This is a genomic window from Variovorax paradoxus (assembly GCF_030815975.1).
In the GTDB taxonomy this organism is placed as follows: Bacteria; Pseudomonadota; Gammaproteobacteria; order Burkholderiales; family Burkholderiaceae_C; genus Variovorax; species Variovorax paradoxus_N.
In genome coordinates this window covers 1,396,267-1,449,531 of sequence record NZ_JAUSXL010000002.1, presented here as the reverse complement: position 1 = coordinate 1,449,531, position 53,265 = coordinate 1,396,267, and the positions used below count along the sequence as shown (strand labels likewise).

Sequence of the window (53,265 nt, the reverse complement as noted above, 5' to 3'; positions counted from 1 at the left end):
ACTGTGGCATCCTCGCGCACCGGTATTTTTCGGGGGCAAGCAGGGGCCGGGGCCGAAACGAGGGCAGTTACAAGCTATGAGCTACAAGAACTCTTCTGCATGGATCGCGGCATGTGTCGTTCTGGCGTTGCTGGCCGGCTGCGGTGGCGGAGGCGGCGGGGGAGGTGGCGGCCTGGCCGGCTTCCCGCTGCCGGTGGCGGGTCCGGTGACCCTGAGCGGCACGGCCACCTATGAATCCGTGCCGAATCCGAGCGGCACCCTGGTCTATGCCAGCGCCGCCCCCAAGCCCGTGCGCGGGGCCATGGTGGAAGTGCTCAATGCAGCAACATCTGCGCAACTGGCCACGGCAATCACCGACGACAACGGGGCCTACGCGGTGTCCGTGCCTGCGAACACGGTGATCGCTGTGCGGGTCAAGGCCCAGCTGGTCCGCAGCGGCCCGGGCGCAAGCTGGGATGTGACGGTGCGCGACAACACGCGTTCCGGCGGCCTGTACACCATGCAGAGTCCCGCCTTCTCATCCGGCGCGGCCGCCCTGGTGCGCGACCTCTACGCGCCGTCGGGCTGGGGTAGTTCGAGCTACACCGAGGACCGGGTGGCGGCGCCTTTCGCCATACTCGATACGGTCTACACCGCCATGCAGAAGGTGACATCGGTTGCGCCCGCAACGGCATTTCCGGCATTGCGCGTGTTCTGGAGCGTCAACAACGCGCCGTCCTCCGGCAGCGTCGCGGCAGGGCAGATCGGCACCACTTTCTTTGTCGACCGAGGCAGCAACGGCCGTGAAATCTACGTGCTGGGCAAGGAAGACGTCGATACCGATGAATACGACACTTCGGTGATTGCCCATGAATGGGGGCACTACTACCAGTCCTCCTTCAGCCGCGACGACTCGATGGGCGGGGACCACAGTCAGAGCCAGCGTACCGATCGCCGGCTCGCCTTCTCGGAAGGCTGGGGCAATGCCTGGTCGGGCATCGCGCTGGGGCGCCGCAACTATGTCGATTCGGCCGGCGCGCAACAGGCATCCGCGCGGGAGAGCATCAACATCGACCTCTCCGCCGGCGCGGCAACCGTGCCAGGCTGGTACCGCGAGACGTCGATCCAATCGATTTTCTGGAATCTCAACCAGCAGGTCGGCTTCAAGCCGATCCACGACACGCTGACCGGCTTCCAGTTCAGGGGCGGTGCGGCCGTTACTTCGATCCATCCTTTTTCGGCGGCCTTCAACGCGACCGCTCCGGGCAGCGCCCCGGTCTTGGCCACCCTGCTCGGTGGGCAGAGCATCAACGCGACGGACAACGATCCGTTCGGCGGTGCTGAAAAGAACGACGGCGGAATTCCGGTCACCATTCCTATGTACAGGATGGCGACCGTGGGCGGCGCCGTGACCCAGGCTTGCGTCTCCAACGACGCCGGCACGGGCAACAAACTCGGCAGCTTCTCCTACGTTCGCTTCAGCGCGCCCGCCAACCGCAGCTACCAGATCACCGTGAACGGCGGTCCGGCGGAATCCAATCCCGATTTCGACATCTTCAGGGGCGGACGGATCGCCCGGACCAGCAATACGGTCAGCCTGTCGGCTGGCGAGTACGTTCTTGCAGTGACGGACCTCAGCAGTCTCGACGCATGCTTCAACGTCTCCATTCAGTAGCAAGAAAGGCCGCCATGAACATCCGATCGAATTCGATGATGGCCCTCGCGTGCCTCGCACTGGCAGCGCTGTCGGCGCCAGCCGCGGCCGACGGCGAGCCTGCATCGCGCGTTGCCAGGCATCCGGCATCGCAGCACCATGCCGCCCCGATGACCACGGCGCCGCAGAAGCCCGGCGGCGCTGGCGTCAAGCTCGAATACCGCCTCGACGCCGCGCCGCAATTGGGCCAGGCCACGCCTGTCGTGCTGCAATTCGACGGCGTGACCGACGCGGATGGCGCCACGGTTCGCCTGAGCGCCGACAAGGGGCTGACGCTCCAGGGAAGCAGCACCCTCGCGCTGCCGGCCGGCAAGCGGACCACGGCCACCGTTGTCGTGGTGAGCGAGGCCGAGGGGCTGGCCTACCTCAATGTGTTCATCAGGCAGGGCGGCGCCTCGAGCGTGGTTTCGGTCCCCATCCAGACCGGCACGGCAGCACCGGCCCTGAAATCCAGCGGCGAGATGAAGTCCACGCCGGGCGGCGACAGCATCATCACGATGCCCGTCAAATAAGCCGAAAGCGGGCAAAAACCGGGAAGCGAGCGCCCGCCGGGCCGCTTCTCCATGCTGCTTGCACTGTGCGGGCATAGCGGGCTATAATCGCCGGCTCTGCCCTTTTTGCGTCTATACGGACGCCGCAAGTGCGGAGATTTATCAACCTTCTTTCGCAGGCCGGAACCTCAGGGCAACCTCAGGAAATCGGCCAAACGCTGTCGCCAATTGAAGTGGCAGCGGCGAGGGGAGTTTCCATTTTTGGAGAAAACAAATGAGTCTGAGCAACTCCCTCGGGTTGCTGGGCCGCAAGGTGGGGATGATGCGTCTCTTCACCGATGACGGGGACGCAGTTCCTGTCACGGTGGTGGATGTATCCAACAACCGTGTGACCCAGATCAAGTCGCAAGAGACCGACGGCTACGTCGCACTGCAAGTGACCTTCGGTTCGCGCAAGGCATCTCGTGTGACCAAGCCGCAAGCCGGCCACCTCGCCAAGGCGGGTGTCGAAGCTGGCGAAATCATCCGCGAATTCCGCGTGACCGCCGATACCGCAGGCCAGCACAAGGCTGGCGGCGTCATCGCCGCGAGCAGCGTGTTCTCGGTGGGCCAGAAGGTCGACGTGCAAGGCACCTCGATCGGCAAGGGCTTCGCCGGCACGATCAAGCGCCACAACATGAAGTCGCAACGCGCGTCGCACGGCAACAGCCGTTCGCACAACGTTCCCGGCTCGATCGGCATGGCACAAGACCCCGGTCGCGTGTTCCCCGGCAAGCGCATGACGGGCCATCTGGGCGACGTCACCAAGACCACGCAGAACCTCGATGTCTTCCGCATCGACGAAGCGCGTCAACTGTTGCTCATCAAGGGCGCGATCCCGGGTTCGAAGGGTGGCTTCGTCACCGTGCGTCCCGCCATCAAGGCCAAGCCGCAAGCGGCTGAAGGAGCGAAGTAATGCAACTCGAACTCCTGAACGAACAAGGCCAGGCCGCGTCGAAATACGACGCCCCTGAAACCGTGTTCGGCCGTGACTACAACGAAGACCTGGTTCACCAGATCGTCGTTGCATTCCAGGCCAACGCCCGCCAAGGCACGCGCGCCCAGAAGGACCGCGAGCAGGTCAAGCACTCGACCAAGAAGCCTTTCAAGCAAAAGGGAACGGGCCGCGCCCGTGCCGGTATGACGTCCTCGCCGCTGTGGCGCGGGGGTGGCCGGATCTTCCCGAACATGCCTGACGAAAACTTCTCGCAGAAGATCAACAAGAAGATGTACCGCGCCGGCATGGCCGCCATCTTCTCGCAGCTCGCTCGTGAAGGCCGTCTGGCCGTGGTGGATTCGCTGACCGTGGATTCGCCCAAGACGAAGCCGCTGGCAGCCCGTTTCAAGGCGATGAATCTCGAGTCCGTGCTCGTGATCGCCGAAGAAGTCGACGAAAACCTGTACCTTGCCTCGCGCAATCTGGTCAACATCCTTGTGGTCGAACCTCGCTACGCCGATCCGGTGTCGCTGGTCCACTACAAGAAGGTGCTGGTCACCAAGGGTGCCGTCGACAAGCTCAAGGAGATGTTCGCATGAGCCGCGTGAACCCTACCGCCGCTGAACGTACGTTCGAAGAAGGCCGCCTGATGGCGGTGCTGGTCGCCCCGATCGTGTCCGAAAAGGCAACGATGGTCGGCGAGAAGTCGAACGCTGTCACTTTCAAGGTGCTGCAAGACGCCACCAAGCCCGAGATCAAGGCCGCCGTTGAACTGATGTTCAAGGTCGAAGTCCAGGGCGTGTCGGTGCTCAACACCAAGGGCAAGACCAAGCGCTTTGGCAAGTCCATCGGCCGCCGCGACAACGTTCGCAAGGCCTATGTGACGCTGAAGCCGGGTCAAGAGCTCAACCTCGTCGGGGAAGGCGCTTAATCATGGCCGTCATCAAGATGAAACCCACTTCGCCGGGCCAACGCGGCGCGGTGAAGATTTCGCGTGACCACCTGTACAAGGGTGCTCCGCACGCAGCCCTGCTGGAACCCCAGTTCCAGAAGGCCGGCCGCAACAACAACGGCCACATCACGATCCGTCACCGTGGCGGTGGTTCCAAGCACCACTACCGCGTTGTCGACTTCGTGCGCAACAAGGACGGCATCCCGGCCAAGGTCGAACGCATCGAGTACGACCCGAACCGCACCGCCCACATCGCTCTGGTCTGCTACGCCGACGGCGAGCGCCGCTACATCATCGCCCCGCGCGGTCTTGAGGCTGGCGCAACGCTGCTGAGCGGTTCGGAAGCCCCGATCCGCGCCGGCAACACGCTGCCGATCCGCAACATTCCGGTCGGCTCGACGATCCACTGCATCGAACTGCAACCCGGCAAGGGCGCGCAGATCGCGCGTTCGGCCGGCACGTCGGCCACGCTGCTGGCTCGCGAAGGCGTCTACGCCCAGGTCCGCATGCGTTCGGGTGAGGTGCGCCGCGTCCACATCGAATGCCGCGCCACCATCGGCGAAGTGGCCAACGAAGAGCACAGCCTGCGCCAGCTCGGCAAGGCAGGCGCCAAGCGCTGGAAGGGCATCCGCCCGACCGTCCGCGGCGTTGTGATGAACCCGGTCGACCACCCGCACGGTGGCGGCGAAGGCAAGACTGGCGAAGGCCGCCATCCTGTCGACCCATGGGGCAACCTGACCAAGGGCTATCGCACCCGTAACAACAAGCGCACGCAGGTCTTCATCGTGTCGCGTCGCAAGAAGTAAGGGATAGCCCATGACTCGCTCTCTCAAAAAGGGTCCTTTCGTCGACCACCACCTGGTGGCCAAGGCCGACAAGGCCGTGACGACCAAGGACAAGAAGCCGATCAAGACCTGGTCGCGTCGTTCGATGGTTCTGCCCGAGTTCATCGGCCTGACCATCGCCGTGCACAACGGCAAGCAACACGTGCCTGTGTACATCACCGACCAGATGGTCGGCCACAAGCTCGGCGAATTTGCGCTCACGCGCACGTTCAAGGGGCACCCCGCGGACAAAAAAGTCCAGAAGAAGTAAGGAACGACCATGTCTGAAACACGTGCAGTCCTCCGCGGTGTCCGCCTGTCGGTCGACAAGGGCCGTCTGGTCGCTGACCTGATCCGCGGCAAGAAGGTCGATCAAGCGCTCAACGTTCTGCAGTTCACGCAGAAAAAGGCCGCTGTGATCATCAAGAAGGTGCTCGAGTCGGCCATCGCCAACGCCGAGCACAACGACGGTGCCGACATCGACGAACTGAAGGTCAAGACCATTTACGTCGAGCAAGGTGCAACGCTCAAGCGCTTCACGGCGCGGGCCAAGGGTCGCGGCAATCGCATCAGCAAGCCCACGTGCCATGTGTACGTGACGGTTGGCAACTAAGAAGGCCTGGAAGAAATATGGGACAGAAAATCCACCCAACCGGGTTCCGCCTTGCGGTTACCCGTAACTGGTCCAGCCGCTGGTACGCAAGCGACCGCGATTTCGCGGGCATGCTGGCCGAAGACATCAAGGTTCGCGAATACCTCAAGAAGAAGCTGAAGAACGCTTCGGTGTCGCGCGTCATGATCGAGCGTCCCGCCAAGAATGCACGCATCACGATCTACTCGGCTCGTCCGGGCGTCGTGATCGGCAAGAAGGGCGAAGACATCGAGAACCTCAAGCGCGAACTGGGCAAGCAGCTCGGCGTGCCGGTGGCAGTGAACATCGAAGAAGTGCGCAAGCCCGAAATCGATGCCCAGCTGATCGCCGACAGCATCACGCAGCAGCTCGAAAAGCGGATCATGTTCCGCCGTGCCATGAAGCGCGCCATGCAAAACGCCATGCGTCTGGGTGCCCTGGGCATCAAGATCATGTCGTCGGGCCGCCTGAACGGCATCGAAATCGCTCGTTGCGAGTGGTACCGCGAAGGTCGCGTGCCGCTTCACACCCTGCGCGCCGACATCGACTACGGCACCTCGGAAGCCAAGACCACCTACGGCGTCATCGGCGTCAAGGTCTGGGTCTACAAGGGCGACACGCTGGGTCGCAACGACCTGCCGGCCGTCGAAACGCCGCGTCCCGACGACGAGCGTCGTCCGCGTGGTCCGCGCCGCGATGGCCGCCCGGGTGGCGACCGTCCGGGTTCGGACCGTCGTGGTCCCGGCCCGCGCGCCGGTGCCCGTGGCCCGATCGGTGGCAACACCGCCCCGGCCGACGGCAGCGACAAGCCCGCAGAAGCGACCGGTGGAGCTCCGGCTGCACCGGGTGCAGACTCGAAACCCGCCGTTAAGCGCGTCCGCAAAGCCGCGCCAGCTGCAGCAGCTGACGGTGCCAAGACCGAGTGATCGGTCTTAGAACTACGGAGTATTAAAAATGCTGCAACCTGCACGCAGAAAGTTCCGCAAGGAACAAAAGGGCCGCAACACCGGCATCGCAACCCGGGGCAACTCGGTTGCCTTCGGTGATTTCGGTCTCAAATGCACCGACCGCGGCCGCCTCACGGCGCGCCAGATCGAAGCCGCTCGCCGCGCAATTTCGCGTCACGTGAAGCGCGGTGGCCGTATCTGGATCCGCGTGTTCCCGGACAAGCCAATCTCGACCAAGCCCGCCGAAGTGCGGATGGGTAACGGCAAGGGCAACCCCGAGTACTACGTCGCTGAAATCCAGCCTGGCAAGATCGTGTTCGAGATCGTCGGCGTGCCCGAAGAGCTCGCCCGCGAAGCGTTCCGCCTTGCCGCCGCCAAGCTTCCGCTGCGCACGACGTTCGTCGCGCGCCAGCTCGGCGCCTGAGAGGAGAACATCCATGGCAACACGTAAGAAAAAAGAAACCGCGGCTCCGGCCAAGGTGACCAAGGCTGCAACCCTGCGCACGAAAGATGTCGCAGCGCTGCAAACCGAAGTCAAGGAACTGCAGAAGGCTCATTTCGGCCTGCGCATGCAAAAAGCCACGCAACAGCTGTCGAACACCTCGACGCTGCGCGTGACGCGCCGCGACATCGCGCGCGCCAAGACCATTCTTGCGCAGAAGCAGCAAGAAATCCCAGCCGCCATCAAGGAGTGAACATGACGGAAGTTAAAAAATCCCTCAAGCGCACCTTGATCGGCAAGGTGGTCAGCGACAAGCGTGCCAAGACCGTGACCGTGCTGGTCGAGCGCCGTGTGAAGCACGAGCTCTACGGCAAGATCGTGGCCAAGACGAGCAAGTACCACGCCCATGACGAAAAGGGCGAGTACAAGCTGGGCGACACCATCGAGATCACGGAAAGCCGTCCGATCTCGAAGACCAAGAACTGGGTCGTGACCCGTCTGGTCGAGAAGGCCGTGCTGGTCTGATCACTGGTTGATCTGCCTCGGGAAGTCTCGTGAAGGCAACCCATCCCGAAACGGCCCACAATGTGGGCCGTTTTTCTTTTTCAGGAGCACTCAGATGATCAAAGTCGGCGACACCCTTCCTTCGGCCACCCTGCAGGAATATTCCGAGGTCGAAGGCGAAGGCTGCAGCATCGGCCCGAACCCGGTGGACGTGAGCAAGGCCACGGCCGGCAAGACCATTGCGCTGTTCGCGCTGCCCGGCGCCTTCACGCCCACCTGCTCGGCCAAGCATGTGCCCGGCTATGTGCAGCACTTCGACGACTTCAAGGCCGCCGGCGTGGACGAGATCTGGTGCGTGAGCGTGAACGACGCCTTCGTGATGGGCGCCTGGGCGCGCGACCAGAAAACCGGCGCCAAGGTGCGCATGCTGGCCGACGGCAGCGCCGATTTCGCCAAGGCCACCGGCCTCACGCTCGACCTGACCGGCCGCGGCATGGGCCTGCGCAGCAACCGCTATTCGATGCTCGTGAAGGATGGCAAGGTGGCCACGCTGAACGTCGAGGCTCCGGGCAAGTTCGAGGTCAGCAGCGCCGAGACGCTGCTGGCGCAAGCCCGCGGCTGACCGGCTGGAGATTAGAGATCCACCTTGAGGTAGTGCGCGCCCGCGATCGGGTTGTGATAGTAGGGCGGCACTTCCTCGAAGCCCAGGTCTTCGTAGAGCGCGCGGGCCGACTCCATGTCGTCCAGCGTATCGAGCAGCACGCAGGCGTAGTCTGCGCCGCGCGCGGCGTCGAGGATGGCTTCGGCAAGTTGCCGCCCGACGCCCAGCCCGCGAAAACCGGGCCGCACGAACAGGCGCTTCATCTCCGCGGCGTTGGCATAGTCGGTGTTGTCGAGCGGGCGCAGCGCGCAGCAGCCGGCCACGTGCGCCAGCGTTCCGTTGGCGCGCAGGAGGGTCGGCGCCCTTTGCCCGGCTTCTTCCTTGATGTGGGCGGCATCGACCAATGCAAGCAGCAGGGCGCCGCGCGGTTCGGCGTAGTCGCCCGGCAGCGTGGCGACCTCTTCCTCGAAATTCTGGAAGCACAGGTCGATGCCCAGCGAGGCGGCATAGTCGCGGAAAATCGCGCGTGCCGCATCGAGTTCGGCAGGTTCCTCCGGCGTCAGGAGCACCACGGCTGGCGTATCGGCCAGCGGCAGGGGGCGTGAAACCGAAAAGCTCATACGCGCAGCGATGAAATCCAGTACGCCACGCCTGCGCACATGGCGAACAGGACCAGTGCGAGCCCGCGCGAGGCGGTGTCGTCGCGGCTGGGCGCCGACTGGCTGTGGACGGGGGTGATCAGCTTGTCGCCCGAGACCATGGGCCGCACCAGGCGATGCCGCTTGACCAGCACGTAGAAGAGCACCGCCAGCACGTGCAGGCTCACCAGGGCGATCACGATCGTCTTGCCCGGCCCTTCGTGCCAGCCCGTTGCAAGGCTCACCACGTCGCCGGAGACGAAGCGCGTGAGCGGCCCCGCCGCGGAAATTTCGTCGTCGGCCATCAACCCTGTGCCGACCTGTACCGCAAGCACCGCGAGCACGGCGAAAACGGAGAGGGCGCCCAATGGCGTGTGGCCGATCACATGATCGGGGTGGGCCCGCCCGCGCAGGTACGCGACGACCGAGCCCGGGCCATAGAAGAATGAGGCAAAGCGCGACCAGCGTCCGCCCACGAAACCCCAGAGCAGGCGGAACAGCAGCAGGGCGAGCACCGTGTAGCCCAGGCGGAAGTGCCACTCCATGACGCCGCCGAGGCCGGTGGCGATCAGGCCGATCACGGCAACGCTCAATGCCCAGTGGAAAACGCGCGTCGGCAGATCCCAGATGCGCGTTCGGACGGGGGTGTCGGACGCTGCGGCCTGCATGGCGGCCACGGAGGAGTCGGTCATCGAAGAGGCAAAGTGCGCAAAAAGCTGCGGAAGGCGCAGATTAGCAAAGTCCGGGCCGCAGCATGCTTCGGGTTGTTGCTATGCGCACCTGGAATGCTGCCCCTACACTCGGCGCGGCGCCGTTTTCGACGGTGCCGAGCCCACAACAAGGACCCCCGATGATTCGACTTGCTTCGTTCGCGCTGGCCGCTGCCTGCGCCGCGATTTCCCTGCCGGCCGCCGCCCAGTTCGCCAAGCCCGAGGACGCCATCAAGTACCGCCAGAGCGCGCTGTTCGTGATGGGCCAGCATTTCAGCCGTGTCGGCGCCATGGCCAATGGACGCGTTCCCTACGATGCGGCTGCCGCCTCGGCCAACGCCGAGATCGTGGCCGAAATGGCCAAGTTGCCCTGGACCGCTTTCGGGGCCGGCACCGAGGGCGGCAAGGGCAAGCCCGAGGTCTGGAAGGAAGCCGCGAAATTCAAGGAGCACCAGGACAAGATGGTTGCCGAGACCGGCAAGCTGGTGGTCGCGGCCAAGGCCGGCACAGTCGACGCGCTCAAGGCCCAGTTCGGCTCGACCGCCGCGAGCTGCAAGGCTTGCCACGACGGTTTCCGCAACCAGTAGGCGAGCTGCAGAAACAAAAAAGGCGCTGCCGGAGGGAGCGCCTTTTCGAATCCAGCGGCGGATCAAGCCTCCGCGAGCAGTTTCTCGATCAGCTTGTGGAGCTCGGCGAAATCGGGCTCGCCCACATAGCGCTTCACGATCTCGCCCTTCTTGTTGACCAGGTAGGTGGTGGGCGTGAGCTTCACGTCGCCCCAGGCCTGGGCCACGGTGCCGGTGTTGTCGATCGCCACCTTGAACGGCAGCTTGCGGGTCTCGGCAAAGTTGACGACGTAGCTCGGCGGGTCGTAGCTCATGGCCACGGCCAGCGTGTCGTAGCCCTTGGCCTTGTACTTGTCGTAGGTGGCGATGACCTTGGGCATTTCTGCCACGCAGGTCACGCAGCTGGTGGCCCAGAAGTTCACCAGCGTGACCTTGCCTTTCAGGTCGTCCGTACTTTTCTTGCTGCCGTCGAGCAGCACGAAGGTCGAGGCCGGTGCCGCGGTGGCGCCGGAGCCCAGGTACACCCCCACGCCGGCGGCCAATGCAAGGGCGACTGCGGCGACGGCGATGTATTTTTTCATGGCAGCAAATGGAGAGGGGCCGGGCGATTTTAGTTCCGCCGGCCGGATCGTGCCGGGGCGCGTCCGCGCGGCTCGATAATGGCTTTCCGATGCCCTCGTCCGATTCCCGTTTCCGGTCCGCGCTGGCCGCAGCCGCCGCGCTCGTGCTTGCCGCCTGCAGCCCCACCTTCAACTGGCGCGAAGTGCCGATTGCCGATGCCGGCCTGGTCGTTCTCTTGCCCTGCAAGCCGGACCGTGCCCAGCGTGCCCTGCCGCTCGGCGCCGAGTCGGTGCAGGTCGACATGGCGGGTTGCGAAACGGGCGGTGCGACCTTCGCCGTGGCCCATGCCTCCGCCAGCAGCCCGGCGCAGGCCGAGGCCTGGCTCAAGGCGTGGCGCGCCGCCACCCGCAGCCAATTGGGCGAGGCGCAAGTGAGCGAAGCCCCCGCGGCACTGAAACGCGCGACCGCCGCGCCCGCACCGGTGCGGCTCGACGCCCAGCCGCCGCGCCAGGGCGCCGCGCCGGTCCAGGTGCTCTGGTTCGCCCAGTCGAAGAAAGACGGCGCTGTCTCGCTCTACCAGGCCACCGTGCTCGGCCGCCCTTCTGCGCCCGAGGCGGCCAATACCTTCTTCGAGGGCTTGCGTCTCCCATGAGCGGCAGCCTGCTCGGCGCCGCCCCTCCTGCCGTTCGCGATGCTCGTTCTTGCTCTTGTTTTGATAGCTAGTTCCGCGGCGGGCACGGTGGCTTGGGTGGTTTTTCTGCGCTTCCACCGTCGTCACGCTGGCCCAGCCGGCCGTTACCTGGCCTTCCGGTGGAGTCGTCCGTGCGGCCCTGTCTGTTTTCCTGGCCTGCTGCGTTGTGTCGTATATCTACTTCCTTTGGGCGCCCCCGCATAATCGGTGCGTAGTCCCCCGACCCGCATGAACAGCATCCTCATCATCGCCCACTCACCGTTAGCGCAGGCGCTGCGGCGATGCGCGCTGCATGTGTTTCCCGACTGCGAACAAGCCGTGGTCGCGCTCGACGTGCTGCCCAACGTGTCGCCCGAAGAAACGCTGGCTGCCGCCCGCATCACGCTCGCACAGCAGCTCAATGTACCGCGCTCGCAGGTGCTGGTGCTGGCCGACGTGTTCGGCGCGACGCCCTGCAACGTGGCCCAGAAATTGGTGGACGGCGTCCGCTCGCGGCTGGTGGCGGGCGTCAACCTGCCGATGCTGCTGCGCGCGGTGACCTACCGCCACGAACCGCTCGAAACGCTGGTGCAGCGCGCCATCGCAGGCGGCACCGCGGGTGTCATGCAGGTGGCCGTGGCGGCACCCCAGAATCAGGCGAAGAGAAAGCACAGTGATCAAGAAATCCGTGACCATCAGCAATAAGCTGGGCCTGCATGCGCGCGCATCGGCCAAGCTCACAAAAATCGCAGGCAGCTTTCCGTGCGAGGTGTGGCTTTCGCGCGGCGACCGCCGCATCAATGCCAAGAGCATCATGGGCGTCATGATGCTGGCCGCCGGGCTCGGCTCGACCGTCGAGCTCGAAACCAATGGTCAGCAGGAAGAAGAGGCGATGGACGCCCTCATCCAGTTGATGAACGACAAGTTCGGCGAAGGCGAATGAATGTGGCCCCCACGCTCCGCACTGCGTGTCGTCGCTGCCCCCCGAGGGGGCGCGGCCGCCTTGGGGCGGCCCGGCGGCGGCCGGTGACCTTCGGTAGGCGCCCATGACCTTCGCAGTCCACGGCCTCCCTGTTGCCCGTGGCATTGCCATCGGCCGCGCGGTGCTGGTGGTGTCGAGCCGCATCGACGTGGCCCACTATTTCATCAAGCCCGACGAAATAGAAACCGAGATCGACCGGGTGCGCATGGCGCGCAATGCGGTGGCTGACGAGCTTGCCAAGCTGCAGACCAATGTGGCGCTGATGGGCCCCAACGATGCGCCGCACGAGCTCGCGGCGCTGCTCGAAGTGCATCAGATGCTGCTGCAGGACGAGGCGCTCACCGGCGGCGTGAAGCACTGGATCACCGACCGGCTCTACAACGCCGAATGGGCGCTGACCACGCAACTCGAGATCATCGCGCGCCAGTTCGACGAGATGGAGGACGAGTACCTGCGCGAGCGCAAGGCCGATCTCGAGCAGGTGGTCGAGCGGCTGCTGCACCGCATGAAGGGCACGGCTGCGGTGCTGGCGCCGAGCCCTCCGCGCCGCAAGCGCCCCGCCGCCGAGGATGATGACGACCCCACGGCCGGTGACGGCATCGACGCGCCGCTGGTGCTGATCGCGCACGATCTTTCGCCGGCCGACATGCTCCAGTTCAAGAAGAGCGTGTTCGCCGGCTTCGTGACCGACGTGGGCGGGCGCACCTCGCACACCGCCATCGTCGCGCGCAGCATGGACATTCCGGCCGTGGTGGGTGCCCGCACCGCGAGCCAGCTGGTGCGCCAGGACGACTGGGTGATCATCGACGGCGATGCCGGCGTGGTGATCGTCGATCCCTCGCCGATCATCCTGGCCGAGTACGGCTTCAAGCAGCGCCAGGGCGACCTCGAGCGCGGCCGGCTCGCGCGGCTGCGCCACAAGCCCGCGGTGACGCTCGACGGCCAGCGCGTGGATCTGCTCGCCAACATCGAGATGCCCGAGGACACCGTCGGCGCCGTCAAGGCCGGCGCGGTGGGCGTGGGGCTGTTCCGCAGCGAGTTCCTCTTCATGGGCCGCGAGTCGCAGCGCCAGACCCGCCTGCCCGACGAGGAAGAGCAATACCAGGCCTACAAGCGCGCGGTCGAAGGCATGCAGGGCATGCCGGTCACCATCCGCACCATCGACGTGGGCGCCGACAAGCCCATCGACGGCAAGGCGGCCAGCAAGCAGGAGCACCTGAACCCCGCGCTCGGCCTGCGCGCCATCCGGTGGAGCCTGGCCGACCCGGCGATGTTCCTCACCCAATTGCGCGCCATCCTGCGCGCGGCGGCGCATGGCGAGATCCACCTGCTGATCCCCATGCTCGCGCACGTCAGCGAGATCCGCCAGACGCTGTCGCTGATCGACTTCGCGCGGTCTGAGCTCGACAGCCGCGGCGCCGTGTACGGCCAGGTGAAGCTCGGCGCGATGATCGAGATTCCCGCTGCGGCGCTCACGCTCAAGACCTTCCTGAAGTACTTCGACTTCCTGTCGATCGGCACCAACGACCTGATCCAGTACACGCTGGCCATCGACCGCGCCGACGAGGCCGTGGCCCACCTCTACGACCCGGCCCATCCGGCGGTGCTGAAGCTCGTGGCCGACACCATTGCCGAATGCCGCCGTCAGGGCAAGAGCGTGGCCGTGTGCGGCGAGATGGCGGGCGACGTGGCCTTCACGCGCCTGCTGCTCGGCCTGGGGCTGCGCAGCTTCTCGATGCATCCCTCGCGCATCCTCGCCGTCAAGCAGGAAGTGCTGCGCGCCGACACCAGCAAGCTCGAAGCCTGGGCCAAGGGCGTGCTCGAGTCGGACGATCCCGCGGCCGCATTGGCCGGATAGTTAGGGATGGTCTGCAGAACGCGATCTGCGATTGAGGGTAGATGAATAAGGTGATGGCGAGCCATCCCAGCGATCAGATCGAACAGCCCCAAGCGTCGATCTCGCTGCGCCAGGACCCGTCGCGCGGGCTTAGCGAGCCCTATTCGGGCGCTGCAGACGCACTCATCCCCCGGTCTGCATCAATCGCCTACGCGCCATCCCCAGATTCGACAGCGCAAACAGCGTGACGATCTGCGCGTGTTCTTCGCCAGCCCTCGATAGCGCACCTTGGTGGAACCAAGGGAATGCGCGGCATCGTCTCGATCGCAAAGGGCGGACAACCCGTCTTGGCTCGCGGACTATGCGGCTCTACGATTTGCACCAGCGCGCCCCACGGAACCACCCGATCCAATAATAGGCAAGGCTTCCACGTGATCCTGTGTGGCTGCCACTTCCTTTTGGCAGACCGATGAGGAACTGCGGATAACTCATGTCATGAAAGAAGAGGCTTCTTTCGAGATAGAACCTGGCCGGCGACTCGACGAGTCTTTGCTGCGATCCTTGTACGCCCTGCTGGTCGAGGCGAGCGTGTCCCGAGGCGCAGCGCGCCTTGGCATCCAGCAACCGGCGCTGAGCCGGCATCTGAAAGCGCTTCGGCAGTTGACTGGAGACGAACTTCTCGTTCGGGTCGGCAATCGCATGGTGCTCACGCAACGGGGCGAGTCCCTCGTGGCGCCAACGCGGCGAATACTGGCCGACCTGTCGCTCTTCACGAGGGAAGACTTCGAGTTCTCGCCTGACACCGCCAGGAACAATTTCCGCATTGCGGCTGGTGACTTTCTGCCCCGACGTTTTTACGAGGAGATGATCCGTCGCGTAAGAACCGCGGCACCGGACTCAGTGATCGATCTGCGCAGCCTGGGTCATCGATTCGATCACTACAAGCAACTTGGCGAAGGCGAGATCGACGTGGCCATCACGATCTGGCCCGATCCGCCCGCGCATCTTCGTTCAGTCCGCCTATTCGCAGATGAGTTCGTGTGCGTGGTCAGCAAAGACCATCCACTTGCGAAGACAGGACTCACACTTGAAGCGTATTGCCGGGCGCCGCATCTGTCATCGTTGGAACAGCTTCCAGGCCAGGGAACCGTACTCGACGCGCTTATTGCGGGCATCGGCGTTTCGGTGCACACGGCCATGCGCACCCAGTACCTGGGCTTGGTGCCACCTATTCTCGCCAACTCGGATTTGATCTTCTCGACCGGACGACGCTTCGCCCAGCAAATCGCAGCAGATCACCCGCTGGTGGTTTTGCCTTTCCCGGCCCCCATCAAGCCGATCCAATACGTTCTGACGTGGCACGAGAGAACGCATAAAAATCGAGCCCTCAGATGGTTTCGCGGCGAAATCACCGCCGCAGCCAAAGCTATCACCGATCGCTAGCGATGGTGCGTGCAGGTTATGGCATTCAAGCCATACTCGAATTGCGTGACGCGATCTGTGCAGCGGGTAGCGGAGGCCCTAATCTCGCCCCGATTCAACCGGCAACCGATCCCTCACCGCCATGCACAACATCTTTGTCTCCCGCCGCTCGATTCTCATCACCTCTGCGGTAGCCGCAACGTTCCCCACGCTCATTGCAGCCCCGAGCGCTTTGGCACAAAGTTGGCCCACCCGTCCGATCACCCTTATCGTTCCCTACGCTGCGGGCGGGAATGTGGATCTGATGGCGCGATGGGTCGCTCCCGAGCTTGCAAAGAATCTGGGGCAGCCCGTGATCGTCGACAACGCGATCGGCGCCGGCGGGGTCATCGGGACCGAAAAAGCAGTTCGGTCCAAGCCCGATGGCCACACCTTTCTTCTTTCGGTCGAGAGCTCGATCGTCATTGCCAGGCTCGTGACACCCTCCACCGTCAAATACAACGGACTCGAAGATCTCATGCCGGTGACTTTGCTCGGATCGATGCCGCTGGTGCTTGTCGGCAAGCCCGAACTTGGCCCCAAAAGCGCGATAGAACTCTTCAAGGATATGAAGGCAAACCCGGGAAAGTACAGCTATGCCACCTCGGGGGTCGGCACCTCGCTGCATCTCGGCGGAGAGTTGCTCAAGCAGCAAGGTGGCGTGTCAATGGTGCATGTCCCCTATCGAGTCGGTGCACAGATCATGAGCGACCTTGCCGGCAACCAGATCGATCTGGCTGTAATCCCGCTTCCTTCGGTGATGCAGCAAATCCAGGCTGGGAAAATTAAGGGCTACGGCGTGCTGGGTCCCTCCACGCCATTTCTTCCTAGCACTCCCTCGCTGATGGACATACCGCAGTGGAAGAGAGCCGATGTGCCGGTATGGCAAGGTATCTTCGCGCCACTCGGAACCGATACGGCGATCATCGCGAAGCTCGACACCGAGCTGAGGAAAATTCTTGCAACCCCTGAAATGCAGAAAAAATTCGACGACGGCGGCGTAACACGAGTGGGCCTTGGACCCAAAGAGTTCGCCGCGTTCCTCAAAGGCGAAAGCGCCAAGTTCACTCAGGTGGTGACCAGGGCGAATATAAGGGCTGAATAGTAGAGTGACAAATGGCTAACGAAGATCTGCATCGGTTTTGCCATGCAATACCCAAAGTAGAACTGCACTGCCACCTCCTCGGGACGGTGCGGCATGCAACCTTCAAAGATCTGGCGCAGGCGGCCAATGCGCCGCTAAGCGATGAGGAACTCGACGCTTTTTACATTCGTGGAGAAAAGCCGGTTGGAGTGCTAAAGGCCTTGCGCACGCTCGATGCGTTTATGGTGCGCACTCCCGACGATCTGCACCGCATTGCCTACGAATACCTCGAAGACGCTGCTGCACACAACGTGCGCTACGCCGAATTCTTTTGGAATCCGACGGGCACCGTGCACAAGTCGGGCATGCGCTACGACTTTGCACAAGACGCCTTGGTGCGAGCAATCCGCGACGCTCATACTGACCATGGAATCATCGGTCGCCTCGTGCCGGCCATCGATCGCGAAGCATCACCCGATGCTGCCCTGGAGATGATCGGTTGGATCACGCAGCATCGCCGTGATGAAGTGATCGGCATCGGCATCGACTACAGCGAAATAGACCGTCCTCCCGAAATGTTCGCGCAAGCCTATGCCGCAGCGAGAGCCGTTGGCCTCAAGACCACCGCACATGCTGGTGAGTTCGGCATGCCATGGACGAACGTACGTACCGCCGTTGAGATGCTGAAGGTGGATCGGATCGATCACGGCTACACCATCATCGATGCACCGGACTATGCGAAGCAATGCGCGGAGGCTGGAATCGTGTTCACTGTCGTGCCGACCAACTCTTACTACTTGCGAACGCTGCCGCCGGAGCGCTGGGCACTTGATCACCCAATACGCAAGATGCCCGGACTGGGCTTGCGCATCCATCCAAACACCGACGATCCTGCCCTGCACCACGTGACGCCGACCGGCGCCTGGCAAAAGATGGTCGAGGATTTTGGGTTTTCGATTGCGGATTTGCGCGGATTTATGTTGAACGGATTGGCCTCGGCCTGGATCGACGAATCCACGCGGACGCGGTGGCGAACGGAGTTTCTCCGAGATTTCGATTCGTGCCGCCAGCGCGAATCACGCGATTTCTAATTCGCTCGAGTGCAATCACTGTTGGAGGAGCTAGCCGTGAACTCGATCTTCCCGGCATGAGAGCCTGACCGATCGATGATGTCCTTCAGTCGCCGGAGGAACGGTACTTGGGCGGTGTTCAGGTCGAAGCCTGGGGCCGCTTCAAAGCTTCAGGCGTACTAGAAGCAAACGCCCTGTCAACCCTGTTTGCAGACGTGCTTTCTGTTAGCGCGCCACCGTGGCGCTTGGCTAAGCTGGAGAGACAAACGGTTGGGTTTGGCCCTTTACCGACGTTTGCAACTTGATCAGGCGTTCCTTAGTTCTTACTGATTCAATTCGCTCAAAGGCAGGGCGGAATCGAAATAAAACGAAACACGCCGAAACCGCGGCGAAAGGACTTGTGGGCGCGCCGCAAGCACCATCAGGTCTCCTCTTCCACTACAGAAAGGCCTGACCATGAAATTTCTCTCCCTGACCCAAGTCGTCGCCGTCGGCTCGTTCGCCCTGCTCGCTGCAGCCGGCGCCAAGGCCGAAAGCTACGAAGGCGTCCAGCCGCTCGTGTCGGCCAAGAGCCGCACCGAAGTCAACGCCGAGGCCATGCGCACGGCTTCCGCACCGGACCAGAACATCGTGCGCGGTTCGCGCGGCGCCGAGACCGTGGCTGTTTCCAGAGACCGTGCCGGTGTCGTCTTCGAAGCCATGCGCGCCGCCGCCGCACCCGACCAGAACGTGACCTCGGGTTCGCGCGTGAACAGCAAGGTCGTCTCGACCATGCAGAACCCCGTCGATGCGCGTGCCGCAGCGGCCGGCAACAGCAACAGGCTCTAAGACCCACGCCCGCAGGGCATCCCTGGGGCCGCAAGGAACATCATGAAACACTGGATCAAACGCACTCTCTTCGGTTTCGCCGGCCTCGCCGTGGTGGCGGGCAGCATCGCCGGCTGCGCCGGCCATCGGCATGGCTGGGGCGGCGGCGACTCCGCCGAGTTCCGCACCAGGATGGTCGAGCGCGTCGGCAGCAAGCTGGAACTCGATGCTGCGCAGAAGCAGAAGCTCACCGTGCTTTCCGAGAAGCTGCAGGCGCAGCGCGAAGCCATGCGAGGCGCCGGCGGTGCGGGCGATCCGCGTTCGCAGTTCAAGGCGCTGTTCGCGGGCAACAAGCTCGACCAGGCCGCCGCCACGCGGCTCGTCGACGAGAAGACCACGGCCGTGCGCAATGGCAGCCCGGAAATCATCGCGGCCGCCGCAGACTTCTTCGACAGCCTGAACGCCGCGCAGCAGCAGAAGGTGCGCGACTTCATGGATCGCGGCGGGCGCCGCTGGGGCCGTCATGGCTAGGCTTGGCTCACCCCCAGTCTTCGCGCACTTCGTGTCGCTTCGCCAACCCCCTTCCAGGGGGCGACACCTGTGGCCCGGCGAAGCCGGTTCCACGGTGTCTCTCGAACAGGCTGTCGTTGGCGGCGTGCGCGCGCTGCTGCGCGTGGAAGGCGCGGTGGTGCTGGCCGCATCGCTGGCCGCCTACGCGCAGTTCGGTGCCGGCTGGGGCGTGTTCGCGCTCTGGCTGCTGGCGCCCGATCTCGCGATGCTGGGCTACCTGGCGGGACCGCGCATCGGCGCCGCCTTCTACAACGCTACGCATTCGTACCTCGGCGCCGTCGCGCTGCTGGCGATCGGCGCGCTCGCGGCCATCCCATGGGCCGTGGCCGGCGGCCTGATCTGGTGCGCCCACATCGGCCTCGATCGTGCACTCGGCTACGGCCTCAAGTACGGCGCGGGCTTCGGCGCCACGCACCTGGGCCGCATCGGCCGGGCCGATCCGTGGTGAACGCGCTGAAGGCCGTTCGATGCCGCGCCTTGCAGCGAACGGAAACGGCAGTGCAATGCCCGCGGGCCTGATCGTCAGCCAACTGTTCGCCAGGAGGCACAATCCCGCCATGCCGCGCATCCTGCTGATCGACGACGACGAACATCTCGCCGCGCCGCTGACCACCTACTTCGCCCGCTTCGGCTACACGCTGGAGAGTGCGGTGCGCCCGAGCGAAGGGCTTGCCAAGCTGCGCGCGGGCCCGTACGACGCGGCGATCCTCGACGTGATGCTGCCCGAGATGGACGGCTTCGCGCTGTGCCGCGAGATCCGCAAGGAGAGCGACATTCCCATCGTGATGCTTACCGCGCGCGGCGAGGTGATGGACCGCGTGGTCGGCCTCGAACTCGGCGCCGACGACTACGTGCCCAAGCCTTTCGAGCCGCGAGAACTGGTGGCGCGCGTGCAGACCATCCTGCGCCGCCAGCGCAGCACGCCGGCGGCGGCCAACGGCAACGGCACGCAGCAGCGCGTGTTCGACGGGCTGTCGATTGACCTCGACCGGCGCCAGGTGCTGCGCCATGGCGAGCGCGTCGAGCTCACCGGCACCGAGTTCGAACTGCTCGCGCTGCTGGCGGCCGAGCCCGGCAAGGTGTTCAGCCGCGACGACATCCTGAACCGCCTGCGCGGCCACGAGGCCGAGCTCTACACCCGGGCGGTCGACATCGTGGTGAGCCGCCTGCGCAAGAAGCTCGAGCCGCTGGACTGCATCAAGACGCTGCGCAATGCCGGCTATGCGCTGGCCGTCGCGCGCAGCGAGCCCGCATGAGGCTCAGGCGGCGGGGTTTTCGCGAAGCCTTGCACGGGATCGCGTCGCGTCGCGCGGAGTTGCATCGGCAATGGCACGCGCAGTGGCACGAAAAGGTGCAGGGCAAGCGCCGCTGGCGCCGTTCGCTGCGCATCCGGTTGGTCATGATGTTCGTGATGCTGGCGCTGGTGATGGCGGCCGTGTTCATGGGGGGCATGAAGAAGTCCTTTTCCACTGGCTGGGCCGAGGCCGCCAAGCCCATGCTGGTCGACTATGCCGACCGGCTCGTCGCCGAAATCGGCACGCCGCCCGACGTGGCGCGCGCGCAGGCGCTGGTGAACCGGCTGCCGATCACGATCCGCATCGTGGGCCCCAAGGTCAACTGGGACTCGAACCCGGGCGGCGTCCAGAGCCGCGGCGGCTGGATGCACGGCCGCGACGAGGAGCCGTGGAACGACAAATGGTTCATCCGCCCCACGGCAGACGGCCACCGCGTCATCTTCGGCTGGTCGCCCAGGCTCTGGCAGCTCGCGCCGCGCGCCGTCGGCTGGGCCACGCTCTGCGCGCTGCTGCTGCTCATGGTGCTGGGCTATGCCTATGTCAGCCGGCTGCTGCGGCCGCTGATCGACATCCGCGAAGGCGCGCAGCGCTTCGGCCGCGGCGAGTTCATGCAGCCGATCCCGATCCGCCGCAACGACGACCTCGGCGACCTTGCAGAGCACATCAACACCATGGCCGACGACATCCAGGCCATGCTCGATGCCAAGCGCGGGCTGCTGCTGGCGCTGAGCCATGAGCTGCGCTCGCCGCTCACGCGTGCCCGGCTCAACGCCGAGCTGCTGCCGGTCACGCCCGAAAGCCAGGCCGAGCGCGAGGCGCTGCTGCGCGACCTCAACGAGATGCGCGACCTGATCAGCGACCTGCTCGAGAGCGAGCGGCTCGCGAGCCCGCACGTGGCGCTGCAGCGCGAGCCGGTCGACCTAGCGGCACTGGTGCGGGAAGTCGCGGCCGAGATGCCGGGCGCCCAGCACGTGCATCTGGACCTGGCCGAGGGATTGCCTCCGCACGCCGTCGACCGCATGCGCATCCGCCTGCTGGTGCGCAACCTGCTCGACAACGCCTTGCGCTACAGCGCCGAGGCGCCCCGCCCGCCCAGCGTGTCGCTGCGCGCTGTGGTCGACGGGCCGGCGCAGCAGGGCGTCGAGATCGAGGTGCGCGACCACGGCCCCGGCGTCGACGAGGCCCAGCTCGAACGCCTGACCGAGGCCTTCTACCGCACCGACAGCGCCCGCCAGCGTGCCACCGGCGGCGTCGGCCTGGGCATGTACCTGTGTCGGCTGATTGCCGAGGCGCACGGCGGCAGCCTCGCGGTGCGCAACGCGAATCCGGGCCTGCGGATCGTCGTGCGCCTGGCCTGACCGGCCGCCGCCGGAGCCCGGCGCCGGCGCGGTGCTGTCGCCTGCGCTACGGGCTGCAATGTCCGGCGCCGCTAGCATGGCGCCGCAACAACGACCTTTCCAAGGAGACATCCCATGGCCGAAGCGCACGTCAATCACCAGGTCAGGCTCGCCAAGCGGCCCGAGGGCGCGGCAACGCGCGAGCACTGGCAGTTCACCACCGAGCCGGTCGGCGAGCCCGCCGACGGCGGCGTGCTGGTCAAGACCCTCTCGCTGTCGCTCGACCCCGCCATGCGCGGCTGGCTCAACGATGCCAAGAGCTACATCGCGCCGGTGGAAATCGGCGCCGTGATGCGCGCGGGCGGCATCGGCCGCGTCATCGCCTCGAAGAACCCGAACTTCGCAGTCGGCGACACGGTCTACGGCACGCTCGGCGTGCAGGAATACATGCTCGTGCCCAGGGAGGAGATCAAGCGCAACGGGCTCGCCAAGGTCGATCTGCGCGCCGGCACCATCCACCAGTGGCTCAACGTGCTCGGCATGCCGGGCATGACCGGCTACTTCGGCCTGATGGACGTGGGCCAGCCCAAGGCGGGCGAAACCGTGGTCATCTCCGGTGCCGCGGGCGCCGTGGGGCAGACGGTCGGGCAGCTCGCCAAGATCAAGGGCTGCCGCGTGGTCGGCATCGCCGGCGGCCAGGCCAAGTGCGACTGGGTGGTGAAGGAACTGGGCTTCGACGCCTGCATCGACTACAAGGCCGGCGCCAGTGCCGTCCGCGACGGCCTCAAGGTGCACTGCCCCAAGGGCGTGGACATCTACTTCGACAACGTGGGCGGCGAGATCCTCGACGCGGTCCTGGCGCGGCTCGCGCGCAAGGCCCGCGTGATCATCTGCGGCGCCATCAGCCAGTACAACAACGCCAACAGCATGCCCGCGGCCGGCCCCCGGAACTACCTGAGCCTGCTGGTGAACCGCGCGCGCATGGAAGGTATCGTGGTGTTCGACTATGCGGACCGCTTCCCCATGGCCGTGGCCGAGCTCGCCGGCTACCTCAGGGATGGCCGCATGAAGAGCAAGGAAGACGTGGTGATGGGGCTCGACACCTTCCCGGAGGCGCTGAACCGCCTCTTCAGCGGCGAGAACTTCGGCAAGCTGGTGCTGCAGGTGGCGGAGGCTTAGCGCGGTCCGCTGTCCGCCCGGCGTGTGACCTAAGTCTCGAACATCCCGGTAGACACTGTTAACTATCGTCAATTGACGATATAAGCCGTTCTTTTTGCATCTTTGCGTGACTAGACTGCGCCCTGCCTTGCACCAGCAGGCGCAGTCATATCAATCCCAGGGAACGCAAAAATGCAAAAGACCGTATTCGTCAAGTTCGCAGCGCTGGCCGTCGCCGGCGTGTTGTCGCAAGCTGCCTTCGCCGCCGACGGCACCATCAATTTCACCGGTGAAATCGTCGATGCGCCTTGCTCGATTTCGCCCAACAGCCAGAACCTGACCGTGCCGCTGGGCAAGGTTTCGCGCACGGCCTTCGACGGCGCCACCGCCGGCACGGCCGTGGTCGGCAAGAAGGCCACTCCCGCCAGGTTCACCATCGACCTCTTGGGCTGCGGCGCGTCAGCAACCGGCGCGACCGTGAGCTTCTCCGGCGTCGGCGACACCGACGCCACCCTCCTGCGCTTGGCCAATGCCGGCCAGGTGGGCGTGGGTGCCGCGTCGGGCGTGGCGATCGAACTCGCTGATTCCACCGGTGCCAAGATCGCCCTGAACACGGGCAAATCGGGCGAATACATCCTGGGCCTGGGCGACAACTCGCTGAAGTTCCAGGCTGCATACATTGCGACCAAGACCGCCGTGACTGTGGGCCCAGCCAACGCCGTCGCGCAGTTCACGGTTGCCTACAAGTAAGTAGCGCTCGCGGCATCCGCGAGTTGGCCGAAGCGCACGTCGCTTCGAGCCAGCCGGCGGTGCCGCCAATGCCTGGCGCCGCGCCCGGACCTCCGCGTCCCGGTCGGCGCCGGCATCTCTTTCTTTTTCGTTTTTTTCCGACGGTGCCTCGATGCGCACCGCCGTGCTGGGTGCGCGTGCTTCATGCGTCTCGCCCGCGCCCAAGGACCTTCTATGTGCAGCAACAATCGCCTTCGGTGGGCTTTCGCCATCTTGCTGATGCTCGGCCTCCCGTGGCCTGCCGCTGCGGGCGTGATGCTCGGCGGCACGCGCGTGATCCTTGGCGAGAAGGACCGTGAGGCCTCCATTCCGGTGAAGAACACCGGCACCTCGCCTTACGTGGTCCAGGCCTGGATCGACGCCGGCGAAGGCAGGAACAAGACGCCCCTGCTCGTCACGCCGCCGCTGTCGCGGCTGGACCCCGGCATGGAAAACATCCTGCGCATCATGCGCGTGGCCGGCGAGTTGCCATCCGACCGCGAGTCGGTGTTCTGGCTCAACGTCAAGGAGATCCCGGAGAAGTCGAAGGAAGAGAACGTGCTGCAGATCGCGGTACGCAGCCGCATCAAGCTGTTCTACCGCCCCGCGAAGCTCGTCGGCAAGTCCGAGGAATCGCGCGCGCAACTCAGGTGGGCCGTCAGCGCCGGCGCACAAGGCCAGGGCGCCGTGCTCAAGGTCGGCAACCCCACGGCCTACCACGTGACCTTCACCGCGTTGAACGTCAACGGCGGCCAGCAACTGATCAACGCCGACATGGTGCCGCCTTTCGGCGAGATGGCGTATCCGCTGAGTGCGCTGAAGACGCCGCAGGCGATCCAGGTCAACTTCACGACGCTCAACGACTACGGTGGCGAGACTCCCGAGGAGCTCGTCAAGGTGCCTGCGAGCGCCGAGCCCGTGGCCGTCAAAGCCGAGCTGGTTCCTCCGCCGGCACCTTCCGCGGCATCCGCCGGCGGCGCCGGGCGCTGAGACACCGGAGGCGAACCACGATGCGCCGCCGCACATCCGCTTTCCGCATGCCGTTCCGGCTGACGCTGTGCACCGCATTGCTGGGCGCCATGGGTGCGTCCGGCCACGCGCAGCAGCGGCTGGCCGCATCGAATTTCAACGAGGAATTCCTCGGCATCGGCGGCGACCAGCCGCACGCGGACCTCTCGCTTTTCTCCTTCGGCAACCGCGTACTGGCCGGCAAGTACATGGTCGACGTGTCGCTCAACGAACGCGGCGCGGGGCAAGCCGAGATCCGCTTCGTCGAGAAGGACGGCAAGAGCGACGCCGTGCCTTGCCTCACGCGCCGCATGCTCGACGACTGGGGTGTCAACGTGGCGGTGTTTCCTGCGCTGGCGAGCGCCGCGGACGATGCATGCATCGATCTGGCCGCAATCATTCCCGACGCGGCGTTCAGCTACGACGGCGGCAAGCAGCGCCTCTTCGTCAGCATTCCGCAGGCGGCGCTGAAGCGTTCGGCGCGCGGCGCGGTCGGCTCCGAGAAGTGGGACAAGGGCATCACCGCCGCCATGTTCGACTACCAACTCAATTTCGCGCGCTACAGCGGCAACAACTATCGCAACGACACCAATTCCTTTGCGGCACCGCAGAACGTGTTCGACGGCACTCCTTTCGCCGATCGCAACAAGAACACGCTGCAGCGCAACACCTTGTTCGCGGGTCTGCGCGCCGGCTTCAACAACGGCGACTGGCGCTTTCGCCATTTCTCGACCTACAACCGCGGCATCGACGGCAAGAGCCGCTGGCAGGGCATCAGCACCTACGCGCAGCGCGACCTCGCCTCGATCAACGGCCGCCTCCTTATCGGCGACGGCAACACGCCGGGCAACTTCTTCGACAGCCTGCCGTTTCGCGGCGTGCAGCTGTCGTCCGACGACGCGATGCTGCCCGACAGCCAGCAGGGCTATGCACCCACCATCCGCGGCGTGGCGCAGACCAACGCGCGTGTCACGGTGCGCCAGAACGGCTATGTCGTCTACAGCACCTTCGTGGCGCCAGGGCCGTTCGTCATCGACGATCTCTATCCGACCGCATCGAGCGGCGATCTCGAGGTGACCATCGCCGAAGCCGACGGCCGGCAGACCCGATACACCCAGGCCTTCTCCGCCGTGCCCACGCTGCTGCGCGAAGGCACCTGGCGTTATTCGGCCACCATCGGCAAGTACCGCAACGGCCACGACGGCAGCACGCTGGGCGCATGGCCTTCGCTTTCACAGCCGGCTTTCATGCAGGCGACGCTGGCGCGCGGGCTTGGCAACGAGTTCTCGCTCTACGGCGGCCTGCTGATGGCGAACATGCACCAGTCGCTGCTCGTGGGCGTGGGCAAGAACCTGCGCGGCTTCGGCGCCGTGTCGGTCGACCTGTCGAGCGCGCGCACCACCGACCGCACCCCTGCCGACCACATCAAGACCTATGACGGGCAGTCGCTGCGCTTCCTGTATTCGAAGGCTTTTCTCGATTCAGGCACCAACTTCCGCGTGGCCGGCTACCGCTATTCGACGAGCGGCTACCGCACCTTCCAGGAGGCGGTGCAGATGCAGGACCTGCGGTCTTTCGAGTCGTTCCACAGCCGCCGCAACGAGGTGCGCTTCGAACTCTCGCAGCAGATCGGCGACTGGGGCAGTGTGTTCGCGTCCGCACGGCAGCAGAGCTACTGGGGCACCAGCGCCAAGGACAGGCTGGTGCAGGTGGGCTACTCGGGCAACTACAAGCAGTTCGGCTACAGCGTTTTCTACAACCACACCACCAGCCTGAACCGCCCGGCGAGCCGCCAGCTCATGTTCATGCTGAGCGTTCCACTCGGCGATACCCGCGCCAGTGCGCAGTACGCCGTGACCCGCGACGGCACCGGCCGCGTCAACCAGCAGGCCAGCGTCTATGGCTCGGCCTTCGACGACAGCCGCCTGACCTACAACGTGACGGCCGGCCATGCGAACCAGGACGGCGGCAGCAGTGGCAGCGCGGGAGCGAGCTACCTGTCGCCGGTCGGCCGCTTCGACCTGGGCCACTCGATGGGCCGGGGCTATGGCCAGAGCACCTTCGGCATGGCCGGCGGGTTGTTGGTCCATGGCGGCGGCGTCACGCTGTCGCAGCCGCTCGGCGAGACCGTCGCGCTGGTGCAAGCGCCCAAGGCACAGGGCGTGGGCTTCGAGTCGCAGCCCGGCGTGGCTACCGACTGGGCCGGCAACGCGGTCATTCCCAATCTGACGCCCTACCGGCTGAACCGCCTGGCCATCCGCACCGGCGACCTCGGCGACACGGTGGAGGTGAAGCACGCCGCGACCGAGGTGGTGCCCACGCGCGGCGCGGTGGTGGCTGCGAAGTTCGAAACCTCGGTGGGCTTCCGCCTGCTGATGACGCTCGTCGACCAGAACGGCCGGGCGCTGCCGCTGGGCTCGAAGATCGAGAACGAGGCGGGCCAGGAGGTCGGCATCGTCGGCCCCGACGGCCTGGCCTTCGTGACCGGCGCCGGCAACAGCGGACAGCTGACCGTGCGATGGGGCCAGGACAAGGCCGACCAGTGCGTCGTGCCCTACAGCCTGCCCGATGAAAAGAACCCGCCGCCGATCCGCGAGCTGAACGGCCAATGCGCTGCCGCTGTGCCGGAAGTGGCGAAACAGAAGGGGGCGGAATGAGCCGCAGCAAACTATTTGACGCGATGAAGCTCGTGCGCCGCTCCATGCCGGCTCTGGCGCTGCTGCTCGGTGCGCAGGGTGCGTGGGCGGCGTGCTACGTCACGCCCGGCTACATCGAGAAGATGGTCAATATGGAAGTGGGGCGTGTGATCATTCCCAATGACCTGCCCGTGGGCTCGCCCATCATGACGCCGAAGCTGTTTCCCTTGCCCCTGTCGGGAACCACCAACAAGCCGTGGACCTGCAGGGGAGGCGGTACGGCGATCGGCGAGATGCTCCAAGGCACCGAGGTGCCTGGGTACAACCGCGTGTTCACGACCAATGTGGCGGGCATAGGCATCCGCTTGTCGCGCTACTTCGACGGCGCCGAGGCCACCTATTACCCGCACACGCGCACCACCACTGGGGATTTCCGCGAATTCAACTCGGCAGCGCGCTTTCAGGTCGAACTGTTCAAGATTGCTGCGGTAACAGGCAGTGGCCCGCTCTCGCAGGGCACTTACACCCGCTACTACAGCCCGGCGGACAATAAATCGGTACTGACCACCTTCCTCTCGGGCTTAGGCATCACGATCATCACGCCATCGTGCACCGTCGACCTGGGTTCACGGAACATCTCGGTGCAGTTCGGCAGGGTGCCCCAGAACAACTTCAAGGGCAGGGGCACCACCACGGGTGACCGCAGCTTCAGCATCAAGCTCAATTGCAAGGCCGGGCAGAACGCGCAGAACACTGTCTATCTGCGCATGGACGCGACGCCCGACCCGTCGAACGAGCAGGGCGTGCTGAAGATCACGCAGGGCGGCACTGGCACTGCGACTGGCGTGGGCATTCAGATAGTCGACAACCAGAGCGTGCCGGTGAAGTTCGGCGAAGACGCGCTGGTGGGGCCGTCGAAGGACGGCGACTACGTGTTGCCCTATACGGCGCGCTACTTTCAGACCGGCGCCAGCGTGACGCCGGGCCGCGCGGACGGCACGGCCACTTTCACGCTCGACTACAAATAGGTAGCCGCGGCGTCCCCCGCTGCGCCGGCCTGCGTTCGCGGCTCAGCCTTCGTCGGGCCGCATCGGAATGTCGCCCATCGCGTCGTCCTCGCGCAGGCTGCGGGCGGCCTTCAGCAGTTCGATCGACAGGCCGCCGCCCTGGCCGGCGAAACCCTTGGCAACGCCTTCCAGCGCCGTCGCGAGGCCGGTCTCGCCGTCGGCGCGCGCGTCCATGCTGATGTTGAGCACCCGGGCCGCCATCTGGCGGTAGCTGATGGCGCCTGCGCCTTCGAGCGCGGCCACCAGGTCGAGGTACAGCGCCAGGTTCAGGTCGAACACCAGCTTGGGCGTGATCTCGAAATCTTCGTTCTTGTTCTTGTTGTCCATGAGAGGCTCCTTTTTTCCTGAGCCTCCACTCTAGCTACAAAAATGCGCGGCTCCGTCGGACGAGAGCCATTCAGCGCGCGCGCGTGCCCATGACCGCCGCCGAGATGATGAGCAGGGCCGCGAGCGCGATGGTCCAGGTCAGCGGCCGGCCGGTCACGAGCAGCAGCAGCGCCGTCGAGCCCAAAGGTGTGAGATAGCTCAGGATGCCGATGCGCCGCGGGTCGCCGCGCTTGAGCGCCATGTCCCAAGCGAAGAAGGCGGCGCCCAGCGGGCCGAGGCCGCACAGCACGAGCAGCAGCCAGTCCTTGCCGGACAGCGCGATCGATGGTTCGAGCACCGCATGGCAGGCCAGCGAGAGCACGCCCGAGACCAGTCCGAACAGGCCGATGGCCGAGGTCGGAAAGGCCTCGACACGCTTCGTCCACAGCGAGTAGCTTGCCCAGATGAAGGCCGAGCCCAGCGCCGGCAGGAAGCCCCAGTAGCCCTGGAGCGCGCTGGCGCCGCCGCGTGTGCCGAGGATCGCGACCGCCGCGCCCGCAAAGCCCAGCAGCGCCGCCGCCACATGCAGCGGCCGCAGCGACACGCCCGGCAGCAGCACCGGCGCGAGCACCACCATGAACAGCGGCCACAGGTAGTTGACCAGGTTGGCCTCGACCGGCGGCGCATGCCGCAGCGCGATGAACAGCAAAAAGTGAAAGCCGAACAGGCCATAGACGCCCAGCGCCAGCGTGCGCGGCGGCACGCGCCAGGCCGCGCGGTCGCGTAGCACCAGCGGCCAGCTCGGCACGCTGCCGATGATCAGCGCGAGCCCGGTCAGCAGGAACGGCGGCAGGTGCGAGAGGGCGGTGCCGAGCGAGGCGAGCGTGGACCAGAGCGCGATGGCGGCGAGTGCGTACAGCGTGGCGGACATGCACACGAGCTTAAGCGGCGCGGTCGTCGCGCAACGACGGTCCATCGTCGAGGAACGACGGTGTTTCAGCGCTGCCGAAGCGCGGCCGTGAGCGCCGAAGGCGAGCGATAGCCGGTGCGGCGCGCGGTCTCCGCGGCGCCCAGGCCGCTGCTGCGCAGTTGCCGCGCCTGCTGCAGGCGCTGGCTTCGCAGCCATTGCATGGCCGCCATGCCCTGCTCGTCGCGGCAGCGCTGGGCGAATTGGCTGGGGCTCAGGCACGCGACCGCCGCAAGGTCGGCGACGCTCAAGGGCCGATGCCAGTGCGCCTGCGCCCAGGCGGCAAGCGCCGGCCAGTCGATGGTGCGCCTGCGGCCGTTCGGCACCGAGGGGCCCCAGGCCTCCAGCAGCAGCGCCGGCGCATGATGCAGCGCGGCCGCGGGTGGCGGAGCCTGCGTCACGCACAGTGCCAGGTAGCGCGCCAGCGACAGGAGCTGCGGCGCCATCGGGGAGCGTCCCGCGCACTGCGCCCAAAGATCCTGCGCGGTGTCGAGCACGAGGCACCGGCTGCCTGCGCGCGATTCGAAGTCGTGCCGCTCGCCGGGCGTCACCACCCAGCCGTCGCCGGCGCCCACGCGCCGGCCGCGCCCCTCGACCTCCAGCTCCAGCACGCCATCGAGCCCGACCAGTATCTGGAAGTGATCGTGCGCATGGCTGCCGCGCGAGGCGCCGTAGCGTCGCAGCGAAAGGGCAGCAGTGGTGGACGGGTGCATGGTGGTTCGTCACCCCAGCCTGAGCAGCAGCGCCGAGGCCGCGCACACCAGCAGGAAGGGAATGCCGATGCGGTGGAACTCGCGCAGCCCGTGCGGCACCTTGGCCAGCCGCAGCGCGATCAGGTTGGCGAGCGAACCCAGCACGCAGCCGAAGCCGCCCACGCTCACGCCGGCCGCGAGCGCGGGCAGGTCGCGCACATGGCCGTCGAGCAGGATCGCGGCCGGCACATTGCTGATGAACTGCGAGGCAACGATGGCGGCGAGGTAGGCGCGCCATCCTTCGGTGATGGGCCAGTGGTGCAGCAGCAATTGAACCGCCGGCAGCTCGGCCAGCTGGCGCAGGTCGACGAACATCAGCGCAATGATCGCGAGCAGTGCCCAGTCGATGCCTCGCAGGACGCGCGGATACGACACCAGGAACACGCCGAACACCACGCCCAGGCCCGCCAGCAGCCAGTGCCGGTCGAGCGCCACCACGAAACCGACGAACAGCACGCCCGCCAATGCCAGCAGGCGCGGCTGCACCGGAGCGGCGCTGGCCTCGGGCTTGAGCGCGATGGGCGTGCGCGGCACCAGCAGCCAGACCGCCGCGAAGAGCCAGAACAGCATCACGGCCACGGTCGGCAGCATCATGCCCATGAAGGCGACGAAGCCTTCGCCCGAGCGGTGCCAGAGGTAGAGGTTCTGCGGATTGCCGATGGGCGTAAGCGCCGAGCCCGCGTTGACGGCCAGCGCCTGGAGCACCACGAGCCGCGCGAGCGGCAGGTGCGCCTGGCTGGCGAGCACGCGCGTGAGCGGCACCAGCAGGAACAGGCTCACATCGTTGGTCACCAGTGCGGACAGAAACGCCGCGCTGGCGGTCAGCATCAGCGCCAGGCTGCGCTGGCTGTGCGTGCGCGCGAGCAGGCGCTGCGCGGCGGCCTGCAGCATGCCGCTTTTCTCCACGCCCTGGGTGATCGCGAGCAGCCCCGCAAGCGCGCCCACGGTCTGCCAGTCGACCAGCTTCAGCCAGTCCATCGGCGCACGCGGGCGCACGAAGGCGAACAGCACCGCGACGGCGGCCAGCAGCCACAGCAGGCCGTTGCCGCCACCGCCCTGTTCGGACGGTACGGCCGCCTGTGCCTGTGCTTCAGCGGCCGACGAGTTCACGCTCACGCAGTTCGCGCTTGAGCACCTTGCCGATGGCGCTGCGCGGCAGTTCGTCGATGAAACTCAGGCGCGCCAGGCGCTGCGTCTTGCCGAGCTGGGCGTTGGCCCATCGCAGCAATGCGTCGGCGGCGGTGCTGTCGCCCTCGCGGCGCACCACGAAGGCCACCGGCGTCTCGCCCCATTGCTCCGACGGCACGCCGATCACCGCCACGTCGGCCACGGCGGCATGGCCGCGCAGCACCGTTTCGAGATCGCTCGGATAGATGTTGAAGCCGCCGCTGATGATCATGTCCTTCTTGCGGTCGAACAGCGTCAGGAAGCCGTCGGCATCGAAGCGCCCGACGTCGCCGGTGCGGATGAAGCGCTTGCCGGTGGCGTCGAACCATTCGGCTTCGCGCGTCTTGGCGGGCTGGCGGTGGTAGCCGGTCATCATGCCGGCCGAGTGCCCCACCACCTCGCCGGCCAGTTCGATGTTGCCGCGCGGTATTTCGTTGCCGTCTTCGTCGATCAGCCGGATATCGCTGCCTTCGGCCGGCTGGCCCACGGTGTGCAGCTTGTTCGGGTGCAGGTGCGCCTCGAGGATGCAGGTGCCGCCGCCCTCGGTCATGCCGTAGAACTCGATCAGCCCGCCGGGCCAGCGCTTGAGCACATCGGCCTTGAGCGCGGCGTTGAAGGGCGCGCTGGTGCTGAACTTGAAGCGGAACGACGAGAGGTCGTGCGCGCCGAAGCGCGGATGCGCCATCAGGCGCTGGTACTGCACCGGCACCAGCATGGTGTGCGTCGCGCGGTGCTGCTCGGCCAGCTGCAGGTAGCCGAGCGCATCGAACTTGGGCATCAGCACCACGCAGCCGCCGAAGGCCAGGGTCGGGAAGAACACCACCAGCGTGGTGTTGGAATAAAGCGGTGTCGACAGCAGCGTGACGGTGTCGGGGCCGTACCCGTACATGGCGCCGCGCTGCACATGGGCCCAGCGCATGCCGTGGCCCTGCACGATGCCCTTGGGCTCGCCGGTGGTGCCCGACGAATAGATGATGTTGAAGGGCCACGAAGGCTGCGTGTCCACGGCGGCGGGCTGCGCACCGGCGGGCGCGAGCCAGTCCTCGAGGCTGCTGCCAACCGTTGAGTCGTCGAGCGCGACGCGCGAAATGCCGCCTTCGTTCAGGGGACCGACGACCTCGGCGGCCGACGCGTCGGTGAAGAGGATGCGTGCATCGGCATCCTCGATCATGCGGGCCAGGCTGGCGGGCGTGGACCCGGGTGCCAGCGGCGCGACCGCCACACCCGCGCGCAATGCGCCCAGGAACACCGCGGCGTAGTTCACCGAAGAGGCCGCGCAGACCGCAATGGCATCGCCGGGCTCCAGCCCCGCGCGCTGCAGGCTGGCCGCGACGCGGTCCATCAGCGCGTCGAGCGCGCCGTAGTTCAGCGCCTGCTCTGCGTCCGCGAGCGCGGCGTGGTCGGGCCTGTATTGCGCATGGAGGCGAACCAGCTCGGCGATGGCGCCGAAACTGCGCTCCGTCGACGCTTGAATGGCGGGGTGCGTTTGCAAAATCGATCCTTCGTCTTGGCCAGGCGGCAGGATAGCGAAGAAGCACCCGGCCGTGTGAGCTGCACGTGACGACGGCCCGGCCCGCCGTTGCCCAGCCTCAGACGCCGGCGGCGTGCGCCTGCTGATCGGCGTGGTAGCTCGAGCGCACCATCGCGCCCACGGCCGCGTGGCTGAAGCCCATCCTGTAGGCCTCTTCCTCGAACATCTTGAAGGTGTCGGGATGCACGTAGCGGCGCACCGGCAGGTGCGAGCCCGACGGCGACAGGTACTGGCCGATGGTCAGCATGTCGATGCCGTGGGCGCGCATGTCGCGCATCACCTGCAGGATCTCTTCGTCGGTTTCGCCCAGGCCCACCATGATGCCGCTCTTGGTCGGAACCTGCGGGTGCAGCGCCTTGAACTTCTTCAGCAGGTTGAGGCTGAACTGGTAGTCGCTGCCGGGGCGCGCTTCCTTGTAGAGGCGCGGCGCGGTCTCGAGGTTGTGGTTCATCACGTCCGGCGGCGCGGCCTTGAGGATTTCCAATGCGCGGTCGTCGCGGCCGCGGAAGTCGGGCACCAGGATCTCGATCTGCGTCATCGGCGAGAGCTCGCGGATGTTCCTGATGCAGTCGACGAAGTGCTGGCTGCCGCCGTCGCGCAGGTCGTCGCGGTCGACGCTGGTGATCACCACGTACTTCAGGCGCAGCTTGGCGATGGTCTTCGCGAGGTTGAGCGGCTCGTCCTTGTCGAGCGGGTCGGGGCGGCCGTGGCCCACGTCGCAGAACGGGCAGCGGCGCGTGCACTTGTCGCCCATGATCATGAAGGTGGCTGTGCCGTTGCCGAAGCATTCGCCGATGTTCGGGCACGAGGCTTCTTCGCAGACCGTGTGCAGGTTGCTCTCGCGCAGGATCTGCTTGATCTCGTAGAAGCGCGTGGTGGGGCTGCCGGCCTTCACGCGGATCCAGTCGGGCTTCTTGAGCACCTCGCCCTGCTGCACCACCTTGACGGGAATGCGCGAGAGCTTGGCCGCAGCCTTCTGCTTGGCCAGCGGATTGTAGTTTTCGGCGCTTTGCGCCTCTCTCACGACGGGGGACGGGACGACTTCTGTGGTGCTCATTGGATTGCTAAGGCGCCAGGTAGGTGGTGAGCTTCTGGCTCAGCACCCGGGCGGCTTCTTCCCATGTGGTTTGGACCCCGATTGTAGAAAGATCGACCGTTTGCAGCCCCGCATAACCACAAGGGTTGATCCGCGAGAAGGGTTCGAGGTCCATCTCGACGTTGAGCGCGACGCCGTGGTAGGTGGCGTGGCGGCTCACCTTGATGCCGAGCGCGGCGATCTTGCCGAGGCCGCGAAACGGGTCGCCGGCGGGCAGCGGGCCGGTCAGCGCAGCATGTGAAAAAGGGTCGTCGAGCCGCACATAGATGCCCGGCGCGCCCGCCACGCGGTGGCCGGTCACGCCGAAGTGGGCCAGCGTGCGCAGCACCGATTCCTCGATGCGGTAGACGTATTCCTTCACGAAGTAGCCCGCGCGCCGAAGATCGATCAGCGGATAGGCCACCACCTGGCCCGGGCCGTGGAAGGTGACTTGGCCGCCGCGGTCGGTCTGCACCACCGGAATGCCGCCGGGATTCAGGATGTGGTCCTGCTTGCCCGCGATGCCCTGCGTGAAGACCGGCGCGTGCTCGCAGATCCACAGCGCATCGGGCGTCTCGGGCAGGCGCTCGAGCGTGAACTGCTTCATCGCGCCATAGGTGGCGGCGTAGTCGGCGGCGCCCAGCCATGTCGGTTCGATGCCCGTGCTCATTGCGTGCCCGGCGCTCACTGCTTCAGAGAACGACCTTGACCAGCGGATGGGCCGACAGCGCGCGGTACAGATCGTCGAGCTGCTCGCGGCTGGTGGCGGTCACGGTGATCGTCACGCCCAGGTAGTTGCCTGCCTTGCTGTCGCGCAGCTCGACCGTGGTGGCGTCGAAGGCCGGGTCGAAGCGTTCGGCAATCTGGGTGATCGCATGCACGAAGCCGTCGGCCTTGACGCCCATGACCTTGATCGGGAACTGCGAGGGGTACTCGATCAGCGATTCCTTGCGCGGATCGGGGATCGGAGTGCTGGCGTCGGTGATGTCGGTGGTGCTGCTGCTCATGCGGTGGTCGCTCCTTGCTTCTGTGGCTGCTGGGCATTGCGCTGCTTGGCCTGCTGGTAAGCCGCGTACAAGGCTTGATAGATGGGGCCGGGGCGGCCGTTCCCAATGGGCTGGCCATCGAGCGCCACGACCGGCAGCACTTCCTTGCTGGCCGACGAAAGCAGCAACTCGTCGGCGTCGAACACCTCGCCCTGCGAAATGCGGCGCAGCGCAAACGCAATGCCGCACTCGGCGCACAGGCGTTCGAGCAGGCCGTAGCGGATGCCGGTCAGCACAAGGTTGTCCTTGGGCGGTCCGGTGAGCACGCCGTCCTTCACGATCCACACATTGCTCGACGATGCCTCGCTGAGCCATTCGTCCCTGAACATGATGGTCTCGGCCGCGCCGGCCTCGATGCTGATCTGGCGCGCCAGCACCGCGCCCAGCAGGCTGGTGCTCTTGATGTGCGCCTTCTGCCAGCGGAAGTCGGCCGCACTCACGCAGGCCACGCCCTTGGCGCGCACGGCATCGGCCACCGGCGGAAGCGGATTCACCATCACGAACACGGTCGGGCGCACGCCCTGGGTCATGGCATGATCGCGCGGCGCAACGCCGCGGGTAATTTGAAAGTACACGGCCTGGGGCGTATCGCCGCCCGGCTCGATGAGCCGCATCACGATGCCGCGCCACTGGGCGAGCGTGAGCGGATTGGCAATCTGCAGTTCGGCCAGCGAGCGATCGAGCCGCGCCATGTGTTCATCGAAGCAGAAGGGCTGGCCGCCGTAGACGGGGACGACTTCGTAGATGCCGTCGCCGAAGATGAAGCCGCGGTCGAGAACGCTGATGCGGGCGTCCTTGAGCGCGGTGTACTCGCCATCGAGGTAGCAGAGCGTGGAGGGGAGTGCGGCGGTAAGAGGGTGCATGCTGAATTATGGTTGCGCGCGCCAGGTCGGGCTCTCGTCAGCCAACGAAGACTCGATTTGCAAGCGCGACAGATCGGGTGGCCGGATGGGCTGGGTTTTTACTTATAATCAATGGCTTTGTAGAAATTCTGGGTCGTCATCCGGGCTTCATTCGAAATGAAAAAAATCGCCCGAAAAGATGAGTGGGTCGCTGAAGACCTCGACGCAGAGTACAAGCCGTTGACCGCCGATGAGGCGCGTGAACTGCGTGCAAGGCATCCCTCGATTTCCCCCTGGTGGGTCATCGCGGGGCAGTTGGTTGTCGGTCTGCTGGTGGCTTTGGCCGCCTGGGGACTGACGGGGAGGCAAAATCTGGGGTGGTCCGCCGGCTACGGCGCGATTGCGGTGGTCATTCCTGCTGCGGTGTTCGCGCGGGGGCTGACCGGCCGGTTTTCTTCCCTGAATCCGGGCACTGCGGTGGTTGGGTTCTTCCTGTGGGAAATGGTCAAGATGGCCTTGTCGATTGCGATGTTGTTCGCAGCGCCAAGGCTGATAACGGCGCTGAGCTGGCCAGCAATGCTGATCGGCCTGGTGGTGACAATGAAGGCGGCCTGGTTGGCGGTGATGTTCTCGCCCCGGCGCCGGCAACATAGAGACGAGTAACTGAATGGCTGCTGAAAACGCTGCGGAACATGGTCAGACCGCGGGTGAATACATCATTCACCACTTGACGCACCTGCAAAGCTCCAAGCCTGGGGGTGTTGCGGACTTTTCGGTTTTCAATTTCGACTCGCTCTTTTTCTCGATAGCACTGGGCATCCTGGGTTGCTGGCTGCTCTGGCTGGCTGCCCGCAAGGCTACGTCGGGCGTTCCCGGCCGTTTTCAAGCGGCCGTCGAACTGCTGGTGGAAATGGTCGACCAGCAGGCCAAGGGCATCGTCCACAACGCCACCAGCCGCAAGTTCGTTGCTCCGCTGGCGCTCACGATCTTCGTCTGGATCTTCCTGCTCAATGCAATGGACCTGTTCCCGGTCGATTTGTTCCCGGCGATCTGGGCCAAGATTTTCCACATCGCCGGCGAAGACCCGCACCATGCCTACCTGCGCGTCGTGCCTACGGCCGACCTCTCGGTGACCATGGGCATGTCGGTGGCTGTGCTGCTGGTCTGCCTGTTCTACAACATCAAGATCAAGGGCTTCGGCGGCTGGGTGCACGAACTCTTCACCGCGCCGTTCGGCAACCACTGGGCGCTGTATCCGTTCAACTTCGCGATGCAGATGATCGAGTTCGTCGCCAAGACCGTCTCGCACGGCATGCGGCTGTTCGGCAACATGTATGCCGGCGAACTGATCTTCCTGCTGATCGCGCTGATGGGCGGCGCCTGGACGCTGTCGACCACCGGCGTGCTGCTGGCGCTGGGCCACATCGTCGCGGGCACGGCCTGGGCCATCTTCCACATCCTGATCATCACGCTGCAGGCCTTCGTGTTCATGATGCTGGCGCTGGTCTACATCGGCCAGGCCCACGATCACCACTGATCATCCGTTTTCGTTTTTGTTTTTTGTTTTCTCTTCAACCAAAGTCCTCTAGGAGTCATCATGGAAGTTATTAGCTTTGTTGCACTGGCCGCCGGCCTGATCATCGGTCTGGGCGCTGTGGGCGCATGTATCGGCATCGGCATCATGGGCAGCAAGTACCTCGAGTCGGCCGCACGTCAGCCTGAACTCATGGGTGAACTTCAAACCAAGATGTTCCTGCTGGCCGGCCTGATCGACGCTGCTTTCATTATCGGCACCGGTATCGCGCTGTGGTTCGCAACGGCCAACCCGTTCCTGGCTCAGATCGCCAACCTGCCGAAGTAAGTCTTTCTCGTCGGACCCGTGTCGTCGTTCCCCGCTGTGGAATGGCTTCGCATTCAATCCCAAAGAGAGGGTGAAAAGTGAGCATTACCGGTACCCTGATCGTTCAGATGATCGTGTTCCTGATCCTGGTCGGGTTCACGATGAAGTTCGTGTGGCCGCCGATCGCGAAGGCGCTGGACGACCGCGCTGCGAAGATCGCCGAAGGCCTCGCTGCCGCCGACAAGGCCAAGTCCGAACTGTCCGCCGCCAACAAGCGCGTGGAAGCCGAACTGGGCCAGGCACGCAACGAGTCCGCACAACGTCTTGCCGACGCCGAACGTCGCGCCCAGGCCATCGTTGAAGAGGCCAAGGCCCGCGCGACCGAAGAAGGCAACAAGATCGTTGCGGCTGCACGCGTCGAAGCCGACCAGCAGGCACTGAAGGCGCGCGAAGCATTGCGCGAACAGGTTGCCGCACTGGCCGTCAAGGGCGCAGAGCAGATTCTGCGCAAGGAAGTGAATGCGGGCGTCCACGCCGATTTGCTCGCCCGCCTGCAGACCGAACTCTGATAGAAGCCATGGCAGAACTCGCCACCATTGCACGCCCCTACGCCGAGGCGCTTTTCAAGGCCTCGTCGTCCGACGTCGCCGGAACCAGCGTCTGGCTCGAAAAGGTTGCCGCCATCGCGGCCAATCCGGAGCTCCAGCAGTTCGCCGACAACCCCAAGGCCACGGCCGAACAGGTTCTCGGCGTGGTCGCCGGCGCCTTCGGTGCGCCGCTGGCTGCCCATGCCCAGAATTTCCTGGGTGCGCTCCTCGACAACGGGCGCTTCTCGGTGCTGCCGGAAATTGCGAAGCAGTTCCGGGCACTGGCCAATGCGAAGAGCGGTTCGTCCGACGCCGTGGTCTACAGCGCCTTCCCGATCGATGCCGCGGTTCTGGCCAATGTGGCGGCCGCGCTCGAAAAGCGTTTCGGCCGCAAGCTCCAGGTCACGGTCCAGCAAGAGCCGGAACTGATCGGCGGCATTCGCGTGGTGGTCGGCGACGAGGTGCTCGACACCTCCGTCAAAGCGCGCCTTGAACAAATGAAAGTTGCGCTGGCGGCCTGACGGTCTTCAGCCCTCTACTTGTAGCCTCAAAGAAAGAAGGAAAGAGTCATGCAACTCAATCCCGCAGAAATTTCCGAACTGATCAAGAGCCGCATCGAGGGCCTTGGGGTCAGCGCCAACATCCGCAACGAGGGCACCGTGGTTTCGGTGACCGACGGCATCGTGCGCGTGCACGGCCTGTCCGATGCAATGCAGGGCGAAATGCTCGAGTTCCCGCCCACGGCTGACGGCACGCCGTCGTTCGGCCTGGCGCTGAACCTCGAGCGCGACTCGGTCGGCGCCGTGATCCTGGGCGAATACGAGCACATCTCCGAAGGCGACACCGTCAAGTGCACGGGCCGCATCCTGGAAGTGCCCGTCGGCCCCGAACTCATCGGCCGCGTGGTGAACGCACTGGGCCAGCCGATCGACGGCAAGGGCCCGATCAACGCCAAGATGACCGACGTGATCGAAAAGGTCGCCCCGGGCGTGATCGCCCGCAAGTCGGTCGACCAGCCAATGCAGACCGGCCTCAAGTCGATCGACTCGATGGTGCCGATCGGCCGCGGCCAGCGCGAACTGATCATCGGCGACCGCCAGACCGGCAAGACGGCCGTGGCGATCGACGCGATCATCAACCAGAAGGGTCAGAACATGACCTGCGTCTACGTTGCGATCGGCCAGAAGGCTTCGTCGATCAAGAACGTGGTGCGCGCACTGGAACAAGCTGGCGCAATGGACTACACCATCGTGGTGGCCGCATCGGCCTCCGAGTCGGCGGCCATGCAGTACGTGTCGGCCTACTCGGGCTGCACCATGGGCGAATACTTCCGCGACCGCGGCGAAGACGCGCTCATCGTCTATGACGACCTCTCCAAGCAGGCCGTGGCCTACCGCCAGGTTTCGCTGCTGCTGCGCCGCCCGCCAGGCCGCGAAGCCTACCCCGGCGACGTGTTCTATCTCCACAGCCGCCTGCTCGAGCGCGCAGCCCGCGTGAACGCCGACTACGTCGAAGCCTTCACCAAGGGTGCGGTCAAGGGCAAGACCGGTTCGCTCACGGCACTGCCGATCATCGAAACGCAGGCCGGCGACGTGTCCGCCTTCGTTCCGACCAACGTGATCTCGATCACCGACGGCCAGATCTTCCTGGAAACCAGCCTGTTCAACGCCGGCATCCGCCCCGCCATCAACGCCGGTATCTCGGTGTCGCGCGTGGGTTCGTCGGCGCAGACCAAGATCATCAAGGGCCTGTCGGGCGGTATCCGTACCGACCTGGCCCAGTACCGCGAGCTGGCTGCGTTCGCGCAGTTCGCCTCCGACCTGGACGAAGCCACCCGCAAGCAGCTCGACCGCGGTGCCCGCGTGACCGAACTGCTCAAGCAGGCCCAGTACAGCCCGCTGCCGATCTCGCTGATGGGCGCCACGCTGTTCGCGGTGAACAAGGGCTTCATGGACGACCTCGACATCAAGAAGGTGCTGCCGTTCGAACACGGCCTGCACCAGTTCCTGAAGTCCAGCCATGCTGCGCTGCTCGACAAGATCGAAAAGGCCAAGGCGCTCGACAAGGACGCCGAGGCCGAGCTGACCGCCGCCATCACGGCGTTCAAGAAGTCGTTCGCCTGATCGGCCGGACAAGGAGCACTCATGGCAGCTGGTAAGGAAATCCGCGGCAAGATCAAATCGGTGGAAAACACCAAGAAGATCACCAAGGCCATGGAAATGGTCTCGGTTTCCAAGATGCGCAAGGCGCAAGAGCGCATGCGTGCCGCCCGCCCCTACAGCGAGAAAATTCGCAACATCGCGGCCAACCTGGGCAAGGCGAATCCCGAGTACACGCACGCGTTCATGAAGAAGAACGAGGCCAAGGCCATCGGCTTCATCATCGTCACGAGCGACAAGGGCCTGTGCGGCGGCTTGAACACCAACCTGCTGCGCGCCGTGACGGCCAAGCTGCGGGAAGCGCAGGCCGCGGGCGTTGCGATCGAGTCGGTGGCCATCGGCAACAAGGGCCTGGGCTTCATGAACCGCATCGGTGCGCGCGTGGTGGCCCACGTCACCCACCTGGGCGACACGCCGCATCTCGACAAGCTCATCGGGCCGGTCAAGACGCTGCTCGACGCCTATGCGGAGGGCAAGCTGTCGGCCGTGTACCTGTGCTACACCAAGTTCATCAACACGATCAAGCAGGAGCCGCTCGTCGAGCAGCTGCTGCCGCTGGCCGCGGACTCGCTGCAGGTCGAGGCCGGCCACCATTCGTGGGACTACATCTACGAGCCCGATGCACAGAGCGTGATCGACGAGCTGCTGGTGCGCTATGTGGAGTCGCTGGTCTACCAGGCCGTGGCCGAGAACATGGCCTCCGAGCATTCGGCGCGCATGGTGGCCATGAAGGCCGCAACCGACAACGCAGGCAACGTGATCGACGAACTGAAGCTGGTCTACAACAAGACCCGCCAGGCAGGCATCACCAAAGAGCTTTCGGAAATCGTGTCCGGCGCCGCTGCGGCGGCCGGTGTTTGATTGCGGCAATGGACCAGGCCACATTGCCATTCGCGCTTCGCATTGCGAACCGATAACCGAAGGCCTTTTTTTGGGGACTCTGCACAAATGAAGAAACTTCTCGTTCTGGTGGCCATGGCCGCCGCCCTGACTGCCTGCTCCAAGAAGGAAGAGGCGCCTGCTGCACCGCCGGCACCCGCCGCTGCGCCGGCTCCCGCGCCCGCAGCTCCGGCCGCACCCGCAGCCGCCGCTCCCACGGCGTCGGCCGCGGACCTGCCGCAGGAGTGCAACGACTACCTGGCCAAGGCCCAGGCTTGCGTGTCTTCGCAAAGCGGCGCTGCTGCCGATGCGATGAAGGCGAGCGTGGAGCAGACCAAGGCCGCATGGGCTTCGATGGGCACCGACAAGGCCGCGCTGGGCCAGGCCTGCAAGGCTGCCAGCGATGCCTTCGCTGCACAGGCGGCGGCGCTGAAGTGCTGATCGGACGTATCTGAAGAAATCAAGGGTGCCGGCCCGTCCGGCATTCTTGCAAAAGCGGCCCGCGATGGCACAAGGACGCTTCTGCAAGAACCTGTCGCAACATTATTGAGATCCAGAAGGAAACGCCATGGCTGAAGGAAAAATTGTCCAATGTATCGGCGCCGTGGTCGACGTGGAGTTCCCGCGTGACCAGATGCCCAAGGTGTATGACGCCTTGAAATTCGAAGGCGGCGGGCTGACCCTCGAAGTCCAGCAGCAGCTGGGCGACGGCGTGGTGCGCACCATTGCCCTCGGCTCGTCCGACGGCCTGCGCCGCGGCCTGATCGTGACCAACACCGGCGCACCCATCACGGTGCCCGTCGGCAAGGCCACGCTGGGCCGCATCATGGACGTGCTCGGCCGTCCGATCGACGAGCGCGGCGAGGTGAGCCAGGACCTCACCGCATCGATCCACCGCAAGGCCCCTGCGTACGACGAACTGTCGCCTTCGCAAGACCTGCTGGAAACCGGCATCAAGGTGATCGACCTTGTCTGCCCGTTCGCCAAGGGCGGCAAGGTGGGCCTGTTCGGCGGCGCCGGCGTGGGCAAGACCGTGAACATGATGGAACTCATCAACAACATCGCCAAGGCTCACTCGGGCCTGTCGGTGTTTGCCGGTGTGGGTGAACGTACCCGCGAAGGCAACGACTTCTATCACGAGATGGCCGACTCCGGCGTCGTGAATCTCGAGAAGCTCGAGGAGTCGAAGGTGGCCATGGTCTACGGCCAGATGAACGAACCCCCGGGCAACCGCCTGCGCGTGGCGCTGACCGGCCTGACCATTGCCGAGTCGTTCCGTGACGAAGGCCGCGACGTGCTGTTCTTCGTGGACAACATCTACCGCTACACGCTGGCCGGTACCGAAGTGTCGGCGCTCCTGGGCCGCATGCCTTCCGCCGTGGGCTACCAGCCGACGCTGGCCGAGGAAATGGGCCGCCTGCAGGAGCGGATCACGTCGACCAAGGTCGGCTCGATCACCTCGATCCAGGCCGTGTACGTGCCAGCCGACGACTTGACCGACCCGTCGCCCGCCACCACCTTCGCTCACCTGGACTCCACCGTGGTGCTGTCGCGCGACATCGCTTCGCTCGGTATCTACCCCGCCGTGGACCCGCTCGATTCGACCTCGCGCCAGCTCGACCCGCTGGTGGTCGGCGAAGAGCACTACAATGTGGCCCGCGCCGTGCAAGGCACGCTGCAGCGCTACAAGGAACTGCGCGACATCATCGCGATTCTGGGCATGGACGAACTGGCCCCCGACGACAAGCTCGCTGTGGCCCGCGCCCGCAAGATCCAGCGCTTCCTGTCGCAGCCGTTCCACGTGGCCGAAGTGTTCACCGGTTCGCCCGGCAAGTACGTGTCGCTGGCCGAAACCATCCGTGGTTTCAAGATGATCGTGAACGGCGAAGCCGACCACCTGCCGGAACAAGCGTTCTACATGGTCGGTGGCATCGACGAAGCGTTCGAAAAAGCCAAGAAGGTCGCGTAAAGCGGCATAGATAGGAACTCAGATGGCAAACACCATTCACGTCGACGTGGTCAGCGCGGAAGAGTCGATCTTCTCGGGCGAAGCCAGGTTCGTCGCGCTGCCCGGTGAAGCCGGTGAGCTCGGCATCTATCCGCGCCACACGCCGCTGATCACGCGCATCCGCCCGGGCGCCGTGCGCATCGAAACGGCCGACGGCGGCGAAGAGTTCGTCTTCGTGGCCGGCGGCATTCTCGAAGTGCAGCCCAACGCCGTCACCGTGCTGTCCGACACCGCGATCCGCGGCAAGGACCTCGACGACGAGAAGGCCAACAAGGCCAAGGCCGCCGCCGAGGAAGCGCTCAAGAACGCCAGGACCGACATCGACATCGCGATGGCGCAGTCGGAACTGGCCGTGATGGCCGCGCAGCTGGCTGCGCTGCGCAAGTACCGCCAGAAAAAGTAAAGCGGGCGCTCCAGTGCCCCTTGCTCAAGCCGCCTTCGGGCGGTTTTTTTGCGCCTGGCTCTCCACATTCGAGGCAGCTTTGATCTGAACATGGTCGAAGTTCGGCCTTGTCCGGCTGAAGCCGCCCACCTAGTATTCGCATTCGCCTGAACAGCCCGCTGTGGCGACGGGCAAAAAAGAATATTGGAGACAAAGCGCGTGGCACCCTGGAGTGGCATCACTGCGGACGAGATGCGGTTGCTGGAGACCACCTTCTGGTCGGCCGGCGGGTCGCGCCATGCCATGGCCGAACAGCTCGGCTTCTCCAAGAGCAAGGCCAATGCGCTGATCGCCGGCCTGGTCGACCAGGGTCTGCTGGCCGAAGCCGGCCTGCAGCGCTCCTCGGGCGGCCGCCGCGCCGAAAATCTGCAGTTGCACGCCGGGCTTGGCGTGCTCGTGGGCATCGACATCGGCGCCACCAGCCTCGATGTCGCGGTGCTGCGCCCCGACCTCACGCTGCTCGCGCAGCACGACGAACCGGCCGACGTTCGCGAAGGCCCGGCCGTGGTGCTGGCGCGGGTGCGCGTGCTGATGCGCGAACTGCTCGCGCGCTGCGGCCACGGCGCGAAGGACGTGCTGGGCATCGGCATCGGCGTGCCCGGCCCCGTCAACTTCGAGATCGGCCAGCTCGTGAATCCGCCGCTGATGCCGGCCTGGGACAGTTTCTCGATCCGCGACTACCTGCGCGAAGATTACGCGGCGCCCGTCTTCGTCGACAACGACGTGAACCTGATGGCGCTCGGCGAGCTCTGGCGGCTGAAGCGCTCGCTCAACAACTTTCTCGTGATCAAGATCGGCACCGGCATAGGCTGCGGCATCGTCTGCCATGGCGAGGTCTATCGCGGCGCAGCGGGGTCGGCCGGCGACGTGGGCCACATCTGCGTCGACCAGGACGGCCCGCGCTGCCATTGCGGCAACGTCGGCTGCGTCGAAGCCATGGCCGCCGGGCCGGCCATCACGCGCATGGCGGTGCAGGCGGCCGAGGCCGGCGAAAGCGCCATGCTGGCCGAGTGCCTGCGCGTGCACGGCCGCATCGATGCCGTCGACGTGGGCCAGGCGAGCCGCGCCGGCGATACGGCGGCCAACGGCATCATCCAGCGCGCCGGCAACCTCATCGGCCAGATGCTGGCGTCGGTGGTGAACTTCTTCAATCCGTCGCATGTGTTCATCGGCGGCGGCATCACGCGCATCGGGCCGCTGTTCCTGGCGGCGGTGCGGCAGAGCGTGTACCAGCGCTCGCTCGCGCTCTCGACCCGGCACCTCGAAATCCAGTACACGCCGCTGGGCGTGCAGGGCGGCCTGATCGGTGCCGGCGTGCTCGCGATGCACGAGACACTGAAGGTCCGCGGAGTGGCGCCATGACGGCAGAAGCAGAAACCAAGGGAAGCGTGGCGGTCGAGTTCGACGGCGTGGTGAAGGCCTTCGGCCCGGTGCAAGTGCTGCACGGCGTGAGTTTCGCGCTGGCGCCGGGCCGCGTGTACGGCCTGCTCGGCGAGAACGGCGCGGGCAAGTCCACGCTGATGAAGATCCTCGCGGGCTACGAGCCGCTCACCGGCGGCACGCTGCGCATCAACGGCCAGCCGCAGCAGTTCACGAGCTCGCGCGACGCCGAGGCGCTGGGCATCGTGCTGATCCACCAGGAGTTCAACCTCGCGGAAGACCTGAGCGTGGCGCAGAACATTTTCCTGGGCCATGAAAAGAAGAATGGCTGGCTGCTCGACGACGCCGCGATGGAACGCGCCGCCGCCGCCGCATTGGCCGCCGTCGGCCTGAACATCGATCCGCGCACCAAGGTGCGCAGGCTCATCGTCGCGGAGAAGCAACTGGTCGAGATCGCCAAGGCCATCGCACGCCGCGCGCGCCTTCTGATCATGGACGAGCCCACGGCCACGCTGACCCCTGGCGAGACCGAACGCCTGTTCAAGCTCATCGCGCAGCTGCGCGCCGATGGCGTGACCATCGTCTACATCTCGCACAAGCTCGACGAAGTGGAGCAGGTGACCGACGAGGTGATCGTGATGCGCGACGGCCGCTTCGTGGCGCGCGCGCCCACGCCCGAGCTCACGCGCCAGCAGATGGCCAACCTCATGGTGGGCCGCGAGCTTGCCGACCTGTATCCGCCGCGCGACCTCGTGGTGGCCGCCGATGCGCCCGCCATGCGCGTGCGCAATTTCAGCGTGCCCGGCTGGGCGCAGGATGTGAGCTTCGACGTGCGGCCGGGCGAGATCCTCGGCTTTGCGGGCCTGGTCGGCGCGGGCCGAACCGAGCTGTTCGAAGGCCTGCTGGGCCTCAGGCCCGCGAGCGGCCAGGTCGAGATGCTCGGCAAGCCGGTGCCCGGCCAGAAGGGCTGGCGCAGTCCGCGCGATGCCGCGAAACACGGCCTCACCTACCTCAGCGAAGACCGCAAGGGCAAGGGCCTGCACGTGAACTTCGGCCTGCGCGAGAACCTCACGCTGATGGCGCTCGAGCGCTATGCGCAGCCCTGGCTGCAGCCCGACGCCGAGCGCGGCGCGCTGGCCGAGGCCGTGAAGGACTACGGCATCCGCACCGGCTCGCTCGACGTGCGCGCGTCGTCGCTCTCGGGCGGCAACCAGCAGAAGCTCGCGCTCGCCAAGGTGCTGCAGCCCAAGCCCAAGGTGGTGGTGCTCGACGAGCCCACGCGCGGCGTCGACATCGGCGCCAAGCGCGACATCTATTTTTTGATCCAGCGACTCGCCCGCGAGGGGCTCGCGGTGATCGTCGTCTCGTCGGAGCTGATGGAACTCATCGGCCTATGCCACCGCGTGGCGGTGATGCGCGCGGGCCGCCTCGTCGCCACGCTCAACGCCGACCACTTGACTGAAGAGGAGCTCATCGCTCATGCCACCGGAACAGCAGACACCCACGTCGCAGCCTGACGCCGCGCAACACCGCAGCGAGGGCAAGCCGCGCTGGACCGAGCACCTGCACGGCCTGGGGCCGGTCATCGGCCTGGTGCTGCTGTGCATTGCGGGCACGTTGCTGAACAGCGACTTCGCAACTGTCGACAACGCCATGAACGTACTCACGCGCACGGCCTTCATCGGCATCATCGCGGTGGGCATGTGCTTCGTGATCATCTCGGGCGGCATCGACCTGTCGGTGGGCTCGATGGCGGCGCTCATCGCGGGCAGCGTGATCATGTTCATCAACTGGGCCGGGCCCGCCTCGGGCTCGCCGCTGATGGCGGTGGTGATGGGCGCAGTGCTCGCGGTGGTGCTGGGCGCGCTGTTCGGGCTCGCACACGGCCTCTTGATCACCAAGGGGCGCATCGAACCCTTCATCGTCACGCTGGGCACGCTCGGCATCTTCCGCGCCTACCTCACGTACTTTGCCGACGGCGGCGCGCTCACGCTCGACAACGAGCTGTCGGACCTCTATGCGCCGGTGTACTACGCGAGCCTGGCGGGCATTCCGGTGCCGGTGTGGGTGTTCGTGATCGTCGCGATCATCGGCGGCGTCATATTGAACCGCACGGCCTACGGGCGCTACGTGCAGGCCATCGGCTCCAACGAGCAGGTCGCGCGCTATGCGGCGGTGGATGTGGACCGCGTGAAGATCCTCACCTACGTGCTGCTCGGCGTGTGCGTGGGCATTGCCACCCTGCTCTACGTGCCGCGCCTCGGATCCGCTTCGCCGACCACGGGCCTCCTGTGGGAGCTCGAGGCGATTGCCGCGGTGATTGTCGGCGGCACCGCGCTCAAGGGCGGCGCGGGCAGCATCACGGGCACGGTGATCGGCGCGATCCTGCTCTCGGTCATCAGCAACATCCTGAACCTCACCAGCATCATCAGCGTGTACCTCAACGCCGCGGTGCAGGGCTTCGTGATCATCATCGTCGCGTTCCTCCAGCGAGGCCGCCGCTAGCTCGTTCCCGTTCCATCAACCACAAGGAGACATCCAGCATGACAAGCTTCACACGTCGCATCGCACTCACGGCCGTGGCGGCCGCAGCGCTCGCGAGCCTGCCCGCATTCGCTGCCGAGAAAGTGAACCTCGGCGTTTCGATTCCGGCGGCCACGCACAGCTTCATGGGCGGCATCAACTACTGGGCCAACCAGGCGAAGAAGGATCTGGAGAAGGAACACAAGGACCTGAAGATCACGATCAAGACCGCGGCCAATGCGCCCGAGCAGGCGAACCAGCTGCAAGACCTCTCGACCGTCACCAAGATCAATGCGCTGGTCGTGTTCCCGTTCGAGTCGGCCGCGCTGACCAAGCCGGTGGCGCAGGTCAAGGCCAAGGGCGCCTTCGTGACCGTGGTCGACCGCGGCCTCACTGACACCAGCGCGCAGGATGCCTACGTGGCCGGCGACAACACCGCCTTCGGCCGCATTCCGGCCGAGTACATCGTGAAGCAGCTCGGCGGCAAGGGCAACGTGGTCGCGCTGCGCGGCATTGCCACCACGCTGGACAACGAACGCATGGACGCCTTCAACGCGGTGCTCAAGGGCAGCCCCGACATCAAGCTGCTCGATGCCAAGTACGCCAACTGGAACCGCGACGACGCCTTCAAGGTCACGCAGGACTACCTCACGCGCTTCAAGAACATCGACGCCATCTGGGCCGCCGACGACGACATGGCCGTGGGTGTGCTCAAGGCCATCGAGCAGGCCAAGCGCGACGACATCAAGATCATCTTCGGCGGCGCGGGCGCCAAAAGCATGGTCAAGACCATCATGGACGGCAAGGACAAGCGCATCACAGCCGACGTGAGCTACTCGCCCAAGTTCATCTACGACGCGATCAAGCTCACGGCCGAAGCGCGGCTGAAGGGCGAGAAGCTGCCCGCGACCACGATCATTCCGTCGGTGCTGATCACCAAGGAAAACGCGAAAGACTTCTACCACCCGAACTCGCCGTTCTGAGTCGCCTTCCTCCCTCTCCCCTTGGGGAGAGGGTTGGGGTGAGGGCCAGCGGCGAGGGCCGAGGCCATGCGCTCGCAAACGCCGAGGCCCTCACCCTAGCCCTCTCCCGGAGGGAGAGGGGACAGTTACCAGGATCTCCTATCGATGACTGATCAACCTCCCCGCAAACTGCGCTGCGCCATGGTCGGCGGCGGCCGCGACGCCTTCATCGGCGCCGTGCACCGCAACGCCATGGCGCTCGACGGACAGATCGATCTCGTGGCCGGCGCGCTGTCGTCGAGTCCCGAGAAGGCGCGCGCCTCGGGGCGCGACCTGCACCTGGCGGACGACCGCAACCATGGCGACTGGCAGTCGCTGCTGGCCGACGAGCTGAAGCGCCCGCCGGAGGAGCGCATCGACTTCGTCTCCATCGTCACGCCCAACCACATGCACTTTCCGGTCGCGCAGGCCTTTGTGGAAGCCGGCTTCCACGTGGTGTGCGACAAGCCGCTGGTGCACACGCGCGCGCAGGCCGACGCGCTGGTGGCGGCCGTGAAGAAGCAGGGCACGCTGTTCGGCGTGACCTACAACTACACCGGCTACCCGATGGTGCGGCAGGCGCGCGAGATGGTCCGCTCGGGCCAGCTCGGCGAACTGCGCAAGGTGGTGGTCGAATACAACCAGGGCTGGCTCGCGAGCCAGCTCGAAGGCGCCGGCAACAAGCAGGCCGACTGGCGCACCGACCCCGCGAGGAGCGGCGCGGCCGGCGCCATCGGCGACATCGGCTCGCATGCCGAGAACCTGGTCGCCAGCGTCACCGGCCTGGAGATCGAGAGCCTGTGCGCCGACCTGAGCGCGCTGGTGCCGGGCCGCATGCTCGACGACGACGGCAGCCTGCTGCTGCGCTTCAAGGGCGGCGCGCGCGGCGTGCTGATTGCCTCGCAGATCAACACCGGCCTGGAGAACGACCTGCGGCTGCGCGTCTCGGGCACGCTCGGCACGCTCGAGTGGCGGCAGGAGCAGCCGAGCCAGCTGGTGCACCTGCCGCACGACGGGCCGAAGCGGATCCTCACGCGCGGTTCGCCCTGGCTGTGCGAGGCGGCGCAGCGCGCGAGCCGCCTGCCGGCCGGCCATCCCGAGGGCTTCATCGAGGCCTTTGCCAACATCTATGCCGGCGTCGTGGCAGACATCCGCGCACGGCATGCGGGACAGCAGGCCGATGCCATCGCGGCCGACTACCCGCGCGTGGAAGACGGTGCGCGCGGCGTGCGCTTTATCGAGCGCACGGTGGCTTCGGCGGCCAGCGAGGCGAAGTGGACGCCCTGGTGAGATAGGCCGATCGCGGTATTCCGCGCCGTCGGGGTGCGCGGTACAAATCGAGGCTCGCCACTCTGACTGAACCGAGGTCTCGATGCCGCTGCTTCGCCTTTCTCCTTCCCTGCGCGCGAAGGCGCTGGCCTGCGCGCTCGGCAGCTGCGCCGGCGCGCTGCATGCCGCCGACTATCCGCCACGCAAGCCCGGCCTCTGGGAGATGAAGATGGGGGACGGCGCCGGTGGCGCCAACAGCGCGCCGGTGCAGACCGTGCAGCAATGCATCGACGCCGCCACCGACCAGGCGCTGCGCGACATGGGGCAGGGCATGGGCAAGGACGCCTGCTCGAAGCAGGAGATGCGCAGGGAAGGCAGCGCGCTGGTGATCGATTCCGTGTGCAAGATGGGCACGACCACCGCCACCAGCCACGCGGTGGTCACGGGCGACTTCGGCTCCAGCTACCGGATGGAAAGCAGCTCGACCTACAAGCCGCCGATGATGGGCAAATCCAGTGGGAGCTTCGTCATGGAGGCGAAGTGGGTCGGCCCGTGCAAGGCCGGGCAGAAGCCCGGCGACATGATCATGGGGAACGGCATGAAGATGAACATCATCGACATGATGAAGGGCCAGCCGAAGAAATAGCGCTGACGGGCGCTAGCCCATGAGGCTCACGTGCGCGGACACCGCGCGCCAGCCCTCCGGCAGGCGCACCCAGGTCTGGCTCTGGCGGCCCGTGCGGTCGCTGCCCGTGCGCCTGAACTCGACGTTCGCGACCGCAAAGTCCTGCCCGAAGGTGGTGATGGCCTTTGCGGTGATCTCGCGCTCGAGGTTGACCGCGGGTCGGCCCTGGCGGAACGCGCGTATTGCGTCGTAGCCGTAGAGGTTCTCGCCGGCGCCGTAGCGCAGCGTGTGCGGCGAATCCCAGAAGAGCCTGTCGAGCACCGGCACGTCGTTGGTGACGAGCGCGCGCTCGTACTCGGCGAACGCGGCCTCGACTTCGGCAAGCACGGCCGGCAGGCTGATGTCGGTCATGGAAACGGTCATGGCTTGTCTTACTTTCCGCCCCAGTGGACGAAGCGCCGCTCCGCCACCAGGAACACGAGGTTCATCACGTAGCCGAGCAGGCCCGCCGCGAAGATCGAGGCGTACATGTCGGGCATGTCGAAAATGGTCTGCGCATTCATGATGCGCTGGCCGAGGCCATCGGTGGAGCCGATGAACATTTCGGCCACGATCACGATCACCAGCGCGATCGACACGCCCGAGCGCATGCCGACGAACACCTGCGGCATCGATTCGAGCAGGATCACGTCGGTCAGCACGCGCCAGCGCGGCGCGCCCATCACCTTGGCCGCGAGCTGACGCTGCTTGCGCGCGCTCATCACGCCGTAGGCGACGTTGAACAGGATGGCCAGCGCCGCGCCGAAGGCCGCGACCGCGATCTTGGTGGCCTCGCCGACGCCGAACAGCACCAGGAACAGCGGGAACATGGCCGAGGCCGGCGTCGAGCGGAAGAAGTCGATCGCGAACTCGATCGATTCGTAGATCTTCTCGTTCGACCCCAGCACGATGCCCAGCGGCACCGCTATCACGAGCGCGAGGCCGAAGGACGTGACGGTGCGCACGATGGTCTTGAAGAAGTCGCCCCACAGCGTGCCGTGCGCGAGGCCGTTCCAGAAGGCGGCGAGGGCCTCGAGCGGCGAGGGCAGCAGCACCGGGTCGACCGCGCGCGTTGCATGCACGAAGGCCCAGAGGCCGATCAGCGCGGCGATGCCGAACAGCGGGCGCAAGCGGGCGCCGAAGGCGTTGGCTCGATGGGCGAGGCTCATGGCTTGCGCACCTCCCGCTGGAACACGTCCAGCGCGCGGGTCTTGGTGGCGATGAAGGCCGGCGTGATCGTGGTGTCGGCCGTGCGCGGGCGCGGCACGTCGAAGGGCAGGTTCTCGGCCACGCGCGTGGGCCGCTTGGTCAGCAGCAGCACCTCGTCGGCCAGCAGCACGGCCTCGTCGAGGTCGTGCGAGACCAGCAAGGTGGTGGTCCGGCGTTCGACCAGCACCTTCTGCAGCCGCTCGCGCAGGAACATCACCATCTCGTAGTCGAGCGCGGAAAAGGGTTCGTCGAGGAACAGCACCTCGGGGTCGACCACCAGTGCCCGCATGATCGACACCAGCTGCTGCTGGCCGCCCGACATCTGGTAGGGGTAGCGCTGCAGGTCGAGCTTGACGTCGAAGCTTTCCATCAGCCTGTCCATGCGCGCCTGCTGCTCCACCTTCGACAGGTTCAGGTACTGCAGCGGGTAGCGGATGTTGTCGATCGCGCGCAGCCACGGGAACACCGCCTCGCGGTAGTTCTGGAACACGTAGCCGATGCGCGTCTCGCGCGCTTCCTTGCCCTCGAACAGGATCTGCCCGCTGTCGCACGGCAGGATGCCCGCGATCATGTTGATCAGCGTGCTCTTGCCGCAGCCGTTGGGGCCGAACACCGACACGATCTTTCCCTTCGGAATGTCGAGGTCGAAGTTGTCGTAGATGGTCGCGTCCTGGAAGCGCTTGGTCAGCCCGCGGATCGTGATGTGCGTGCCCTTCGGGTACCAGCGGTGCGAGGCGCCGGCGTCTGCGGCATCGGGCGCGGCGGTGCCGATCGGCAGGTGGGTGCTCATGGTGCGCATCAGAAGGCCCGCACCAGTGCCTTGCCGTCGATCCTGTCCTTGACCACGCCCAGCTCGGTGCCGATGTCGAGGAACTTCTGGAAGTCGCCCACGTCCGCGGGGGTCATGTCCTTGGCCATCACGATGCGCGGCAGCGGCACGGTGGCGGCCAGCTCGGGCGGCACCTTCATGCCCTGCACCAGGTAGCCGCGCGCGCTGCTGTCGGCCTGCGCTTCCTTCACGCCGCGCGCCCACGCGGCGGCGAAGCGCCTGGCCACGTCGGGCTTGTCGGCCATGAACCTGCCCGACATCACAGCGCCGGCCGCGAAGGCCGAGGCGCTCTTGTTGCCCAGCAGGTAGGTGGAGATCACCCCGGCCTCGATGCGCCTGCCGATCTTCTGCGCGACCATGATGGTAGCCGACGGCTCGAGCGTGTAGCCGCCGTCGAAGTTGCCCGACTGCAGCGCGCCCAGGTGCACGCCGATCTGCTGCTCCTGGATCGTGAAGTCGCGGCCTTCGGCCAGGCCCACCTTCTTGAGCACCGCGCGCGCCGC

General features: G+C 65.7%; 63 protein-coding genes and 2 pseudogenes (1 of these 65 only partly in view). 47 read left to right on the top strand and 18 right to left on the bottom strand.

The window, feature by feature from the left end; genetic code table 11:
- Positions 1-76 precede the first annotated feature (76 nt).
- From QFZ47_RS10600 to QFZ47_RS10540, 13 genes are all read left to right on the top strand, one after another.
- Entirely contained in the window at positions 77-1,654 is a 1,578-nt protein-coding gene (locus QFZ47_RS10600; RefSeq protein ID WP_307655599.1) for a hypothetical protein, read from the top strand.
- A 14-nt stretch (positions 1,655-1,668) separates the two neighbouring features.
- Positions 1,669-2,205, top strand: coding sequence for a hypothetical protein (locus QFZ47_RS10595; protein WP_307655598.1), 537 nt, complete (start codon positions 1,669-1,671; stop codon positions 2,203-2,205).
- A gap of 253 nt (positions 2,206-2,458) precedes the next feature.
- On the top strand, positions 2,459-3,139 hold the full coding sequence (gene rplC / locus QFZ47_RS10590; protein WP_215249541.1) for a 50S ribosomal protein L3: 681 nt from the start codon (positions 2,459-2,461) through the stop codon (positions 3,137-3,139).
- Entirely contained in the window at positions 3,139-3,759 is a 621-nt protein-coding gene (gene rplD / locus QFZ47_RS10585; RefSeq protein ID WP_013543942.1) for a 50S ribosomal protein L4, read from the top strand. The genes rplC and rplD overlap by 1 nt, the downstream gene beginning before the upstream one ends.
- Positions 3,756-4,091: a 50S ribosomal protein L23 gene (rplW, locus tag QFZ47_RS10580; protein ID WP_007838129.1), complete on the top strand. Its 336-nt coding sequence runs from the start codon at positions 3,756-3,758 to the stop codon at positions 4,089-4,091. The genes rplD and rplW overlap by 4 nt, the downstream gene beginning before the upstream one ends.
- A gap of 2 nt (positions 4,092-4,093) precedes the next feature.
- Positions 4,094-4,918: a 50S ribosomal protein L2 gene (gene rplB, locus QFZ47_RS10575; RefSeq protein ID WP_307655597.1), complete on the top strand. Its 825-nt coding sequence runs from the start codon at positions 4,094-4,096 to the stop codon at positions 4,916-4,918.
- A 10-nt stretch (positions 4,919-4,928) separates the two neighbouring features.
- Positions 4,929-5,207: a 30S ribosomal protein S19 gene (gene rpsS, locus QFZ47_RS10570; RefSeq protein ID WP_007838132.1), complete on the top strand. Its 279-nt coding sequence runs from the start codon at positions 4,929-4,931 to the stop codon at positions 5,205-5,207.
- 9 nt (positions 5,208-5,216) lie between these two features.
- Entirely contained in the window at positions 5,217-5,549 is a 333-nt protein-coding gene (gene rplV, locus QFZ47_RS10565; RefSeq protein ID WP_007838134.1) for a 50S ribosomal protein L22, read from the top strand.
- Positions 5,550-5,566: 17 nt separating this feature from the next.
- A complete protein-coding gene (gene rpsC / locus QFZ47_RS10560) occupies positions 5,567-6,493 on the top strand; it encodes a 30S ribosomal protein S3 (protein WP_307655596.1) in 927 nt (308 codons plus the stop codon).
- Positions 6,494-6,521: 28 nt separating this feature from the next.
- Positions 6,522-6,938, top strand: coding sequence for a 50S ribosomal protein L16 (gene rplP / locus QFZ47_RS10555; RefSeq protein ID WP_021012789.1), 417 nt, complete (start codon positions 6,522-6,524; stop codon positions 6,936-6,938).
- 55 nt (positions 6,939-6,993) lie between these two features.
- A complete protein-coding gene (gene rpmC / locus QFZ47_RS10550) occupies positions 6,994-7,209 on the top strand; it encodes a 50S ribosomal protein L29 (protein WP_307658923.1) in 216 nt (71 codons plus the stop codon).
- Positions 7,210-7,211: 2 nt separating this feature from the next.
- Positions 7,212-7,481, top strand: a complete 270-nt coding sequence (gene rpsQ / locus QFZ47_RS10545) for a 30S ribosomal protein S17 (protein ID WP_307655595.1) — start codon at positions 7,212-7,214, stop codon at positions 7,479-7,481.
- A gap of 94 nt (positions 7,482-7,575) precedes the next feature.
- A complete protein-coding gene (locus QFZ47_RS10540) occupies positions 7,576-8,082 on the top strand; it encodes a peroxiredoxin (RefSeq protein WP_307655594.1) in 507 nt (168 codons plus the stop codon).
- 11 nt (positions 8,083-8,093) lie between these two features.
- Here QFZ47_RS10540 and QFZ47_RS10535 read toward each other — a convergent pair whose 3' ends face one another.
- Both QFZ47_RS10535 and QFZ47_RS10530 read right to left on the bottom strand, forming a co-directional pair.
- Positions 8,094-8,681 (bottom strand): GNAT family N-acetyltransferase, encoded by a 588-nt coding sequence (locus tag QFZ47_RS10535; protein WP_307655593.1) that lies wholly within the window; start codon positions 8,679-8,681, stop codon positions 8,094-8,096.
- Positions 8,678-9,391: a cytochrome b/b6 domain-containing protein gene (locus QFZ47_RS10530; protein WP_307655592.1), complete on the bottom strand. Its 714-nt coding sequence runs from the start codon at positions 9,389-9,391 to the stop codon at positions 8,678-8,680. Before QFZ47_RS10530 ends, QFZ47_RS10535 begins: the two co-directional genes overlap by 4 nt.
- Positions 9,392-9,549: 158 nt before the next feature.
- Between QFZ47_RS10530 and QFZ47_RS10525 the strand changes: the two genes are divergently transcribed.
- Positions 9,550-9,996: a c-type cytochrome gene (locus QFZ47_RS10525; protein ID WP_307655591.1), complete on the top strand. Its 447-nt coding sequence runs from the start codon at positions 9,550-9,552 to the stop codon at positions 9,994-9,996.
- A 62-nt stretch (positions 9,997-10,058) separates the two neighbouring features.
- On the opposite strand, the gene QFZ47_RS10520 is transcribed toward QFZ47_RS10525, so the two are convergent.
- Positions 10,059-10,556, bottom strand: coding sequence for a TlpA disulfide reductase family protein (locus tag QFZ47_RS10520; protein WP_307655590.1), 498 nt, complete (start codon positions 10,554-10,556; stop codon positions 10,059-10,061).
- Positions 10,557-10,645: 89 nt separating this feature from the next.
- Between QFZ47_RS10520 and QFZ47_RS10515 the strand changes: the two genes are divergently transcribed.
- The 4 genes from QFZ47_RS10515 (at position 10,646) to ptsP (ending at position 14,046) form a co-directional block, all read left to right on the top strand.
- On the top strand, positions 10,646-11,188 hold the full coding sequence (locus tag QFZ47_RS10515) for a hypothetical protein (protein WP_307655589.1): 543 nt from the start codon (positions 10,646-10,648) through the stop codon (positions 11,186-11,188).
- A gap of 267 nt (positions 11,189-11,455) precedes the next feature.
- Positions 11,456-11,911, top strand: coding sequence for a PTS sugar transporter subunit IIA (locus QFZ47_RS10510; RefSeq protein ID WP_307655588.1), 456 nt, complete (start codon positions 11,456-11,458; stop codon positions 11,909-11,911).
- Positions 11,880-12,149, top strand: a complete 270-nt coding sequence (locus tag QFZ47_RS10505) for an HPr family phosphocarrier protein (protein ID WP_307655587.1) — start codon at positions 11,880-11,882, stop codon at positions 12,147-12,149. Before QFZ47_RS10510 ends, QFZ47_RS10505 begins: the two co-directional genes overlap by 32 nt.
- Positions 12,150-12,252: 103 nt before the next feature.
- Positions 12,253-14,046, top strand: a complete 1,794-nt coding sequence (gene ptsP, locus QFZ47_RS10500; protein ID WP_307655586.1) for a phosphoenolpyruvate--protein phosphotransferase — start codon at positions 12,253-12,255, stop codon at positions 14,044-14,046.
- Between the two features lie 162 nt (positions 14,047-14,208).
- Here ptsP and QFZ47_RS10495 read toward each other — a convergent pair.
- Together QFZ47_RS10495 and QFZ47_RS10490 are read right to left on the bottom strand one after the other, a co-directional pair.
- Positions 14,209-14,324, bottom strand: a pseudogene (locus tag QFZ47_RS10495) (IS5/IS1182 family transposase); the annotation flags it as partial.
- A 5-nt stretch (positions 14,325-14,329) separates the two neighbouring features.
- Positions 14,330-14,437: pseudogene (locus QFZ47_RS10490) on the bottom strand (IS5/IS1182 family transposase); the annotation flags it as partial.
- An 83-nt stretch (positions 14,438-14,520) separates the two neighbouring features.
- On the opposite strand from QFZ47_RS10490, the gene QFZ47_RS10485 reads away from it, so the two are divergent.
- The 13 genes from QFZ47_RS10485 to QFZ47_RS10425 all read left to right on the top strand — a co-directional run bounded on the left by QFZ47_RS10485 (position 14,521) and on the right by QFZ47_RS10425 (position 28,247).
- Positions 14,521-15,468 (top strand): LysR family transcriptional regulator, encoded by a 948-nt coding sequence (locus QFZ47_RS10485; protein ID WP_307655585.1) that lies wholly within the window; start codon positions 14,521-14,523, stop codon positions 15,466-15,468.
- Positions 15,469-15,589: 121 nt separating this feature from the next.
- Positions 15,590-16,591: a Bug family tripartite tricarboxylate transporter substrate binding protein gene (locus tag QFZ47_RS10480; protein WP_307655584.1), complete on the top strand. Its 1,002-nt coding sequence runs from the start codon at positions 15,590-15,592 to the stop codon at positions 16,589-16,591.
- Positions 16,592-16,602: 11 nt separating this feature from the next.
- Positions 16,603-17,661 carry an adenosine deaminase family protein gene (locus QFZ47_RS10475; RefSeq protein WP_307655583.1) on the top strand — a complete coding sequence of 353 codons (1,059 nt, stop codon included), beginning with the start codon at positions 16,603-16,605 and terminating at the stop codon, positions 17,659-17,661.
- Positions 17,662-18,096: 435 nt separating this feature from the next.
- Positions 18,097-18,468: a DUF4148 domain-containing protein gene (locus QFZ47_RS10470; RefSeq protein WP_307655582.1), complete on the top strand. Its 372-nt coding sequence runs from the start codon at positions 18,097-18,099 to the stop codon at positions 18,466-18,468.
- A 42-nt stretch (positions 18,469-18,510) separates the two neighbouring features.
- Complete coding sequence (locus QFZ47_RS10465) at positions 18,511-18,978, top strand: Spy/CpxP family protein refolding chaperone (RefSeq protein ID WP_307655581.1); 468 nt, start codon at positions 18,511-18,513, stop codon at positions 18,976-18,978.
- 94 nt (positions 18,979-19,072) lie between these two features.
- Complete coding sequence (locus tag QFZ47_RS10460) at positions 19,073-19,465, top strand: DUF4260 domain-containing protein (protein ID WP_307655580.1); 393 nt, start codon at positions 19,073-19,075, stop codon at positions 19,463-19,465.
- A 109-nt stretch (positions 19,466-19,574) separates the two neighbouring features.
- Entirely contained in the window at positions 19,575-20,273 is a 699-nt protein-coding gene (locus QFZ47_RS10455) for a response regulator transcription factor (protein WP_307655579.1), read from the top strand.
- The gene (locus QFZ47_RS10450) at positions 20,270-21,670 is read left to right on the top strand and encodes a HAMP domain-containing sensor histidine kinase (RefSeq protein ID WP_307655578.1); all 1,401 of its coding nucleotides are present in this window, start codon (positions 20,270-20,272) and stop codon (positions 21,668-21,670) included. Before QFZ47_RS10455 ends, QFZ47_RS10450 begins: the two co-directional genes overlap by 4 nt.
- A gap of 114 nt (positions 21,671-21,784) precedes the next feature.
- Positions 21,785-22,828, top strand: a complete 1,044-nt coding sequence (locus QFZ47_RS10445; protein ID WP_307655577.1) for an NADP-dependent oxidoreductase — start codon at positions 21,785-21,787, stop codon at positions 22,826-22,828.
- A gap of 171 nt (positions 22,829-22,999) precedes the next feature.
- Positions 23,000-23,557, top strand: a complete 558-nt coding sequence (locus QFZ47_RS10440; protein WP_307655576.1) for a fimbrial protein — start codon at positions 23,000-23,002, stop codon at positions 23,555-23,557.
- 258 nt (positions 23,558-23,815) lie between these two features.
- Positions 23,816-24,565 carry a fimbrial biogenesis chaperone gene (locus QFZ47_RS10435; RefSeq protein ID WP_307655575.1) on the top strand — a complete coding sequence of 250 codons (750 nt, stop codon included), beginning with the start codon at positions 23,816-23,818 and terminating at the stop codon, positions 24,563-24,565.
- Positions 24,566-24,585: 20 nt separating this feature from the next.
- Entirely contained in the window at positions 24,586-27,240 is a 2,655-nt protein-coding gene (locus QFZ47_RS10430; protein ID WP_307655574.1) for a fimbria/pilus outer membrane usher protein, read from the top strand.
- Entirely contained in the window at positions 27,237-28,247 is a 1,011-nt protein-coding gene (locus tag QFZ47_RS10425; RefSeq protein ID WP_307655573.1) for a fimbrial protein, read from the top strand. Before QFZ47_RS10430 ends, QFZ47_RS10425 begins: the two co-directional genes overlap by 4 nt.
- 42 nt (positions 28,248-28,289) lie before the next feature.
- Here the strand turns inward: QFZ47_RS10425 and QFZ47_RS10420 are convergent, their stop codons facing one another.
- The 9 genes from QFZ47_RS10420 to QFZ47_RS10380 all read right to left on the bottom strand — a co-directional run bounded on the left by QFZ47_RS10420 (position 28,290) and on the right by QFZ47_RS10380 (position 35,993).
- Positions 28,290-28,613 carry a hypothetical protein gene (locus QFZ47_RS10420; protein ID WP_307655572.1) on the bottom strand — a complete coding sequence of 108 codons (324 nt, stop codon included), beginning with the start codon at positions 28,611-28,613 and terminating at the stop codon, positions 28,290-28,292.
- Between the two features lie 70 nt (positions 28,614-28,683).
- Positions 28,684-29,523 (bottom strand): DMT family transporter, encoded by an 840-nt coding sequence (locus tag QFZ47_RS10415; protein ID WP_307655571.1) that lies wholly within the window; start codon positions 29,521-29,523, stop codon positions 28,684-28,686.
- Positions 29,524-29,588: 65 nt separating this feature from the next.
- The gene (locus QFZ47_RS10410) at positions 29,589-30,272 is read right to left on the bottom strand and encodes a helix-turn-helix domain-containing protein (RefSeq protein WP_307655570.1); all 684 of its coding nucleotides are present in this window, start codon (positions 30,270-30,272) and stop codon (positions 29,589-29,591) included.
- A gap of 9 nt (positions 30,273-30,281) precedes the next feature.
- Entirely contained in the window at positions 30,282-31,421 is a 1,140-nt protein-coding gene (locus QFZ47_RS10405; RefSeq protein ID WP_307658922.1) for an SLC13 family permease, read from the bottom strand.
- A complete protein-coding gene (locus tag QFZ47_RS10400; protein ID WP_370880632.1) occupies positions 31,402-32,973 on the bottom strand; it encodes a class I adenylate-forming enzyme family protein in 1,572 nt (523 codons plus the stop codon). Before QFZ47_RS10400 ends, QFZ47_RS10405 begins: the two co-directional genes overlap by 20 nt.
- Positions 32,974-33,067: 94 nt before the next feature.
- A complete protein-coding gene (lipA, locus tag QFZ47_RS10395) occupies positions 33,068-34,066 on the bottom strand; it encodes a lipoyl synthase (protein WP_307655568.1) in 999 nt (332 codons plus the stop codon).
- A gap of 7 nt (positions 34,067-34,073) precedes the next feature.
- The gene (lipB, locus tag QFZ47_RS10390; protein ID WP_307655567.1) at positions 34,074-34,754 is read right to left on the bottom strand and encodes a lipoyl(octanoyl) transferase LipB; all 681 of its coding nucleotides are present in this window, start codon (positions 34,752-34,754) and stop codon (positions 34,074-34,076) included.
- A 22-nt stretch (positions 34,755-34,776) separates the two neighbouring features.
- A complete protein-coding gene (locus QFZ47_RS10385) occupies positions 34,777-35,091 on the bottom strand; it encodes a YbeD family protein (RefSeq protein WP_307655566.1) in 315 nt (104 codons plus the stop codon).
- Positions 35,088-35,993, bottom strand: coding sequence for a D-amino acid aminotransferase (locus tag QFZ47_RS10380; protein ID WP_307655565.1), 906 nt, complete (start codon positions 35,991-35,993; stop codon positions 35,088-35,090). Before QFZ47_RS10380 ends, QFZ47_RS10385 begins: the two co-directional genes overlap by 4 nt.
- A 156-nt stretch (positions 35,994-36,149) precedes the next feature.
- Here QFZ47_RS10380 and QFZ47_RS10375 point away from each other — a divergent pair, with 156 nt between their 5' ends.
- The 16 genes from QFZ47_RS10375 to QFZ47_RS10300 all read left to right on the top strand — a co-directional run bounded on the left by QFZ47_RS10375 (position 36,150) and on the right by QFZ47_RS10300 (position 50,706).
- A complete protein-coding gene (locus QFZ47_RS10375; protein WP_307655564.1) occupies positions 36,150-36,635 on the top strand; it encodes an ATP synthase subunit I in 486 nt (161 codons plus the stop codon).
- A 4-nt stretch (positions 36,636-36,639) separates the two neighbouring features.
- Complete coding sequence (gene atpB / locus QFZ47_RS10370) at positions 36,640-37,509, top strand: F0F1 ATP synthase subunit A (protein WP_307655563.1); 870 nt, start codon at positions 36,640-36,642, stop codon at positions 37,507-37,509.
- Between the two features lie 60 nt (positions 37,510-37,569).
- Positions 37,570-37,833, top strand: coding sequence for a F0F1 ATP synthase subunit C (atpE, locus tag QFZ47_RS10365; RefSeq protein ID WP_007830191.1), 264 nt, complete (start codon positions 37,570-37,572; stop codon positions 37,831-37,833).
- Positions 37,834-37,910: 77 nt separating this feature from the next.
- Positions 37,911-38,381 carry a F0F1 ATP synthase subunit B gene (locus QFZ47_RS10360; RefSeq protein ID WP_007830193.1) on the top strand — a complete coding sequence of 157 codons (471 nt, stop codon included), beginning with the start codon at positions 37,911-37,913 and terminating at the stop codon, positions 38,379-38,381.
- A gap of 8 nt (positions 38,382-38,389) precedes the next feature.
- Positions 38,390-38,920 (top strand): F0F1 ATP synthase subunit delta, encoded by a 531-nt coding sequence (locus QFZ47_RS10355; RefSeq protein WP_307655562.1) that lies wholly within the window; start codon positions 38,390-38,392, stop codon positions 38,918-38,920.
- 48 nt (positions 38,921-38,968) lie between these two features.
- Entirely contained in the window at positions 38,969-40,522 is a 1,554-nt protein-coding gene (gene atpA / locus QFZ47_RS10350; RefSeq protein WP_307655561.1) for a F0F1 ATP synthase subunit alpha, read from the top strand.
- Positions 40,523-40,543: 21 nt separating this feature from the next.
- Entirely contained in the window at positions 40,544-41,419 is an 876-nt protein-coding gene (gene atpG, locus QFZ47_RS10345; protein WP_307655560.1) for a F0F1 ATP synthase subunit gamma, read from the top strand.
- An 87-nt stretch (positions 41,420-41,506) separates the two neighbouring features.
- A complete protein-coding gene (locus QFZ47_RS10340; RefSeq protein WP_307655559.1) occupies positions 41,507-41,878 on the top strand; it encodes a hypothetical protein in 372 nt (123 codons plus the stop codon).
- 127 nt (positions 41,879-42,005) lie between these two features.
- A complete protein-coding gene (gene atpD / locus QFZ47_RS10335; protein WP_307655558.1) occupies positions 42,006-43,406 on the top strand; it encodes a F0F1 ATP synthase subunit beta in 1,401 nt (466 codons plus the stop codon).
- A 22-nt stretch (positions 43,407-43,428) separates the two neighbouring features.
- The gene (locus QFZ47_RS10330) at positions 43,429-43,848 is read left to right on the top strand and encodes a F0F1 ATP synthase subunit epsilon (protein WP_307655557.1); all 420 of its coding nucleotides are present in this window, start codon (positions 43,429-43,431) and stop codon (positions 43,846-43,848) included.
- Between the two features lie 231 nt (positions 43,849-44,079).
- The gene (locus QFZ47_RS10325) at positions 44,080-45,249 is read left to right on the top strand and encodes an ROK family protein (protein ID WP_307658921.1); all 1,170 of its coding nucleotides are present in this window, start codon (positions 44,080-44,082) and stop codon (positions 45,247-45,249) included.
- Positions 45,246-46,784 carry a sugar ABC transporter ATP-binding protein gene (locus QFZ47_RS10320; RefSeq protein WP_307655556.1) on the top strand — a complete coding sequence of 513 codons (1,539 nt, stop codon included), beginning with the start codon at positions 45,246-45,248 and terminating at the stop codon, positions 46,782-46,784. The genes QFZ47_RS10325 and QFZ47_RS10320 overlap by 4 nt, the downstream gene beginning before the upstream one ends.
- On the top strand, positions 46,747-47,772 hold the full coding sequence (locus tag QFZ47_RS10315) for an ABC transporter permease (RefSeq protein WP_307655555.1): 1,026 nt from the start codon (positions 46,747-46,749) through the stop codon (positions 47,770-47,772). The genes QFZ47_RS10320 and QFZ47_RS10315 overlap by 38 nt, the downstream gene beginning before the upstream one ends.
- A 38-nt stretch (positions 47,773-47,810) precedes the next feature.
- Positions 47,811-48,773, top strand: a complete 963-nt coding sequence (locus tag QFZ47_RS10310) for a substrate-binding domain-containing protein (RefSeq protein WP_307655554.1) — start codon at positions 47,811-47,813, stop codon at positions 48,771-48,773.
- A 144-nt stretch (positions 48,774-48,917) separates the two neighbouring features.
- Complete coding sequence (locus tag QFZ47_RS10305) at positions 48,918-50,081, top strand: Gfo/Idh/MocA family protein (protein ID WP_307655553.1); 1,164 nt, start codon at positions 48,918-48,920, stop codon at positions 50,079-50,081.
- Positions 50,082-50,163: 82 nt separating this feature from the next.
- Positions 50,164-50,706 (top strand): DUF3617 domain-containing protein, encoded by a 543-nt coding sequence (locus QFZ47_RS10300; RefSeq protein ID WP_307655552.1) that lies wholly within the window; start codon positions 50,164-50,166, stop codon positions 50,704-50,706.
- A gap of 12 nt (positions 50,707-50,718) precedes the next feature.
- On the opposite strand, the gene hpxZ is transcribed toward QFZ47_RS10300, so the two are convergent.
- The 4 genes in view from hpxZ to QFZ47_RS10280 are tightly spaced (at most 8 nt apart) and all read right to left on the bottom strand, a layout consistent with a single transcriptional unit that may run on beyond the window.
- Positions 50,719-51,108 (bottom strand): oxalurate catabolism protein HpxZ, encoded by a 390-nt coding sequence (hpxZ, locus tag QFZ47_RS10295; protein ID WP_307655551.1) that lies wholly within the window; start codon positions 51,106-51,108, stop codon positions 50,719-50,721.
- 8 nt (positions 51,109-51,116) lie between these two features.
- Positions 51,117-51,893: an ABC transporter permease gene (locus QFZ47_RS10290; protein WP_021012746.1), complete on the bottom strand. Its 777-nt coding sequence runs from the start codon at positions 51,891-51,893 to the stop codon at positions 51,117-51,119.
- Positions 51,890-52,723, bottom strand: a complete 834-nt coding sequence (locus tag QFZ47_RS10285) for an ABC transporter ATP-binding protein (RefSeq protein ID WP_307655550.1) — start codon at positions 52,721-52,723, stop codon at positions 51,890-51,892. Before QFZ47_RS10285 ends, QFZ47_RS10290 begins: the two co-directional genes overlap by 4 nt.
- Positions 52,724-52,731: 8 nt before the next feature.
- Positions 52,732-53,265, bottom strand: the 3' portion of a protein-coding gene (locus QFZ47_RS10280; protein WP_307655549.1) for an ABC transporter substrate-binding protein. 474 nt of this gene lie beyond the right edge of the window; the window shows 534 of its 1,008 coding nt (coding positions 475-1,008); its start codon lies beyond the right edge, outside the window; its stop codon occupies positions 52,732-52,734.

What these genes read in the sequence shown, in the direction of transcription:
- QFZ47_RS10480 (WP_307655584.1), top strand. Translation starts at nt 15,590, where the DNA reads ATGCACAACATCTTTGTCTCCCGCCGCTCGATTCTCATCACCTCTGCG.
- atpE (WP_007830191.1), top strand. Translation starts at nt 37,570, where the DNA reads ATGGAAGTTATTAGCTTTGTTGCACTGGCCGCCGGCCTGATCATCGGT.
- QFZ47_RS10410 (WP_307655570.1), bottom strand. Translation starts at nt 30,272, where the DNA reads ATGCACCCGTCCACCACTGCTGCCCTTTCGCTGCGACGCTACGGCGCC.
- atpG (WP_307655560.1), top strand. Translation starts at nt 40,544, where the DNA reads ATGGCAGCTGGTAAGGAAATCCGCGGCAAGATCAAATCGGTGGAAAAC.
- QFZ47_RS10425 (WP_307655573.1), top strand. Translation starts at nt 27,237, where the DNA reads ATGAGCCGCAGCAAACTATTTGACGCGATGAAGCTCGTGCGCCGCTCC.
- QFZ47_RS10595 (WP_307655598.1), top strand. Translation starts at nt 1,669, where the DNA reads ATGAACATCCGATCGAATTCGATGATGGCCCTCGCGTGCCTCGCACTG.
- rplP (WP_021012789.1), top strand. Translation starts at nt 6,522, where the DNA reads ATGCTGCAACCTGCACGCAGAAAGTTCCGCAAGGAACAAAAGGGCCGC.
- rplD (WP_013543942.1), top strand. Translation starts at nt 3,139, where the DNA reads ATGCAACTCGAACTCCTGAACGAACAAGGCCAGGCCGCGTCGAAATAC.
- QFZ47_RS10435 (WP_307655575.1), top strand. Translation starts at nt 23,816, where the DNA reads ATGCTCGGCCTCCCGTGGCCTGCCGCTGCGGGCGTGATGCTCGGCGGC.
- rpsC (WP_307655596.1), top strand. Translation starts at nt 5,567, where the DNA reads ATGGGACAGAAAATCCACCCAACCGGGTTCCGCCTTGCGGTTACCCGT.
- QFZ47_RS10430 (WP_307655574.1), top strand. Translation starts at nt 24,586, where the DNA reads ATGCGCCGCCGCACATCCGCTTTCCGCATGCCGTTCCGGCTGACGCTG.
- QFZ47_RS10445 (WP_307655577.1), top strand. Translation starts at nt 21,785, where the DNA reads ATGGCCGAAGCGCACGTCAATCACCAGGTCAGGCTCGCCAAGCGGCCC.
- QFZ47_RS10325 (WP_307658921.1), top strand. Translation starts at nt 44,080, where the DNA reads ATGCGGTTGCTGGAGACCACCTTCTGGTCGGCCGGCGGGTCGCGCCAT.
- QFZ47_RS10340 (WP_307655559.1), top strand. Translation starts at nt 41,507, where the DNA reads ATGAAGAAACTTCTCGTTCTGGTGGCCATGGCCGCCGCCCTGACTGCC.
- atpD (WP_307655558.1), top strand. Translation starts at nt 42,006, where the DNA reads ATGGCTGAAGGAAAAATTGTCCAATGTATCGGCGCCGTGGTCGACGTG.
- rplV (WP_007838134.1), top strand. Translation starts at nt 5,217, where the DNA reads ATGTCTGAAACACGTGCAGTCCTCCGCGGTGTCCGCCTGTCGGTCGAC.
- rpsS (WP_007838132.1), top strand. Translation starts at nt 4,929, where the DNA reads ATGACTCGCTCTCTCAAAAAGGGTCCTTTCGTCGACCACCACCTGGTG.
- QFZ47_RS10310 (WP_307655554.1), top strand. Translation starts at nt 47,811, where the DNA reads ATGACAAGCTTCACACGTCGCATCGCACTCACGGCCGTGGCGGCCGCA.
- QFZ47_RS10305 (WP_307655553.1), top strand. Translation starts at nt 48,918, where the DNA reads ATGACTGATCAACCTCCCCGCAAACTGCGCTGCGCCATGGTCGGCGGC.
- rpsQ (WP_307655595.1), top strand. Translation starts at nt 7,212, where the DNA reads ATGACGGAAGTTAAAAAATCCCTCAAGCGCACCTTGATCGGCAAGGTG.
- ptsP (WP_307655586.1), top strand. Translation starts at nt 12,253, where the DNA reads ATGACCTTCGCAGTCCACGGCCTCCCTGTTGCCCGTGGCATTGCCATC.
- QFZ47_RS10520 (WP_307655590.1), bottom strand. Translation starts at nt 10,556, where the DNA reads ATGAAAAAATACATCGCCGTCGCCGCAGTCGCCCTTGCATTGGCCGCC.
- lipB (WP_307655567.1), bottom strand. Translation starts at nt 34,754, where the DNA reads ATGAGCACGGGCATCGAACCGACATGGCTGGGCGCCGCCGACTACGCC.
- lipA (WP_307655568.1), bottom strand. Translation starts at nt 34,066, where the DNA reads ATGAGCACCACAGAAGTCGTCCCGTCCCCCGTCGTGAGAGAGGCGCAA.
- QFZ47_RS10290 (WP_021012746.1), bottom strand. Translation starts at nt 51,893, where the DNA reads ATGAGCCTCGCCCATCGAGCCAACGCCTTCGGCGCCCGCTTGCGCCCG.
- QFZ47_RS10415 (WP_307655571.1), bottom strand. Translation starts at nt 29,523, where the DNA reads ATGTCCGCCACGCTGTACGCACTCGCCGCCATCGCGCTCTGGTCCACG.
- QFZ47_RS10455 (WP_307655579.1), top strand. Translation starts at nt 19,575, where the DNA reads ATGCCGCGCATCCTGCTGATCGACGACGACGAACATCTCGCCGCGCCG.
- rplW (WP_007838129.1), top strand. Translation starts at nt 3,756, where the DNA reads ATGAGCCGCGTGAACCCTACCGCCGCTGAACGTACGTTCGAAGAAGGC.
- QFZ47_RS10330 (WP_307655557.1), top strand. Translation starts at nt 43,429, where the DNA reads ATGGCAAACACCATTCACGTCGACGTGGTCAGCGCGGAAGAGTCGATC.
- QFZ47_RS10315 (WP_307655555.1), top strand. Translation starts at nt 46,747, where the DNA reads ATGCCACCGGAACAGCAGACACCCACGTCGCAGCCTGACGCCGCGCAA.
- QFZ47_RS10485 (WP_307655585.1), top strand. Translation starts at nt 14,521, where the DNA reads ATGAAAGAAGAGGCTTCTTTCGAGATAGAACCTGGCCGGCGACTCGAC.
- QFZ47_RS10535 (WP_307655593.1), bottom strand. Translation starts at nt 8,681, where the DNA reads ATGAGCTTTTCGGTTTCACGCCCCCTGCCGCTGGCCGATACGCCAGCC.
- QFZ47_RS10385 (WP_307655566.1), bottom strand. Translation starts at nt 35,091, where the DNA reads ATGAGCAGCAGCACCACCGACATCACCGACGCCAGCACTCCGATCCCC.
- rplB (WP_307655597.1), top strand. Translation starts at nt 4,094, where the DNA reads ATGGCCGTCATCAAGATGAAACCCACTTCGCCGGGCCAACGCGGCGCG.
- QFZ47_RS10525 (WP_307655591.1), top strand. Translation starts at nt 9,550, where the DNA reads ATGATTCGACTTGCTTCGTTCGCGCTGGCCGCTGCCTGCGCCGCGATT.
- QFZ47_RS10465 (WP_307655581.1), top strand. Translation starts at nt 18,511, where the DNA reads ATGAAACACTGGATCAAACGCACTCTCTTCGGTTTCGCCGGCCTCGCC.
- atpA (WP_307655561.1), top strand. Translation starts at nt 38,969, where the DNA reads ATGCAACTCAATCCCGCAGAAATTTCCGAACTGATCAAGAGCCGCATC.
- QFZ47_RS10375 (WP_307655564.1), top strand. Translation starts at nt 36,150, where the DNA reads ATGAAAAAAATCGCCCGAAAAGATGAGTGGGTCGCTGAAGACCTCGAC.
- QFZ47_RS10475 (WP_307655583.1), top strand. Translation starts at nt 16,603, where the DNA reads ATGGCTAACGAAGATCTGCATCGGTTTTGCCATGCAATACCCAAAGTA.
- QFZ47_RS10380 (WP_307655565.1), bottom strand. Translation starts at nt 35,993, where the DNA reads ATGCACCCTCTTACCGCCGCACTCCCCTCCACGCTCTGCTACCTCGAT.
- QFZ47_RS10470 (WP_307655582.1), top strand. Translation starts at nt 18,097, where the DNA reads ATGAAATTTCTCTCCCTGACCCAAGTCGTCGCCGTCGGCTCGTTCGCC.
- QFZ47_RS10320 (WP_307655556.1), top strand. Translation starts at nt 45,246, where the DNA reads ATGACGGCAGAAGCAGAAACCAAGGGAAGCGTGGCGGTCGAGTTCGAC.
- QFZ47_RS10440 (WP_307655576.1), top strand. Translation starts at nt 23,000, where the DNA reads ATGCAAAAGACCGTATTCGTCAAGTTCGCAGCGCTGGCCGTCGCCGGC.
- QFZ47_RS10600 (WP_307655599.1), top strand. Translation starts at nt 77, where the DNA reads ATGAGCTACAAGAACTCTTCTGCATGGATCGCGGCATGTGTCGTTCTG.
- QFZ47_RS10510 (WP_307655588.1), top strand. Translation starts at nt 11,456, where the DNA reads ATGAACAGCATCCTCATCATCGCCCACTCACCGTTAGCGCAGGCGCTG.
- QFZ47_RS10540 (WP_307655594.1), top strand. Translation starts at nt 7,576, where the DNA reads ATGATCAAAGTCGGCGACACCCTTCCTTCGGCCACCCTGCAGGAATAT.
- QFZ47_RS10285 (WP_307655550.1), bottom strand. Translation starts at nt 52,723, where the DNA reads ATGAGCACCCACCTGCCGATCGGCACCGCCGCGCCCGATGCCGCAGAC.
- atpB (WP_307655563.1), top strand. Translation starts at nt 36,640, where the DNA reads ATGGCTGCTGAAAACGCTGCGGAACATGGTCAGACCGCGGGTGAATAC.
- QFZ47_RS10530 (WP_307655592.1), bottom strand. Translation starts at nt 9,391, where the DNA reads ATGACCGACTCCTCCGTGGCCGCCATGCAGGCCGCAGCGTCCGACACC.
- QFZ47_RS10355 (WP_307655562.1), top strand. Translation starts at nt 38,390, where the DNA reads ATGGCAGAACTCGCCACCATTGCACGCCCCTACGCCGAGGCGCTTTTC.
- QFZ47_RS10420 (WP_307655572.1), bottom strand. Translation starts at nt 28,613, where the DNA reads ATGGACAACAAGAACAAGAACGAAGATTTCGAGATCACGCCCAAGCTG.
- QFZ47_RS10515 (WP_307655589.1), top strand. Translation starts at nt 10,646, where the DNA reads ATGCCCTCGTCCGATTCCCGTTTCCGGTCCGCGCTGGCCGCAGCCGCC.
- rplC (WP_215249541.1), top strand. Translation starts at nt 2,459, where the DNA reads ATGAGTCTGAGCAACTCCCTCGGGTTGCTGGGCCGCAAGGTGGGGATG.
- QFZ47_RS10450 (WP_307655578.1), top strand. Translation starts at nt 20,270, where the DNA reads ATGAGGCTCAGGCGGCGGGGTTTTCGCGAAGCCTTGCACGGGATCGCG.
- QFZ47_RS10300 (WP_307655552.1), top strand. Translation starts at nt 50,164, where the DNA reads ATGCCGCTGCTTCGCCTTTCTCCTTCCCTGCGCGCGAAGGCGCTGGCC.
- hpxZ (WP_307655551.1), bottom strand. Translation starts at nt 51,108, where the DNA reads ATGACCGTTTCCATGACCGACATCAGCCTGCCGGCCGTGCTTGCCGAA.